The following is a 57,671-nucleotide window of genomic DNA, read 5'->3' as shown; positions in this document are numbered from 1 at the left end:
CATTGGCACCAGTAGGTATCCTAATGGCGGTATTGGGTTACGCTCTCGGTACATACGGCGCTTACATCTGTGGCCTAATCATGCAGGCTGCTGCATTGGGTTAACAACTCATTGCTGTAAAAAATGGGCAACTGAACCTTGATCATATCGCCCATTTTCTTGAGTTCCGAGATGTAAAAAAGGCGACAGTAAAAACTGTCGCCTTTCTAATATCTTGTTACTCAGCTAAAGCTTATTCCCAATCAAGGATTACTTTACCAGACATACCAGAGCGCATCATGTCGAAGCCTTTCTGGAAATCGTCCACTTTGTAGTGGTGAGTAATGATTGGTGTTAGATCTAGGCCAGATTGGATCAATGAAGCCATCTTGTACCAAGTTTCGAACATCTCACGACCGTAGATACCTTTGATAACCAAGCCTTTAAAGATTACTTGGTTCCAGTCTACCGCCATGTCTGATGGTGGAATACCTAGTAGAGAGATCTTACCGCCGTGGTTCATGTTAGTTAGCATGCTATTGAACGCAGATGGGTTACCAGACATTTCTAGGCCTACATCGAAGCCTTCTGTCATGCCAAGATCAGACATTACGTCTTCAAGCTTCTCTTCCATCACGTTTACTGCGCGAGTCACACCCATTTTCTTAGCAAGATCTAGGCGGTATTCGTTTACGTCAGTGATTACAACGTGACGAGCACCAACGTGCTTAGCAACAGCTGCAGCCATGATACCGATTGGACCAGCACCAGTAATTAGCACGTCTTCGCCAACTAGGTCGAAAGAAAGTGCTGTGTGTACTGCGTTACCAAACGGGTCAAAGATTGAAGCTAGATCGTCAGAGATTTCTGCAGGGATCTTAAATGCGTTGAACGCAGGAATCACAAGGAACTCAGAGAACGCACCAGTGCGGTTAACACCAACACCTGTTGTGTTACGACAAAGGTGAGTACGGCCGCCACGACAGTTACGACAGTGACCACATGTGATGTGACCTTCGCCAGATACACGGTCGCCGATTTCAAAACCACGAACTTCTTGGCCAATGCCAACAACTTCACCCACGTATTCGTGACCTACTACCATAGGTACTGGGATTGTGTTTTGTGACCACTCATCCCAGTTGTAGATATGTACGTCAGTACCACAAATTGCGGTTTTCTTAATACGAATAAGAAGATCATTATGACCCATTTCAGGTTTTTCAACCTCGGTCATCCAAATGCCTTCTTCAGGCTTTAGCTTAGAAAGTGCTTTAATTTTCATAATGTTACCTAGTTCATCTCGCCTAACTGTAAGGCGAGAATCAAAAATCTATATGTTCTACTGGGTGTTGTTCTATCTAATTAAAGGATGCTCGTGGCACCCCTTTAAAATTAGATGATACCCATGTCTTTACCAACTTGGATGAACGCATCGATTGCGCGGTCTAGTTGCTCACGAGAGTGTGCAGCAGACATTTGCGTACGGATACGAGCTTGACCTTTTGGTACTACAGGGAAAGAGAAACCTACAACGTAGATGCCTTTCTCTAGTGCGCGCTCTGCGAATTCAGCCGCTACTTTTGCATCACCCAGCATGATTGGGATGATTGCGTGGTCAGCACCGCCCATAGTGAAACCAGCTGCTTCCATGCGAGTACGGAAGTGAGCAGAGTTTTCCCATAGTTGAGTACGTAGGTCGCCAGATTCCGCTAGAAGATCTAGAACGCGAATAGAAGCAGATACGATTGCTGGTGCAACAGAGTTAGAGAATAGGTATGGACGAGAACGCTGACGTAGCCAGTCGATCACTTCTTTCTTACCAGAAGTGTAACCGCCTGAAGCGCCACCCATTGCTTTACCAAGCGTACCTGTGATGATGTCGATACGGTCAACAACGTTGTGGAACTCGTGAGTACCCGCGCCGTTTTCACCCATGAAGCCTACTGCGTGAGAGTCATCAACCATTACTAGTGCATCGTACTTGTCTGCAAGGTCACAGATAGCAGGAAGGTTAGCCACTACGCCGTCCATTGAGAACACACCGTCAGTTACGATTAGTGTGTGACGAGCGCCAGCTTCTTTAGCAGCGATAAGTTGCTGCTCTAGCTCTTCCATGTTGTTGTTCGAGTAACGGAAACGCATTGCTTTACACAGACGAACGCCATCGATGATAGATGCGTGGTTTAGTGCGTCAGAGATGATTGCGTCTTCTTTACCTAGAATTGTTTCGAACAAACCAGCGTTTGCATCAAAACAAGATGTGTAAAGGATAGTGTCTTCTTTACCTAGGAACGTAGAAAGCTTTTGCTCTAGTTCTTTGTGAGAATCTTGAGTACCACAGATGAAACGTACTGAAGCCATACCAAAACCGTGCTGATCCATACCATCTTTAGCTGCTTCGATAAGAGCTGGGTGGTTAGCAAGACCTAAGTAGTTGTTTGCACAGAAGTTTAGTACTTCTTCACCAGTCGAGATAGAAACCGCTGCTTTTTGTGCAGAAGTAATAATGCGCTCAGACTTGTAAAGACCTTCTTCTTTAACTTCTTCGATTTGAGTTTGAATCTGTTGGTAAAATGCAGAAGACATTGTCTCATTCCTTCCTAGTTATAATTTAGCAGCATCGCGCGCCGCTTTATGTAGGGATGTAAACGATCTCAACACGATCATTTACACTGTAAAACTTATGCCTATATTCTAGTTGAACATCCCCGTTCCGATTATCCCTTTAGTTGGAAAAACATTAATGAATCACAGGCACTAATAATAGTTCATCCCAGTGACATAGGGCACATTAACGCCCTTCACCTGCTTTTTTAAACGCCAAATTAGCTATAATTTCCGTCTAATTTCGCTTTCATATCAAATCTCAATTTTTCATCTCAGAATGCGCAGCAGCAACGCCGCTATACAGATGAGCTTCAAACACAACAACTTATCAGAGCAATCACGTCAATCAATTAATGAAATTGATTCACAAATCAAAGTAAATCGCTCACAATGACCATTAAGTTCATCGTTGAAACTAGCTTAACTGGATACTTATGATTAACCCAAAACTCATCGCCCTGCTTCCGGATCTCGCCTCGTTCATTTTGGTGGTTAACGAAGGTAGTTTTACGGCTGCAGCAAAACAGTTAGGCGTGACACCATCAGCCTTGAGTAAGCTCATCACCCGCTTGGAAAAAGCGCTATCGGTGAAACTGTTTGAGCGTACCACTCGTACCCTTATCATTACGCAAGCGGGTCAATTGGTTTATGATCAGAGTGTGGTGATGATCAACGCAGCTCAACAAGCCGTTGAACTGTCTACCTCCGACCATACCGAACCTGCAGGCTCGATAACGGTAGCGGCGCCTGAAGCCTTCTTGAATTCGGTATTGCAGCCTTTCGTTGTTCCATTCTTAAATCAGTATCCAGAAATCCAACTTAAATTGAGAGCGGCTGACGGCGACATCGATATTTTACGTCAAGGCATCGACATTGCTTTCCGCCTGACTGATAAGCCCGACGAAAGCTTAGTATTGAAAGAGTTAGGAAAAACAAACCTCGTGTTGTGTGCAAGCCCTGACTATTTAGATGCCAAGGGGATTCCTCACCACCCTACCGAGCTGTCTGAACACGACTGTTTGTATCTTGCAGAGACAGACAAAGATCACATTTGGGATTTTCTTAAAGATGATGAATTTCACACAGTACCCGTCAGTGGACGTTACGCAGTTAACCACTCGCAGATGCGACTGAAAGGTGTGAAAGAAGGTCTAGGCGTCGGTATTTTCCATGACTTCGTGATTCAAGATGCGTTGGCTGAAGGGTCTGTAGTACAAGTGTTGGAAGATTGGACCATCAAGAGTAATTACCATGGTGCGATTGCGATGCAGTTTGCTCAAACCAAGTACATGCCCGCTCGACTGCGTGTATTCATTGATTACGCCATGGAGCACTTAGGTGACAAGTTGGCAGGAGAAATAAACTGATGTTGAAAGGAATACACCACGCAGCCATAATCTGTTCAAACTACAACGCATCGAAGCACTTTTACACCGAGATTTTAAAACTTGAGATCATTGCCGAAAACTATCGAGAGGCTCGCCAGTCGTACAAACTTGATTTGGCGCTACCTAATGGTGCTCAGATAGAACTATTCAGCTTCCCTAACGCACCGGAAAGACCTAGCTTTCCTGAAGCTCAAGGGCTAAGACACTTAGCTTTTTGTGTTGATGACGTTCAACAAATCAAAAGCTATTTGGAAGAACAAAGAATCGAAGTCGAACAGATCCGAATTGATGAATTTACAGGTAAAGCATTTACTTTTTTTGCCGATCCTGACGGGCTTCCGTTAGAGCTTTATGAAATCTAGAGCTTTATCAAATATAGAGCTGTACAAGTCTAACGTCTTCTTAATAAACAGAGCATGTCATCTGAATAATGAAACTGACCTCCTCAAAAAGGAGGTCAGTTTGTATATCAATTAACTCAATGCCGTCTTGAATTTCTCAACGCGTGAAAATAGTAACCAATCCAGCAGCATTGCTGTCACGATCGTCGCTCCCGCCAGTGGAAACAGTACTGAAATAACTATCACGATCACTAAACCTGTCTTCCAAAGCCCTGCATCGCCAAACTTCGGTGGCGTGCCAAGCTTTCTTTGACCTGAAGGTCTACGTATCCACCACATCACACCGCCAGTCACGGACACAACAATGAACGCCAAACAAAACAAAGCATTTAGAAGCTTGTTAATGATGCTGATGTCACCTTGATGCAATGAAATACCTACCGCTAACGTTTTGGCAATGAAGTTATAATCTTGCCATGTCACCTCACCCAGAATACGACCTGAGTATTGGTCGAGGTGCGTAGTACGGTCCTGCGTTGGATCAATGATGTCACCGCCCATAGTGTTGGCTGTGACCGTGTAAACACCCGTTTCTGAACGCGGGAAATTCACCTTGTATCGTGTAAAGCCAAGTGAGTATGCTTTTTCAGTAACGTCATCAATGTCGAAGTTGCTTGCTGACAACACATGTTGAGAGTGATCTTCACCCATCTTAGAGTGATCATGAGGTTCCGTCGCCTCTTCCACATGATGAACGTGTTCTGCTGGCTTATCTTGAGACAAAGGCAATAGTGTTTGCTCCAAGTTCCAAGGTAGCTCTTCTTCTGAGCCATGGTTGAGGGAAGCGTGCGTCTTATCAGACAACGGAATATCGTCCCACATTTGAGCAGGGAAAGTGCTCCATGCTTGAACAAGCTTACCGCCCCAAAAACCTGTCCATGCCAATCCAGACAGAATAAACAACAACAGAACGAGCGATAACACACCTCCAATGTTCGCATGCAGATCACGCATTAAAATACGCGTTCCTGAACCAAATCGAAGCTTAAGAAAACCAGCGCGGCTCGCGTTATCTCTAGGTAACCATAAGTAAATACCACTGATGAGCAACAGAATAGACAAGCTTATTGCGACTTCAATTAGATAATCACCCCAATCACCAATCAACAAAGTGCCGTGAATGTCATTCGCGAGTTGGTACAGGCTGTCGCTACGCGGAATCTCTCCGACCACTTCGCCCGTATATTGATTTACCGTGGCGAAGACCGATGTGCCGTCTACAAGTGCTACCGAAAAGCGGTTAGCCAGATCAGGAGCTTTGCTCGGAACAAACTGGGTAACCGAACCTTGTGGGTATTGAAGTTGTACTGCAGCTAACTGTTGTGACACTTTAATCGGCTCGCCCGATGCAACAATCTCTAGGGCTTCGTGGTGGAAAGTCAATTCGATTTCATCATCAAACAGCATCACCAAACCTGTAATGCTCAGCATTAACATAAACGGGATAACAAATAGCCCAGCATAGAAGTGCCAGCGCCATGTGAGGAAATAGAGGGTTTTATTGCGGTCTTTGCTTTTTATATTGGTTTCCGAACCGGTTGTTGCACTGCTTTTAGACTGCGAAGTTGCTTGTGCTTTCGCAGGGGTTTGAGATTCATTTCTCAACATTATAATTTCCTTTGACACACGCAAACATACCTTCTGAAAAATCAGAAAGTAATCTGAGCATGTTTAACTTTACTTAATACTTTATTTTTTAATTATTTTAATGGGTTAGGTTTAAGCAATAACAAAGGGAGGGCCGCGCGGGGCTTGCCTCGTGTAGCGTTCGCTTAGAGCCAAAAAAGCGTAGCTGTCGGAGACAATAGAACTCAGTCGAGTTGTCAGTAGTGTAGTGGGAAGTTCATCTTGGTGAAACGTGGAAAAATGGCTAAACGGACACGGCTTTCCTTTATGAGTATTAGGTTCGCCTTCTTCGATTTGAACCAATTCAAAGCCATTGACCGTACATAACGACGCCCATACTCCCACACTATTACCATGAGCATTGATAACAGGCATTAATGTCACTAGCGCCCAGCTTAATGCTGTTGCAAGTAACATGAAGAAGTTGAACGAGGTTCGGCGCATTATTCCAAGTCTTTATAAATTTCCCTTATTATGAGGGACTTGGAATATAGGTAAACGTAAAGATTAACAGCAAGTTAAAAAATTGAAGCTAACGCACACTCTTTTTCGTTAAATACTGGTTACAACACTAAAACTAAGAAAGTAATACTCATCTCTTTGCAGCAGGCTTTCGACAAAAGAGACAATAAAAACGCCGCCTTACACCTTCCTCGAAAGAGGGTAATGTAAGGCGGCGTTTTAGAAATCGAATCTTGAGGTTTACTTTTGCTCTTTGTTACCTATCTAGCAAACGTTCATGATTAACGAATTAACCGAAGATCTTGCTCCAGATGCTTGGGTTACGCTTCTCATGGTACTCTTCACGAAGGCCATCAATAGTACGAAGTTCTTGCTGTGCCGACGCTAAGTCACCTTGGTCTAGCTTCTGCTCAATGCTATCCAGTGATGCACTGATCTTTTTGAAGCCTTCCATGAAGTTGTCTTCTTTCTCGACTGGGTAAACACCCGTTTTCAGCTCTGCCACTAGCGTATCTAAACGAACGATAGGCTTTTGCATCTCTTCAATGCTTTGAGCTTCTGCCGCTTGTTTGAACGCAAGCTTCATTTCTTGCATGTTTTTCTTAAGGTCTACATTAGCAAATGCGTTGCCAGACAATACTGAAGCAGCGATTAAGCCAGATAAAAGGATTGAGCGAGTTTTCATTGTTTCTCCAAGTGAAGCGGTGTCTTTGAAGTTAGAGCCGTCATTACTGTGGCACTTCGACTTTATTATTTTCGGCTAGTGTATACAAAAATCTTTCAGGCACAAAAATTGATTGTGTCGAAATGCAAACCCGCCGACATTCTCTTAAACAAGATCTGAATATTCTGGGATTTCATTACGACCGCGCAAGGCCAAAAAGGCTAGGAACTGCTTTGGCGAATGGGTAATCACTTTACTCGAATCTACGCCCACTTCATCTAACAATGCTGCGACTAAGTCTAAGCCACCGACATCTAAACAGAAATGCGCATCGCTGCCTGTTGTAATAAATGCACCCTTCGCTTTCGCTATTCTTGCAATCTCATAGCAGCGGTCAACACTGCCAACTCGGCTATTGCCTTTGAGTGTGGTGTTGTTGATCTCAATCGCCACGTTGTTCTCAACCGCACATTGAATAACGGCTTCGAAATCGAAATCAAAATTAGGATTGCCTAAGTGACCAAGCGCATCAATTCGACCGCCCTTAATCACATTCAACAATGCTTCTGTATGGGTAGCGACATCCGATGGGCGAAATACTGGCTCATGAAAACTCGCGATCACCCAATCCAAGTTCTTATCCACACTCGGATGAATGTCGATTTCACCCTGTGTGTTCATGATGTTTGACTCAACACCTCGAATAATTGCGACATCTTCAATAAAACGAGGGAGCACACGCTGATTGCTGAAGAACCAATAGTGTGGCGAGCCCGGCATTGATTCTGAATGATCAGTAGTACAAAACATGGCTAAACCATTTTGCTTTGCCGACTTGGCGTTTTCGATCAATGTGCTGTAAGCATGACCACTTGCGTATGTGTGGGTGTGAGTATCTACTTTGAGTTCCATGAATCAATGCCCTCTTCGCTCGGTCAAAATACGTTTTTCAGAAAGTAACTCTGAATCTCTTTCAGGAAAAGAATACTTCAGAAAATGAATGCCTAATGGCAACAATTCGGCCAGTTTATCAGCTGAAAGTGACAATTAGCACCCAAACATAAAGGTTTATTACTGGTTCATTTACACGACACGGGAATACGTGGCTAACCAGAGCCAGCCAGCGCTTGGCCTTATCTAAGTAGAACCGCACACACTCGGTAATTGCGCCAATTTTTTGCAACCTACCCAAGTTCGTCAATACTTAAACCAGTCTACAAACCGGAGTGTTAGATGAGAAGAAGACGATATCCGCTGAGTATCCACATCACTAGCCTTTTCCTAATTTTGACAACACTTGTCGGTGCGGTATTGATTTCGATTAGTTATCGGCACTCCCAAGAGCTGCTGCTAGGCACAGTGCGCGAGATCAGTAATGAGCACCGCGACAAACTGGAATCAGTATTTAAACAAGCCATTGCCCCTGTTATCACAACCTTAAATGTGATGGCGGTGAGCCCGTTTGTTGCTCATCAAGCTTCCGCTGTCGAAAAAGACTCTTGGCTTGCTTCGGTCGATATCATCTTCAAGCAAAACACCAATTTGGTCGCTCTATTTTATGGTTCTGAAGATGGTGACTTCAGAATCTTTCGTCCATTAAGCACCAATAAACAGAGAGCCGAAAACAGCGCGCCCGCTAAAGCGACCATGATGGTCAGCAGCACCAATCTAGACGGTGAAAACTTTATTACCTATCTTGATGGCGCACATCAAGTGATCAGTACTCGACAAGCAGAGAGTAAGTTCAACCCCACCACTCGTCCTTGGTTTCGTAACGCAAAGCCTGATGGCTCAATACAACTCTCTGAGCCCTATCTATTCTATTTCCTGCAAACCAATGGCATTACACTCTCTAGGCGTTCTGCCGATGGCAAGCATGTGGTTGGTGCCGACTTTACGTTGAGTTCCCTCTCTTCTCAGATCAGTGAATTAGCTTATTCTCCGCAAACCCGACTCGCCTTGTTCGATCAACATTTTAATCTACTCGGTCAGCATCAACTTGAGCTATCAGTACCCAAGCCTGACTCCCAATCTGATGACACAAGTAAAACTGAGCAAACGAACAACCAAACGACGGGGAATCTCTCTGGCAGTGAGCAAGACCAAAGCTTCTTTAATGTGCCCAAACGTGAACAGATGGAAGCATTGAAAGCGTCCGTTATTGCGCCGCTTATCTCTGATGAAGAGAAGTTTAACCTCAATCTAAAAAACGTTGAGTACAACTTAAACACTTGGGCACTAACGCTAACGCCGGTTCAACTGACTCAAAATGTCACCTTATACTTGGCAGAAGCGACGCCACACAATGAGCTGCTCGCTGATCTTATCTCGATGCGAGACGAGCAAGTTGCGGTCGCGATTGGGATGTTGTTCATCTGCTTCGCTATCGTATGGTTTGTTGCTAATCGACTGTCTCAGCCGCTCAATACGCTGATGCAACTCACCGACAACATCGCTCGGTTCGACTTCAGGCGTACTCATTATCCCAAAAGCATGATTCAAGAAGTGGCTAACCTCGCCCACTCGATTGAGCTAATGGAACACACGCTTCATGATCTGATTACCCTACTTCGAGACACCGCCGGGAATCAGGAGTTTTCGATCTTAGCCAAGAACATTGCTCATCAAAGCTATTTAATTACCAAAGCAGAAACCATTGTCCTTTTCACTCAATCCAAAGAGAAAGACGTGTTTGATACGGCAGCCAACCTTGCCATTCTTCCTTTTAAGGCCGACATCAATGACTTCATCAAACACACGCCTTGGTTGCTGTGTCAGCTTAAATCTGGTGAGACGATCCATTTGAACAGAGAAGACAATGTTCTCAACTATTACCAAGATTCGATCTTCAATTCAGACCTGTACCTATTTCCACTATTAAACCGAGAGAAACTGTTGGTAGGGATTGTGGCAATTGGCTATGAGAGACCAATTACCAAGATGCAGGCAGACAAGCACGCCTTTTTAAGAGAGTTGCTCAGCTTTGCGGAAATAGCGAAAGACAACATCGACCAAATGCAGCAACAAAAAGACATGCTTAATGCCTTTATTGAGCTGATTGCATCGGCGATTGATACCAAGTCACCTTATACGGGCGGGCATTGCCAACGAGTGCCTGAGCTCACCAAATGGCTAACTCAAGCAACCATAGATGATGACCGCTATTACCCGCAATTCTCATTGGACAGTAAACAGTGGGAAGAGTTGATGCTCGCCGCTTGGCTTCATGACTGCGGCAAGGTGACCACGCCTGAATATGTGGTAGATAAGGCAACAAAACTGGAAACCATTTACGACCGAATCCACGAAGTGCGAATGCGTTTTGAGTTGTTGAAACAGCAAGCGGAAACCGATTACTGGAAAGCGATGGCGAACGGTGCACTACAAGAAGAACAACTCAAAATACTCGAACAAAGCCTGTCTGAACTGGATGAGGAGTTTGCCTTCGTTGCTGAGTGTAATCTTGGCGGCGAATCTATGACGGAAGAGCAGCTAGAACGCTTAGATCAAATAGCCAAACGCCAATGGAAACGTACACTGGATGATCAATTGGGTTTGTCTTGGTCTGAAAAAGAGAGATTTAACACCCAAAAAGAGTCGGTTGAGAAAGAGAGAACTGAGCCAACAAGTCAGGAAAAGGGTTTGCCTGTCATGGAGCCTCTGCTTGCAGACAAACCGGAGCATAAAATACCTTGGGACAATGGCTTTAACCCTGCCGATGTATGGCAAGAAGCGTTTGTACTTAAGCCCGGAGAAGTTAAATACAACCAAGGTGAACTGCACAATTTGAAAGTACGCCGTGGTACGCTAAACGATGAAGAACGTTTCATGATCAACGATCATATTATCCAAACCTTCACCATGCTCAACAAGTTGCCTTACCCGCCTTACCTTCAAAACATTCCGGATATCGCCAGCGGACACCACGAACGTATCGACGGTAAGGGATACCCAAGAGGCTTAAACGAAGACCAGTTACCTCTGCCGTCCAGAGCAATGGCAATTGCTGATGTCTTTGAAGCGCTCACCTCTAGTGATCGCCCTTATAAGAAAGGTAAACTCTTAAGCGAATCACTCAACATCATGACCGACATGGCCACCAGCGGTCATATCGATCCCAAGTTGTATTTACTGTTTTTGGAAAACAAAATCTACGATAAATACGCTGAGCGATTCCTAGAAATGAACCAACGCTGCGAGATTGACCCGCACGAACACATCGACCGAGTAAAAGAATACATACGCTCATTGTTCTAAGTTTTAAATTAACCATTCAGAGGATAAGCCATAACTCAATGGTTAGCTTTTAGCTGCCGAGTCCAATACCGCAACGTCCACTACAGTCGCTACAGCTACTGTGGTGTGCGGTTTTTGTTTGGCTTTCGCCTTGCTGTGTCTTTTTGCCAGCAATGTATTGGTGATGCTCGCCACGACAATCAGGTTAATGCCAATCATCTGCTGTGTAGAAAACACATCATCAAAGAACAAGCCCTGCCAAAGCGCGCTAAACAGCATGTTAGTAAAAATCAGAGGTGCCAACTGGGAGCCACTGTCTGCAAGCTTATACGCCTTGGAACGGAAGATTTGGGTATTGATGGTAAACAGTGCAAGACCAAGTGATCCGAGAACAATCCAGCGTAAATCGTCAAAAGACAGCAACGCCGACAAGGTTCCTTTCTCTGCACTTTCAAGTACATCAGGCACCGCAGAAACAGAAGTAAACACCACCATTGGTATCACAATAATTGCCGCAACTAAAAAGGTCCACGCGTTAAGCTCTGCTGGTGTCAGGCTGGTTTTAGACGCTCGGTACAAACTCACTTGCGAGCCAGAATTAAATACCCCCGCGAGAAGCCCAAGCAGAAGCGCAGGTCTAAAGAACTCCGAACCCAACTCAAACTGCGACCAATCCCCCGCCATCATCACTACGCCAACAAAGGTGACAGCTAAACACACTATCGTCGTTGTATGAATCTTGGTTCTAAATATTAACTTTTCTAACAATGGAATAAACAGAGGCCCCGTACTGAACAACACAACCCCTTCAACAAGCGTTAAGGTTTGCAGTGAAGTAAGGAAACACCACTGACACGCCACCATAAAGATCGCCCGCATCACCAAAGGTTTCCACATTTCTCGTGTCGGCTTGCTGATTTTGTAAAAGGTCAGGAAAAGAAATAAAAACAGACTGGGTAACAAAAAACGCACAAAACTGAGTAACGAAGTGGGCATCACTTCAGATAGATACTTGGCCATCAAGCCACTTAAAGACAAACTGAACGTCGACAACAACATGAAAGTCGTCGCCTTGGTAATATCAGACATAATTATCACCTCCTATGACATCTATTTTAGAGGCGTGACGTAATGAAAAATAGCGAGTAATATTAACTATAACTGTAAGGAAAACTTACCAATGAAAAAACTCGTTCCGCTTAAATCCGTTTATGCTTTCATTGCTGTTGCTGAGACTGGCAGCATGACCGACGCCGCGCGGGTATTGTACGTCAGTCACTCTGCGGTAAGCCAAGCGATAAAGTCGTTAGAACAACTGGTCAACAAGCCTCTGTTTCAACGAGTCGGTCGTCGTGTTGTTCTTAATGCCGCAGGTAAGCGATATTACCGCAAAGTTGCTCCCGCACTTGAGCAAGTGATAGAGGCGACCGAAGAGCTTGCCAGAACGCCTAACGACCACCGCATTACCCTCAACATGGTCAATTCGCTAGCGATGCACTGGTGGATCCCACGAGTTCCCGACTTCCAAGCCTTCGCTCCCTCACTTGATATCCGCATTTCGACGCTAACTGGCCCTTTCGATATCGAGCAGGAAGGGGTCGATGTTGCGCTTGTACATGGCAAACCCAACGAGTGGGAACAATATTACAGCGAGAAACTGGGCGACGATGACCTAGTATTGGTGTGTAGCCCTACGATATTAAAAAACCAGACCGGATTGAGCGTCGAACAACTCGTCAAACAAAACCCGACCATTGGCGTTTTTAACCTCAGGCGACAACACGACTGGCAAGTGTGGTGCGACAATTACCAAATCCCAATGCCCACATTCCATAGCAACCTAACATTCGATGTCTCCATTCAAGCGGTGCAAGCTTCAATTCGTTCGTTAGGCGTACTAGTAACGCATCGCTTGTTTGTGAAAGATGATATCAGCCATGGGATGCTTGTCGAACTGGGTAAACCGGTTGCTAACCCGCACCAAGATTTTTACTTTGTTTGCCCAAAAAACAAATTAAAACAAGAAAGTGTGCTAAAACTGAGAACATGGTTAAGACATGAATTCACACGCTCAGAGACAGCACTGAACGATGACATTCAAGAGCAAGACCAAACTATCAATCAATAAGCGAGTGACAGCTCAGCAAGCTTACAAGAGGCCATTATGATTATTACCACCACACAATCAGTCGAAGGCAAGCGCATTGTCGATTACAAAGGGGTTATTGCCGGAGAAGCCATTCTAGGGGTGAACGTTTTCAAAGATATGTTTTCAGGAATTCGTGACTTTGTGGGTGGACGTTCTGGCACCTACGAGAAAGAACTGGAAAAAGCACGTAACTACGCGTTCAAAGAGTTAGAACAGAAAGCGATTGAAGCGGGTGCCAACGCGGTGGTAGGCGTAGATATTGATTACGAAGTCTTGGGAACAGGTAATGGCATGTTGATGGTCTCTGCTAGTGGCACGGCAGTGGTGGTTGCTTAACTGAATCACTCGCTAAATCATGCGATTACCTAGAAAAACGCCCCTTAGCTGAATCGCTAGCTAAGGGGCGTTATTGTATTCGCTGCCAAACTAGGCTTGAATATCTCTAACTCGCACGATCTTCTGGCTCAGAAATCATGGCATCAAAAGAGGCAATTCGAGCCAAAAACTCTTTTCTATCTTTAGGCATAATTGAGCTTGCCATTGGTAAGTTCGCCTTCATCGCATCGACGGCGCGACCACGAACCAATACCTCAAAGTGCAAGTGCGGGCCAGTAATACGACCAGTAGCACCCGATAGCGCAATTTTCTGACCTCGCTTAATTTGCTGACCTTTCTTAACTAAGAAGCGGCTCAAGTGAAGATAACGCGTCGTATATACGCTGTTGTGTTCAATCACCAAATATTTACCAGCATACGGGTGGTCACGAAGTGTCACCACTCGACCATCACCAGTTGAGTAGATAGGTGAACCAACAGGTGTCGCAAAGTCGGTACCATTGTGCGGTGAGATTCGCCCAGTTACTGGGTGTCTTCGTGTCGGATTGAACGAAGAAGTGATTCTTCGGAATTTTCTGTCGACTGGGTATCTATCAAAGGCTTGCTCTAGACTATTTCCCTCTCTGTCATAAAAAAGACCATCTGGTGCTAGAAAAGCTGCGACTTCTCGGTTTCTTAATTGAATTGAGATACCTTGAATTTCTGTTTTACCCGTTAGGTGATCATCCGTGTACTGCTCTTTGACCAATACATTGAAGCTATCACCAGCTCTCAGCTCTCGAGCGAAGTTGACTTTGTCTTTTAGTGTGCGGGTGATATTGGCTATCTGGTTAGTAGTTAACCCCGCTTTGTAGGCTGACGTTGAAAAGCTACCGTGAACACTACCCGCATAGAGTTTTTCTTTCCATTCGCCTGGGATCTCGTGGAATTTATAGGTGAAGCTACCATCATCGTTTCGAGTAAAGGCTGCTTGCTCAACCAAACTCTCGTGATAAATCAGCTCCACAAGCTGTTTTGAGTCACTATCCAAAAGCAACTCTAGATGGTCACCAGGTTTTATTGTGTCGAGTTTCAAAGACTCCAGATCCGCTTCCATCACCTTTTGAACGGTTCCATATGGCAGTTGCCATGACGAAAAGATGTTGCTTAGCGTATCGCCAACTTTCACAAAATAATGGACCTTAACCAAAGAGTTGGGAGTCGCTTGCGAGTCGATGACTTCCTTATCATTAGGTTGAGAACCTTGGTAAGGTGTTATTTTGATAGAGATTTCTGGTGCTGGTTTGGAGTGAAAAGAGAGCAAAGCAGCAAGGGAAAATGCGCTGATCGCAGTAACGATCAGACCAATACGGAGGAACTTCATAAAATACTTAGCGGTTATAACAAGGAACTTAGAAAGTGTTATAACATAACAATTAAATCAAAAAAATAAATGAAATGTAAGAAACCATAGCGCGATAGGTGTGAAAGTATGGTGAGCATGCAAAGCCCACCACCTTAGTTAACACGGATCTTTACCTCATATTACTCTTCACGAAGTACTTCGAAGCGTTCTAAGCCTCGCAGCATCTCAAAGTCCGGCTCTTCAGTTAGCAGCTCTCTCATGGACCCACTGGCTTCAATAGCGCGCTCTAAGTCATCGATCGCTTGACCTTCTGCCCCTAATCGAGCATAGGCGCAAGCACGTTGATACAAGGCATGAGCATTTTGGTCATCGACTTCTAATACACGGTTACAAAGACTCATTGCCCAGTGGTATTCCTGTATATCCATAGCAGCGTCAGCTTTGGCAGTAAGTGCTTCTAAATCTCCAGGACGAACCTTCAGTATTTCATCGTAGATTTCAATTTTTTGCTCTGCCGTTTGTGCGTTCTGTGCTCTCAACCATAGGTTATGAATCTCATTGATAATTTCAATTTCGCGGTTGTTGTCGGAAATGATTCTGGTCTTGCGCTTAAGATCCCGTTCAAGAACATTAAACTTCTTCTCATAGTCTTGAGCGATAGAATTAAGTCGCTTATCAGCCATGTCTTGAGTTGTGTGTTTAAGCTCTTTGATGGATTGCCAACCCACCAGCGCGATAAGAGAGGCCACACCAGCAATAATGTAGAAGAAGTAGGTTACGGTTACATTGGCGTAATTCAGAGACTTGTCTGCCACAGTCAGTTCCCGGTCAGTCATCTGAATGGTCAAGCGTCTTTCAAGATCCTGCTGTTCCATTCGAAGCTGCTTCAACTCATCCAAGATATAGCGTTCCATCAGCGGTCTATCCAAATACTCTTGTTCCGAGTACTTAACCTCTTCGCTTGCAAAACTCATCGTGCTGAACACCGAGATAACTGCAATCAATAAGATTCGAAGCATTATACATTCCTTATATATTTATCTTTAGACTAACTGTATCTCGTAATAGGCATACAAGCTAGGAAGTCGACAAGTTTGCTATGTCCATATTGGAATTAACACTCTAAAACATCATTGATAATTATAAAACACCTGAAGCAACATCATTAATTTCTAAATTATAAAAATACCGCGTAATACTGTTCTATATGATTAATTCGCGATGCGAATATACCGAAAAATGGTTTATTGCATCGAGATGAATCTTATATTAATAACGATCAGAACGAGGTTAATTTGAATAATCCACGATACGATTTAGTAAGCCGTGTACTGCACTGGGTAATGGCTTCTGTAATCATCTATGCAACAATCGCAGGGTATGTGATGCACTATGTCACCAGTCATCCAGAGCTGTTTTCTTTTCTGTCAGTGCTCAACATGTCATTGGCGACCGTTGCGACGCCACTGCTTGTGGTTCGTTATATCTGGAGCCACTTTCGCTCGTCGCCAAGCATGCCAACCTCTGTGCCTGAAGGGCAAAAATGCGTTGCCAAGCTTGCATACTCTTTGATGTATCTTGTGATGTTTATGGTTTTCAGCACCGGCTACTTAATGCTAAAAGAACCGTACTCTTTATTTTGGTTAGTGAGCGTAAATAATCTAATTACCGACTCTGCAATCAACGGCTTCTTTTTCTATTTACATCGTGCCAGTTGTATTGCCCTAGCCTGTTTAATTGTGCTGCATATCAGTGCCGCACTTAAACACCACTTTGTCTCTAGGAACTATGTATTGAAGATGATGCTCTAGATTCAGAGAATTCAACACGGTTTGCACAAACAAAAAAGCCATAGCATGTTCGCTATGGCTTTCTTATTTCAATTTGATTACTTGGTTTGAGTATCAATCATCACTTGCCAGTATTCACATTTAGCCAAGAACTCTTTTAAATAAAGCTCTGGGTTAGCAAGTTTCTCACCGCCTTTAACATCAGCACCAGTCACACGCCAAAAGCCACGAGTGACCAAGTTTCGATGATAAATAAAATCGTTGAGTTCATTAGCCTTCAAAGGAAGTTGTTCACCAAACGTATTTTCGTAGCGGCTCAGAGTCGAGGCTTGTTCACTTGGCTTCTCCCTTAAAAAGGTATCCAAATCCAAACCTAATGCCTGTTGCTGATCTTTTGATAGGGCTTTAGCTAATTTAGAGATCACACTGAACAGAGCCAACTCAACTTTTTGAGACGCTAATAACGATGCACCTAAAAGCGCATGTTCGTTGGAAATATGTTGTTCTGTTGATGAAACGGTTGCTGTTGTCACTGTGTTAACCTCAAATAATCATAACGGGTGTTACTGAACTGGATAGAGTCTTTTCACTAAGCTGAATCTTATTCTTGTTATTAAGAAGAATCTTGCAGCTAAGCAGAGCCTTTCGACTAAGCAGAATCTTTTAGCAGAACACGGTCAGCATCAATAATGGTGAAGCCTGATGCATCTTCATTCTTTTCGACTTGCACTAAACCTTTAAAACCAATTTGCGACAGCTTCTTCGCAAGTTGATCTGGTGCTATTTCAAAAACAACATTCATAAAAGGTAAAGACTCAGCATCAACAAAACCATGCTCGTTAAACAGTTCCATTGCTTGAGATAAATGGTCTGAGTCGGTTAATTCGATAATTTCTACAACTTCTTCCAACAACATTTTCGATTCCATATTCGCCAGAAAGTGACTGACACAAGCCGGTTCTTTTTGCTTGCATACATCCCGATGCCCTAAGACACCCCTTTAGTAGTAGGGATATCATAACATATTAATAATCGTAAAATATGTTTTATTTTCCCTAAGCTACTGGGAATACTAGAAAAGAATAGAAATTGGTGAAACATAAGCAACACCAATTCATAGTATCGATAACGGTAAACCTGATTTGAGGTGATCAGGCAACCGTTATTTGAGAATCGCCCGTTTCTACAATCGATTCTTTTAACAAGCCAGCATAAATACCATTGTGTGCCACCAGCTGTTGATGATTACCTTGCTCAACAATTTCACCCTTTTCCAACACCAAAATCGTATCTGAGTGACGAACGGTACTCAAACGGTGTGCAATCGCAATCACGGTTTTTTCCTTGAAAAGGCGCTGCATTGCTTTTTGAATCAGGTCTTCAGTGATTGAATCTACCGAACTGGTCGCCTCATCAAGCATCATCAATTGACCACCCTGTGCAACCGCTCGAGCGAACGAGATAAGCTGCGTTTGCCCTACAGACAAGTTAGAGCCGTTCTTTTCCAAGTGGAAGTCATAACCTTGTGGCAATTGTTCAATAAACTTATCGGCATAAACATAGCGCGCCGCCTGTTCAACCTCAGTTCTAGATAGATGCGTTTTGCCCAGCGCGATATTGAATTGGATGGTCTCTTCAAATAAGTGCACGTCTTGCATCATCATTGAGAACAAATGAGCAGAGTCTTCACTTGAGATCTGTGACAGCTCTATTCCATTCAACAAAATGCTGCCTTCATAGTCTTGGTAGGCTTTAGAGATCAGACGCAGAATCGTCGACTTGCCCGAGCCCGTCGAACCCACAAGCGCGATTTGATGCCCTTTCTCCAATACAAACGAGACATTCTTTAGAACGTAGGGAGAGTCGTCTTTGTAGCGGAAGCTTACGTTCTTAAACTCTAGGCTCACAAACTGTTCAAGCTGCTTCTCAACCTTGTTAGATGACAACAGGTTGCGCCCTTCTTCTTCAGTCGGCTCAACAAACAGCTCTTCAATATGGTCAAACGCTGCAAATGAACTCTGAATCGAAGCGATCTGCGAAGTAAAGTCACGAATCGGAACAAACACTTTCTCTAAGGTGTTGATGAACGCAATCAGCACACCCAAGGTGAGCGCCCCTTCTAACACTTGCTCAGAGCCATACCAGATCATAATCGCGATAGTGATGGAGGTGATGCCAGAGATAAACGAGAACAAAATCGCATCGTATTTATTGATCTTCTTCTGCGCTCTTAAAAACTCATCGGTATAGCCTTGGTAGCGTTGCTCGACTTGCTCTTCCGCTCGGTACATCTGAACGGTTTTCATGCCAAATAAGACTTCTTGTAAAAAGCCAATACCGCGAGCGAGAGAAGAACGAGTCACCTTATAGAGAGCACGAAGTCGGTTTCGTACATAAACCGTCAAATACATCACTGGTGGCATAATGATCAATACAATCATCGTTAACTGCCAATCAATAAAGAACATCATCACTAACAGAGCAATGGTATTGATGCTGTCTTTAACTAGCCCGACAACCGACTGAACAAACGTCTCGCCGATGGTTTCCAAGTCACTGGTTAATCGTGAAAGCGTTACCCCAATCGGTGTGTTATCAAAATAGCTGCGTGGCAGTTTGAGCACGCGAGCAAACAATACTGAGCGCATGTCAGTTATCGTGTATTGACCAGTTTTACGCAGATTGTACGAATAGGTGGTATCCACCACATAACTCGCCACCAGCACGGCAACGAGATAGAAGACGTATTCGAGCAGACCATCCATATCCCCGTGACTCAGGTGAACATCGATCACTTGAATGATCAGCCAAGGGAACAACAAGCTCGTGATGACAGAAAGAGGAAGCATAGCGATGCCCAGAATCGCAGAGCCTTTGTATTTCTTAGCAAACTTAAAAAAGTGCTTGAGGTACTTGAGATCAACACGTTTTAACATGCTGCTGCCTCCGTTTCATTCTGCTGTAGTTGCCATGTATCGTAATAGTAATCACAGGTTTTCAATAACGTGGCGTGGTCGCCCTTCGCGATCACTTTACCTTCGTTCAACACGATGACTTCATCCATATATTCAAGGGCATTAACGCGGTGTGAAACCACAAGAACCGATTGATTTTCCAAACGTTTAAACAAACCTTCCAAGATCTTACGTTCTGTTTCATAGTCGACAGCCGATAGAACGTTATCCATGATGATCAGGTCGGTGGGTTGCAATAAAGCACGCGCAATACTTAAGCGCTGCTTCTGACCACCTGACAACATGATCCCTTTCTCACCGACTAAGGTTTGATCGCCGTGTTCAAAACGTGTCACATCACTAGCCAACTGGCTGAGCTCTAGCACTTCATCAACCTGACTCTTTGCCAAATCGGTATCTAGGCTACCAAAGCGGATATTGTCTTCGACGGTTGCTGAAAACAGGTAAGGGTCTTGAGTCACGGTTTTCACGTAACGGCGTAAGTCACTGCGTGAGAAGCCAGTGACATCTCTTTCACCAAGGAAAACAGAACCTTGTGGTACATCCAAGTGGTGGTTTAAGCAGTTCACTAATGTCGTTTTACCCGCTCCGATCCCGCCTAACACACCCACTTTCTTACCTGTTGGAATATCAAAGCTGATGTCATCGAGAATCACGCGTTCTTCACCTGAATAGCTGAAGCTGAGATTGCGAACGGAAAACGTTTTTCCCTTCAGTGATTCAACATCTAGTTCAGTCAGCTTATCTTCATCAAGCTCCGGGACTTTGGCATTAAGAATGGTTTGTGCACTTTGAATACCTACCATGCCACGCTGATAAATGGTCGCGATTCTGCCAAGTTGCATCAATGGCATAGCGAGCAAAACCGAGTAAGTCAGAAAGGCGGTAATCTCACCAAGTGTGAGTTCCTGTCTCATTAACATGTAGCCACCAAGCCCAAGAATGATGATTTTCATCAGGTCATTGGCGTAGTCGAGTACCGGCATAAAGAAGACTTGAATGCGTGTAATTTTAAGGCGGCATTCAAGCAATAACTGGTTCAGCTTTTCAGTTTCGGCTTTCACCCAAGGTGACATCTGCTGGCTCTTAATCAAGTCAATCCCAGACAGGTAACTCATTAGTTGAGCAGACAGGTTTTGTAGACGCTTCATGTGCTCTAAATGCAGCGTTTTCATACGCTTGAAGCCCACACGGAAAATCACAAAAGCGATTGAGATAGGAATGATCGAATACAGTGTGAGTTCTGGCGATATGCGCCACATGTAAAGAGGCGTCAACGACAACGCAAGCAAGGCATTGAAGAACTGCAAGAAGCCGACACCAAACAGCAGTCGAATGCCACTAAGGTCATTGTTGATAATCGAGATCAGTCGACCCGAAGCAAAGCGTTCGTGAAAGCTGCTCGGTAAGCGATTCAACTTTTGTAGAAGTGTACTTTTAAGTGCGGCCTCTGTAATTCGCCCCGGATTAAGCGCATAGATACGAGACAGAATTCTCACCACCACCATGGCAACCGACATCCCGACCACAATCCAAACATAGGTTTGAAGCTGTTGGTGGCCAGTTGAAGAGGCATCATCAATCAAATCTATCGCCAATTGGATATAACGAGGGATCTCTACTTGTAACCAGTTGACGAGAAAGATGAACACAATCGCCAATAAGTACGAGGTGCGATTCATGCGCAGATAATGGGCAATAAACTGTCTTTTATTCATAGTATTCTTTGTTTAGGGCAGGCTCACAGCGAGATTTAACGATATAACCGGGCAGTTAAGCTAGATAGGTTCATCGCTGAGGTAAAGATACATCAAAAACACTTAGTTGACAATATCAACCATATTCAATAATTAGTTTCCGCTATTAAATTTTAGCATTGCTAGAAACAATTTTGCCGCCAAAAGTGGCGGCAAATAAATAGCTTAGCAGGCTAGTATTGATAACGGCTAAAGCATCTCTTTGGCAATCAAATGCAGCAAAAAGGTTTCACGTTCAATACTCATGCCCTTCTTAGGGCTCTCTGCCATGGTCTTTTCGTTATGAGCGATCGCTTCATGGATATTCATCCACACCGGTTTCATCCCGTTTTTCACTTCATAATCTTCGTAAGCCGTTTCACCAAGCTCACGATCGATCTTGCATGAGTAGCAGTAAGAAATCATGTGTATCATGTCTGCATCATCTTTGTACCAAGGACGAAACTCTTCAAAAATGCCGAACGGCTTGATGCTATGGATATTCTTCGCGCCAGTCTCTTCTTCGAGTTCACGAACCATACCTGCGATCACATCTTCCCCTTCATCCAAACCACCACCAGGAATGGTGTAGTCGTGATAACGCTCTGTATACAGCATCAGAATGTCTTCACCATCTAACACAATGGCACGGGCAGCGTTGCGCTTATAGACCGTTTTATTGTCTAGATGGTCGATATCAGGATGGATGGTTGTTTTTAGGTGTCTCATGATTCTGACTGCTCTACTGAATTTGGCGGCATCATATCATAATCATCAATAGATTCGAGGTTCACAACCGCTAACCAGAACGGATCGGACGGGGATATTCCTACGGTAACTTGAATCCACTTAGCTTGATCTAACACTCAAAAAGTCGTTAAACATGAAGAAATATCAACCTATTTCAATATCTTGACCAAATTAGGACAACCTTTTCTGAAATCTAAAATATACTAATTTCATAGAGCTTCTCATTTGGTTCTGTAGAACTTAACGCATTCGATTATAGAGTTATCACGTAGGAGATAGACATGAAGAAAATTGGTTTGATGGCTGTATGTGCCGTTGTATTAGGCGGTTGTGCAAACGACTATGCAGAATATAGCGAGGGCCAACGTGTTTCAGTCGCTAACCCAGCAGCGGTTTATTGTGTTCAACAAGACGGTGAATTAGACACGGTTACTGAAAACAATCAGCGTACAACTTACTGTGTATTCGATGACGGCGAGCGCATTGAACAGTGGGAGTACTACCGCAATAACCATGAGCAAGATTCAGAAAACCAAAGTTAATCACTGTAAAAAAACACATGAGCCTTCTGGCACAATGTTATGGGCGATGATTACGTTCGAGCGGTTAAAAACATCGCTGAAGAAGGCACTGAACTTCTAGCTTTTGGCATCACGAGAAAGAAATAATCACCTATCGCCACCAGCGATGTGTGTGATCCGATTCCGGATCTAAATAACGATTCAATAAAGTCAGGTTAGTATCTAGTAGAGCTAGGTATTCCCTGACTTTTTTTACATCGGTACCCACTGAAGTCTGCTGGATACAGCGCTCCAATGCTGGGAGTAAACTCTCCACAATGTCAAAGTCAGATGAACGTCCAACGAGCTCTTTGGCAGTGATCAATGCTTCCAAAGACAGTCTTTCTGGCTCTCGTCTAACCAACTCTAAATCTCGCTTAAATGCGCCCGCACAAACACCTTCAAGATAAACTCGGTAGGTCGTCAGTACGTCCATCAACAGAAACAATTGCCCCTGAGCACTTTGATGTGGGTATGGCACCGCAACATGAGCCTCCAACCTGCGATCTATTTGCTGCTCTACCCCAAGTGCGGAACACTTCTCGATGAGAACTTTAAGCAAACCTTGCTCGCCCATGAGCGATTGAATCTCGAATATACGTTGTAAATGGTAGTCATTCGAAACGAATGTCACTTGCACACTTTGCCCGCGAGTAAACAGCCCGCTTGCAATCATCTCTGAGGCCAAGTTCTGTATGTTCTCGACAGTGTTGGTCGAGTGCTGCTCGAGCAAAATCGCCCCTAAAGAAAACGGATGTTCACGCTGCTTTTCAAGCTTTCTAAAGTACTGGTGCATCGCGTCGGCTTCAGACAGTGTTTGCCCTTTTGTTAGCCCACCACAAAATGCTACCGCAGTTTGCTGATTCGACTCTTCTACCAAAGGCTCCGCCAGATACTCAACCAAAGCATCAACTCGACTGATTCCTTCATCAGTCAATTTATTCTCATTAAGTCGCTTACCCAGCACAATAAGGAGGTGATTAATGCTCATTTTATGTTCAAGTCTCGTTTTGGGGATTAGATGGAGTGAATTATGTATACAATACTTGTTAACAAAAGTATTTTGAAATTCTTATATGTTGCTCGCAATAATGCTCACTATTGATAGCGACATCTTAGGTAATACAAGAATAAACGTGTCGCTTTACAGCAAACATAGCACGCTCTTGTATTTCATCGCTCTATGCTTGTTAGCACTAGTCGATAAAAGAGCCCTTTCAATCAATGAATACGCTCTATCGCATAACTGTTTCACCCACAGAACAGGTTCACTCAAAGAAGTGCAACTAACCAAATACAAATTTTACACAGAGTTCGTCCATCGAACCGTCTTCACAGGAAGTTACTATGCTGTCTATTTTTGATATCTACAAAATTGGGGTTGGACCATCCAGCTCCCACACAAATGGACCAATGATCGCTGGGTTTAACTTTACCCAAAAAATTGATGCTCAGCTTAAGCAAGTGAAGCGTATTCAAATCGACTTATACGGCTCGTTATCATTGACGGGTATTGGTCACCACACAGACAGAGCGACCTTGTTAGGTTTGCTAGGTAACCGCCCCGACACCATTAAAATCACCAGTGCTAACCAAGCAATGCGTAAGGCGATTGAAGATAAATCTCTATTGGTTAGCGGTAACCATGAAATTTATTTCGATGTAGAAAGCGATCTGCTCTTCCACAAAACTAACCTTCCGTTGCATGAAAATGGCATGACTATCTCTGCCTTTGACGAAAGCGGCAGCCTTCTGGATATGGAAACCTACTACTCGATTGGTGGTGGCTTTATCGCAACCGCTGATGAGCTACAAAACGGCAAACAGGAAGCAGAAACTCAAGTTGAGTTCCCTTTCTCTTCTGCTGATCAGTTGCTTGAACTATCCGAACAACAAGGACTGAGCCTTGGTGGCTTAATTCTACGTAACGAAGTTTCATTCCAAGGTATGGATGTGATTGACCAGAAAGCCGACCAAATTTGGAAGGTGATGTCTCTGTGTATGCAGCGTGGCTTTGACACGGAAGGCATCCTTGATGGCGGCCTAGAAGTCACTCGTCGAGCACCTGCTCTGCTTAAAAAGCTTGAAGCGAATGCCTCGATTGAAAACGATCCAATGGAGATCATGGATTGGATTAACCTATTTGCCTTTGCCGTGAGTGAAGAGAATGCAGCGGGCGGTCAGGTCGTGACATCACCTACCAACGGTGCAGCTGGGGTTATTCCTGCGGTATTGATGTACTACCATCGTTTCATCAAGGAGCTAGACACCAAGCAGCTTAAAGACTTCTTGGCAGTCTCTGGCGCAATCGGCATCTTATACAAAACCAACGCTTCGATTTCTGGCGCAGAGGTAGGTTGTCAGGGTGAAGTCGGCGTTTCTTCATCAATGGCCGCAGCAGGCCTAACTGCCCTACGTGGTGGTAGCAACGAACAGATTTGTATTGCCGCTGAGATCGCGATGGAACACTCACTGGGCATGACATGCGATCCGATCGGTGGCCTTGTTCAGGTGCCATGTATCGAACGTAACGCAATGGGTGCAATGAAAGCCATCAATGCATCGCGCATGGCGTTGAAACGTACCAGCAAGTGTCTTATCTCGTTAGACAAGGTTATCGAGACCATGTATCAAACAGGTAAAGACATGAACAAGAAGTACCGTGAAACTTCTCTAGGCGGCCTGGCCGTGATTCACATGGCACCCCCGTGTGAGTAACAGACAGGAACACGAGTAGAGAAAGCCTCTATAGAGACGGCATTCTTGTAAACTTAGTTTTCAATATCTCAACAAAGCCAGCCACCAAGCTGGCTTTTTTATTGGCTAAAGCCCAGCAGACAATTGAAAGTGATACTCACTCAAAATAACTTATAGAATGACTACCTCTAACTTTCCCTTTATTAGTTCATTACTTAGCCACAAATGATGATGGCTAAATTTCATACCGCCATGCATCCACTTGCAAAATCTAACGTTGCAAACCTCATTCATGAGAAATATGAATGCACTCATAAGAAAAGATATATCGAGTAAAGTTCTGTTTGGGACAGATATTTCAGTTTATGTATTACTACTAATGATATTATAATCGGGTAATTACACTACATATCAATACAAACGTGAGAATAAAATAATGTGGAATAGATTAAACAAATCAATGATGTTCTGCCAAATGATGTTCGGACTTTCGTTCTATGGCGTCATGGTGATCTTGACTCGTTTCTTCCTTGAAGATCTGAACTACAATGAAGCCGACACCATGATGGTTGTTGGTGCTTTCTCTGCAATCGGACCGCTATTTGCTATCGCAGGTGGCTTTATCGCCGACAAGTTTTTAGGCGCCTACCGATCTTTAACCATTGCCTTCCTAGGGTTCGCAAGTGGTTACGTTCTACTGGTACTTGGTGCAGCAGCAACCAATGTTCCGATGGCATTATGTGGTATTGCGTTAGCAAGTTATGCACGTGGTTTGATGTCCCCTTCTTACCCAAGTCTTTACAAACGCACGTTCAAAACTCAAGAAGATTTTGAGAACTGCTACCCAATCAACTACTCAGTAAACAATATTGGTGCTCTGTTAGGCCAATACCTGTTCCCAATGCTAGTACTTGTTGTTGGTTTCCACGGTGGTTTCCTTCTTTCAGCGGTGCTAGCCGGTGCTGCGCTTCTGATGATGATCTTTGTTCGCAAAGGCCTTGTTGAAGCAAGTGCTGAAATCGACCAAAAACCAGTAAGCACTAAAAACTGGGCAGCGTTCCTTGGTCTTTCTGCAGCAATGATCGGCTTGGTATTCTTCATGTTCTCTAACATGGATATTGGCCAAAACATCGTGTACGCAATCGGTGGTGCAGCGATCATCTACTTTGTCTCTTTGATGATGAAATCGAAGAAATCAGACATGCTAAAAATGGGGACTATCTTAATCATCACATTCCTGACGACATGTTTCTTCGTGTACTACGGTCAGATGATGACTTCGATGACAATGGTAGCGATCAACACAATGCGTGGCGATCTATTTGGTTTCATCCCTGTCGCACCTGAAGCTTCAATGGCAATGAACCCACTATGGTGTATGGTTGCTGGCCCTATCATCGCGGGTATCTTCTCTAACCTAGAAAAGAAAAACATTAACTTCTCAACTGCAACCAAAGTCGGTTTCTCTTTCATCCTTACGGCTATCGCTTTCGGTATCTTAACGATGGCAGTAACAACCGTTGGTGAAGATATTCTGATTCGCCCTGAAGTGTTCTTAGCAATCCACTTCTTCCTAGCATTTGGTGAGGTTATTGTTGGTTCTATGGTTGTAGCCTTCATCCTGTCTGTTGCACCTAAGCACATTGAAAACTTCTCAGTAAGCTTGTTCTCTGTTGCTATCGCACTATCAGGCATTGTTGGCGCGGTATTCTCAACGTCTATTGCACTAGAGAAAGGTCAAGAGATCACACAAGAGATCGTGCAAACGGTTTACGGTGATTACTTCCAAATGCTGACTGTTCTTGCCGTCGTGATGGTAGGTATCGCAATGGCAGCATCGTTCATTATTCGTAAGATGCTAGAAGCTGCGAAAGCCGCTGAAGAAACGATTGAACTAGAGCAAGCAAACAGCTAATTCTGTTCGCTGAGTCAAACCAATCCTAAGAGCCCTTTAGTTTTCTAAAGGGCTCTTTTTTGTAGGATCCGTTTCTCAATAGGATCTGTCGTATAAGTTAGGTAGTACATGTGTAAATCAAAGTAAATGATAACTATTAGTATTGAGTGTTTTTTAGTTCAGGATTATGATGTGGAAATCCAAATCTAAGAGAGCCTTATATGAGCAAGCCTAGCCCTATCACATTAACCGTTACTCAAACCTCAACAATTACTCCAAACATGCAGCGCATAACGCTTAGCGGTGAAGGATTAAGTAAATACCCAACAGAATGTGCCGGCGGCTACATCAAGCTTTTATTCTCGCCACTTGGCACGACTGATTTAAGCCAGCTAAACGAAGGTGAGCGCCCAACCATGCGCACTTACACCATTCGTCAGTACAATCCTGTAGAGCAGTGGATTGAAGTTGATTTTGTTCGCCATATCACTACAGATTTGCAATGTGGTTTTGCGGCTCGATGGGCAATGAACGCAAAAGTGGGTGACACGGTTTCAGTGGCTGGCCCTGGTTTAATTCAGGGGCTTAACCTAGAGTCAGACTGGTTCTTCTTAGTTGCAGACATGACGTCCCTACCTGCGCTTTCTGCAAAAGTAAAAACGCTCCCAGAAACAGCAACGGGGCACGCTATCATTCAGATCAACTCAGCAGCAGATAAGCAGGTACTTGAGACTCCTCAAGGTATCAAAGTAACCTGGTTGATTGAAGATGAAACCTCAGAGTCACTTTCACAAACCGTGCGCAACACAGAATGGTTAGAAGGTCAGGTTTCAATATGGACAGCGTGTGAATTTGAAAGCATGCGTGAGCTAAGACAATACTTCCGCAACGAAAAAGAAGTCGCGAAAGAGAACATCTACATCAGCAGCTACTGGAAACGTGGTGTCACTGAAGATGGCCACAAAGTGTTGAAACAGCAAGATGCTCAAGCTTTAGCGGGTTAAGTCTTTTACTACCTACAGCTTCTTACTAGATAAAGAGAAAACGCCCTTGACGAAGTTTGTATCGCTAAGGGCGTTTTTGATTTAGCTTAATATAGATGCCTCTGCACAAATATCCAATCGTTCCGGCGAGCTTTTAAGTCAATGAGATAACTAAGCCAGCAATAATTAGAGAGACGCCTACACCGCGAGTCGCGTGCCACTTTTCCTTTAAAAAGTAGAACCCCATCACTACGCCGAAGATGATACTTACTTGCCTAAGAGCAACAACCAAGCTGACGTTCTCAGTCATGGTCATCGCAAACAACACCAAACCATAAGTCGAAGCCATCATGATGCCGGCCACTGTGGCTCTCTTTCGCAGTATCCAAGCATTAGTAAACTCGATTCTTTGGTTGGTTACGAATAACCAAACACTGAGTGGAATCACAATCGCCCAAAACTGAATGCCTAGATAGAAAATCGCGGTGTGCTTGTTAGTTATAACTGGTGTGCTCAAAGGCTCGAGTAACAAAAGCGCTTCTTTATCAATGATGGAATAGCCAGTGGTACCAATGGCCGCGATCAACGCCCACAGTACGCCAAGGTTGAGATACGCTTTTAACCTAAGATCTGAAAACTGCTTAAGTGGTACAAACAAGCAGCCTAATGTTATTAAAGTGAACCCAATCCATTGATTAGGTGACAGCTCATAGCCTATCAACACCGTGCCTAAACCCACCATCAACACAGGCAGTGCCCGTGCCATTGGGTAAATCACACCGATATCAGCTTGTTTATAGGCCGCGCCTAACCCAATCAAATAGATGATTTGACAGATCCCACTCAAGAAAACCAGTTGCCAGAATGGAAGTAAGATATTTGACAGCCCTACACTGTGAACATACCAGATCAAGTAAGGCGTCAATATCGCGGCAGCGGCAAAGCCAGAGGCTAAAAAGAAAGACGAGCCCGAGCCTTGATTAGATTTACCTAGAACGTTCCAACCCGCGTGAAGCAAAGCCGAAATGATCACGATTACAATCGCAGAGAATTCCATTTCATTCCTAAATTATTGATGAATTAGCACAACGGCTGACAACAGGTGATAAAAAAGGCCTCCGAATAAGAGACCTTTGAGCGTTTCAATTGGGCAATCCTGCATAATTGCAGATATGCCAACGTTATAACGTATGACTAGCGCTCTAGCTGCGCGATTGACTCAATACTGATCGCGTCATGACGCCAATACTCAATATCACAGTCAATCAGGTCGCCGTTTTGGTTGTAGTTCACACGCTCTACGACCATTGCAGGAGAACCAGAAGTCGCACGCAGGGCTTGCGCGGTTTCGCCAAGCAAAGACGTTGTGCTCACTCGGTAACGGATCTTCTGATACACCACGCCAAAGTGCTCACGGTAGATGTCCGTCAACGATTTAGACAAGTCATAATCAAGCAAATTAGGGAACAGCTCAGGTCGAATGTAGTTGGTCACATACACAACCGGCCTATCTTCAAGATAACGAACTCTGTCGACTCGATAAACGTCCGAAAAAGGTTGTAACTCAAGAAGCCGAGTCGCCTCCTTGGTTGCTAACATGCCTTTCGCCGCCACCAATTCTGTTTTTGGCTTACGATTCTGCGACAAAGCCATATTCGTGAAGTTCAGTGTTTGTGTTGGATCGTAGCGCAGTGGCGCTGGAGAGATAAACCAACCACGTCGGTCTTCTCGATAAATTCGTCCTTCCGCTTCAAGTGAAGACAAGGCTTCACGTAACGTAACTCGTGTTGTATCAAACGATTCAGCCAGTTTGCGCTCCGCAGGCAGCTTCTGTCGTGGTGTTAACATCCCCGACTCTATCTGCTCTACGATGACGTCTTTGATTTTTACGTACTGCACTTCATTTCCTTTTATTCTTGTTCTTGTCGTCAGCCATTCCTTGGCCAACTGCAATATAAAATGGTTCGCTAGCGTTTGCGCCAAGCTTGGGTGCGCTTCTCGAATAACTTGTTGATTAACATATGAATCAACTTCGCGCTCGCTGCCGATATCATGATCATCACCGCCATGGCAGCTGCTGCACCCGTTTGTCCCGCATCATCCATATTCAGTACTGAAACTGACGCAGGTATCGTATCGGTAGAATACAAGAATACTACCGCAGATGTCGTGGTAAGTGCATTAATAAACAGGTATGTCGCAATATCTAAAATCGCAGGCAGACAAACGGGTACCGTCACCTTAAAGAACAGCTTGTATTGCGGTAGGTTAACCGAAGCCGCCGTCGCTTCTATTTCCTCAGGCAGCTGTTTTAATGCGGTTAACGCTGTCATGTGGCCGACTGTGTAGTAGTGAACCACCGTATTAATCACCAAGAACGCCATCGTGCCATACAAGAAGTTGAGTGGGTTACTCAAATCATTAAAGTAGAAGATATACCCCAAACCCAACACCATACCCGGAACGGCCATCGGTACCACACTGAGCATTTGCATTGCTTGACGAACAGGACCAAATGCTCTGCCCTTCTCAATGCAGTACGCGCCTAAGAAAATCAATACGGTACCGATGATCGCAGTCCAAGCGCCGAGGGTTAAAGAGTTGAAAAATGGCGTCCAACCATAAGTACTCATCTCTGCGAAGTTATAGTTATTTAGCGTTAGCGTTTTATTCCAAGGCCAGAAAGTGACCATAGATCCGTATATCGCCATGCCTAGCACGATAACAACAGCCACTGAAATTACGGTGCAATAGAGTAAACACACGCCATCACGTAGAGTGTTTGGCTCTGGTTGGTAAGCGACGGAGCGAGTATCAAACAAGCTCTTTTGTTTCTTTTGAACCCAGCGGTCAACGGTAAATGCAAGCAACGCAGGCAATAGCAATAGGATGCTAGTCACCGCGCCCATAGAGAAATTCTGTTGCCCTACTACCTGTTTAAAGATATCGGTAGACAGAACGTTGTAGCTACCACCAATCACCTTTGGCACACCAAAATCACAAACCACCAGCGTAAACACAACGATCAAGGTACTTATCAAGCCGTATTTTGCCGCAGGTAACGTCACCATGAAGAAGGTTTTTAGCGATGAAGTATTGAGTGCACGTGCCGCCTCATAAAGACGAGCGTCAGAGGTTCTCAATGAAGTAGTCAGAATCATTAAGGCGTGTGGAAACGTCCAGAATATCAGGCCCAGTGAGATACCAATCAAGCCGTACACCGAGTTACCACCTAAGACTTCTTTAGCGATACCTTGATTACCAAATAAGAAGATCAAACTGATCGCTGGTAGCAATGAAGGAGCCAGAATAGGCGCTGAACCTAGCACTTGAAAAAGCCCCTTAAAAGGCATGCATGAACGAGTCAAAGCATAGGCATAGCCAAACGCTAATACTCCCACGACAACGGTCACTAACAACCCAAGCGTGAACGTATTGCCTACCGACTGCCACAGGCTTTGAGAAGCAAAATACGTTGCGAAATTCTGTAATCCTACAAATTCTCCGTCTGCATTCTGAACGCTTTTTTTCAACATTGCCCATAGTGGCATCAGGATAAACAGCGTCATGAACACAGACAAAAAGGCCAACAGCCCAAATAGGATTACGTTGTCTTTACTTAATCGAGCAAGAAAAGGCTGTACTCGTCGTTGAATTAGCAGCTTAGATTGCATCATTTGAGTCGATTCCATGATTATTTACGCCGCCTCGTCTTTCATCACTTGCAGGCTTTTCGATGGGTAAGCTCTCAGGCCTTCTTGGTCAAACGCCACATAACGAATATCACTGCGACGCAGCTTCAATCGATTGAACTCTTTGACTGATACATCAACGATGATCTCTTTCGCCGTGGAGTCATGTTGCAATTGACACTCAACACGATAAAACGCCCCTAAGAATTCGCTTGATACGATTCTCACGGGTAATGACTCACTAAAACGATCCACAAACTGGATTTGCTCTGGACGAACGGCAATATCGAAAACATCACCAAGTTTTGGCGTGAGGTTATCTAAACCCGGCAACGGTAGCATCGACTCAGCAATACGTATCTTGCCTTGCGCTGCGACAGAAGCTTGAATGAAGTTCATGCTACCAACAAACTCAGCCACAAAACGACTGACAGGTTTTTGGTAGATCTCTTGTGGAGCACCGACCTGCTCGATAACACCATGATTCATCACGACAATACGGTCGGCCATCGTTAAGGCTTCATCTTGGTCGTGCGTCACCATGATAGTGGTGATACCCAACTTGCGTTGCAGTTGGCAGATCTCGTCACGCAGATGTGTTCTTACCTTCGCATCCAACGCAGAAAGAGGCTCATCGAGTAGCAACAAGCCTGGAGACAACGCTAACGCGCGAGCCAGAGCAACACGCTGCTGTTGTCCGCCAGACAACTGATTCGGATACTTTTGGCCAGACGTTGGTAAGCCGATGGTCTCTAACCAAGACTCAACCGTCTCAAGGGCTTCTTTGGTCGACATGCCTTGGTTTTTCAGACCAATCGCAATGTTTTCTTCCACAGTGAGATTTGGAAACAAAGCGTAAGATTGGAACACGATACCAAAGTCGCGCTTTTCTGGTGGCAAGAAGGTCGTATCATTACCGTTCTGCTCAATAGAACCTGAAGTTGGCAAGTCTAGACCTGCAATCGCACGTAATAAGGTGGTTTTTCCACAGCCGGACGGGCCAAGAAAGCAGACGAACTCGCCTTTATCTATCGATAGGGAGATGTCTTTTAACGCTGTAAATTGGCCAAATTGCTTTACAACGTTTTCAATATTCAAATAAGTTTGGTTGCTCATACTACAGCACTCTCTATATGGTATATACCAAATTTAAACTGAGAATATTGCAGTTGAGTGACAAATTTATAGTAGCTAAATGACAGTTATATTGCAGATATAATAAGCATTAAGGATTGCTATTTGTTCAGCATTCACAGTTCGTTCAACGTTGAAAGCCCTCAGTGACTTGCCCATAAATCACTGAGAGCCTTAATGTAAACTTCTAATTTAAACGCAAGATTAATCTATGATTCAACCTTGTCGGCTTTGCCCGCCGCACCTGCGAGTTTGGATAACTGTTTATCTAGCCACAATGGCGTGTTACCCGAATCTTCCGCGTTCTCTTTTCTTCGTACCGCATCACGCACCATCATCGCACCTACCCAACGAAATGGCTCTGGCGGGAAGTGTCCTAACGGGCCTTTAGTTAAACCGCTTCGTGTCCAAGCATTGTCGATATCGAGCACCTTTGCTGACAAAATCTTCCCGCCCATACGGGTTTGAGCAACGCCATTGCCTGAATAACCAAGCCCATAATAGATGTTGCTTTGGCCTTTTAGGTTACCGAAAAATGGCAATCCGGTAACCGAACGATCTGAGCCGCCAGACCAGTTGTAATCGAATTCACTTTGTTCCAATTTAGGGAACAGTTTTTGGAACGATTGATTGAGAATCGGCAGGTAGTTAGTCGTTTGGTTAAACATGCTTTCAACTTGATTGGCAAACGAGAATTTATTGCCGCCTTTGCCCAACATGAGTCGTCCGTCCTGGGTATCTCGGTAGTAGTGGACAAAGATACGCGAATCCACCACCGCCGCCCCTTTCTCTGGGCCAAACTTCTTGAGCTTTTCAGGAATGGGCTTGGTCACCACCATATCTGAAGAGACAACCACAATGCTGCGTTTGAACTCTTTGAAGTGATCGAGCATCCACGCATTGAGTGCCAAAATCACTTTATCCGCAAATACTGACCCGCCTTTGGTTTGAATTCGAGCGGGAGAGCCATAGTCGAGTGATGTCATCTCTGTGTTTTCGTGAATTTCGACACCCAGTTCAAGCGCGACTCGGCGCAAACCTCTAGCCAATAACGCTGGCTGCACACTACCCGCAGCTTCTGAGTAGTAACCCTCAATATGGCGTTCAGATCCCGCTTTATCAGCCAAAGAATTATCGCACTTCTTCCAGCTATTGATACCCTGCTTAACCAGCTCATTAACAACAGGCTCCATTCCACCCTTTTGAGCTTCATTGGTCGCCGTGTAGTAAGTTCCGCTGCGATATAGATGCGCGTCAATCTTGTGTTCGTTACAGAAGGATTCGATCTCGTATATAACCTTTTCCGATTCCTTAACCAACCATTTCGCTTGTTCTTTTCCATAGAGCTTTTTCAGCGTCGGATACTTGGTTGACCACGTCAGCATGCAACCGCCGTTCGCACCAGAAGCACCGCGACCACATAGGCCTTTTTCAATCACGACAACATGCTTTTCGGGTTGCTGTTGTTTGATTAAAATCGCCGTCCATAAACCCGTATAGCCACCGCCAACAATGGCGATATCACAGTTGACATCTTTTTGGAGCGGCTTAGCCGAATCTAGCCCCGCATTGATGTTGCCGAACTCTTGTTCCAACGCTTGCTTGAACCAATATGAGTAGTGCTTTGTCATTTGTTGTACCTTACTTAAAACCTGAAGGCGTAAAACTAAAAAAGGAAGACCGAAGCCTTCCTTTACTGATTTCTAACTTCTAATGAACTAAATAGTTAAGTAACTGACTAGGTCGTCAGATTAAGATTTTGGCTCTGATTTAGCGTCAAACTTGTCAGACCATGTTTTAAGAACGTCGGCACGTTCGCTGCCCATGCGAGCGAAGTCCATTTTTGCCATGTTCTTTTCTACATTAGGGAAGTTCTCTGCTTTGCCTGTCACATCTTTGTGACCAACAACTGGGTACATTTCGATGTAAAGCTCATTTGCCGCTTTAGAAATAGACCAATCGATAACACGTTGTGCTGCATCAGAAGGCTTAACAAGACCTACCGCTTCAGATTCCCAGCCGATGCCTTCAGGCGTAATCACTGAAAGTGGAGCGCCTTGAGTTTTCAGCTTAGCGCCACGGCTCGCCATAGAAATACCGATAGCGACTTCACCCATGCCCGCTTGAACACATGGCTTAGAACCAGAGTGCGTGTAGTGAGCGATGTTTTGGTCTAGCTTCTGCATGTAGTTCCAACCTTGGTCTTCACCCATGTTTTGTAGCCAAGCAGACACTTGCATATAACCCGTACCAGAAGACGCTGGGTTTGGCATCGCAATATGACCTTTGTAGATAGGCTTGGTTAGGTCATCCCAAGATTTAGGTGCTGGTAGGTTAAGTTGTTTCGCTACCGCTTCGTTGAAACAAACCGCATTGAAGAATGCATCGTTGCCATACCAAGCTTGAGTAGATTGCGGATCGTTGAGGTTTGAGCGCAGCGCTTCTACACCTTGAGGCGTATAAGGTTTCAGGACGCCCTCTTCTTTAAGCAATGCCATTGAAGAACCCGCAAGGCCCCACACCACTTCTGCACGAGGGTTGTTTTTCTCAGCTAATAATTTTGCCGTCATGATCCCGGTTGAATCACGAACCCATTTGATGTTGATGTCTGGGTTTTCGCTTTCAAAAGCATTTTTGTACTTCGCTAAGATGTCAGTTTCAAAAGCGGTATAAACCGTCACTTCCTGTGCCGCATAAGCGTTACCAGCTAATAGTGTGACTAATGCTGCAAGTGATCCTTTCATAAAACGGTTTTTCATCATTTTCTCCAGTCAGGCCCTACTCTAAAGTGAGAAGCTGCCAAAATTAAAAATTGCCAAAGTTAAAGTTGTTAAAGCTAGAAGCCCTATCGAGAGGCACCTATATTCAAAAATTCATTCCAGTTGTTGGCACACACCCCACATATTGGTATGTACCAGATTTCAATTATTAAGCTAACTGGCTTTTGTGACGATTAAATGAACGAAAAATGGCAATTTAAAGATCGAAAACTTTCTCAAGACAAGTGACCATTTTTAATATGAAGCTTTTGTGAAAATGATGTTTGGGCTATTTACGACCGTTTAAATTGGTTGTTAAAGTAGCTCTAAATATTGGTATAGTCCAAAATTAAAATCACGAGAGTTGAACATGAGAAACGAATACTTACTGCTGACACCGGGCCCTTTATCTACTTCTGAAACCGTTCGCCAAGCGATGTTAAAAGATTGGTGTACTTGGGATGATGAATACAACAAAGACGTTGTTGAAGTGATTCGTAGCAAGCTAGTGACTTTAGCGACTAAGCAAGCGGGATATACAAGCGTATTAATGCAAGGTAGCGGCACCGCTTCGGTAGAAGCAACAATCGGTAGCGTTATCTCTAAAAATGGAAAACTTCTTGTTGTTGATAACGGTGCGTACGGCGCTCGTATTGCTCAAATCGCAGAATACTTAAACATTCCATGCCATGTCGTTTCCCCAGGTGAAACATCACAGCCTGACTTGAACGAAATGGAAACGGCATTGGCCATGGATTCAGACATTACTCACGTTGCGATTGTGCATTGTGAAACCACGACAGGCATGCTGAATCCAATTGAAGACATTGCCAAATTGGCAAAACAGCACAACAAAACCGTCATTCTCGATGCAATGTCGAGCTTTGGTGGCATCCCTATGGATATCGCTGACTTAGGTATCGATTACATGATCAGCTCTGCAAACAAGTGCGTCCAAGGTGTACCGGGCTTCGGCTTTGTTATTGCTAAGCAATCGGAACTGGCAAAGTGCAAAGGCCAAGCTCGTTCATTAAGCCTTGATCTGTTTGACCAATGGCACTGCATGGAAAGCAACCACGGTAAATGGCGTTTTACCTCTCCGACGCATACAGTGCGTGCTTTCTATCAAGCTCTACTTGAATTGGAACAGGAAGGTGGTATCGAAGCTCGTCATAATCGCTACCAAACAAACCAAACCACACTGGTTGCAGGTATGCGCTCTCTTGGTTTTGAACCTCTGTTAAATGATGAACTTCATTCACCGATTATCACCTCTTTCTATTCTCCAACTCATAGCGATTACCAATTCAAGGAATTCTATGACCGTTTGAAAGAACAAGGTTTTGTGATTTACCCGGGCAAGGTTTCAAACGCCGACTGCTTCCGAATCGGTAACATCGGTGAAGTTTACCCTTCTGACATTGAAGCCCTCATTGGCTCAGTTAAAAACGCAATGTACTGGGACATCAAATAATGACGATGGCCAATCAAGATTCTGTTCTAAAGGCGACACACTTTCGAAGCGAAGGCGATGTGAACACCACGCCAGCGCGTGAGAAATGGAACGAGTCGCTAAACGATGAGGCGACTCAAGCGATGTTAAAACGCGACTCAGACGTGTTTCTTCATCAAGCGATGTCAACACCTTGCCTAGACACACTTGAAGCAGCCGAAGGCATTTACATTCAAGATGCGACTGGCAAAAAGTACATGGACTTTCATGGCAATAATGTCCATCAACTAGGTTATGGTCACCCTCACATCATTCATAAAGTGACTCAGCAAATGGCGTCATTGCCGTTTTCACCACGTCGCTTTACCAATGAAACAGCCGTTCAATGCGCTGAAAAGCTGACACAGATCTGCGGTGGTGAGTTGAACCGCGTGTTGTTTACACCGGGTGGTACTTCGGTTATCGGCATGGCACTCAAACTGGCTCGACATGTCACCAACAACTTCAAGGTCGTTTCACTGTGGGACTCATTCCATGGCGCGTCACTGGACGCAATTTCAGTGGGTGGTGAAGCTTGTTTCCGCGAAGGCATGGGCCCGTTAATGGCTGGCGTAGAACGTATTCCACCAGCCGTCTCTTATCGTGGCGCTTTCCCGTTTAACGAGAATAGCGCAGTCAATGCAAACGAAACTGCATGCGACGTTCACTATGCCGACTATTTAGAGTATGTGATTGAAAAAGAAGGTGGCATTGGAGCCTTCATTGCCGAAGCAGTGCGTAACACAGACGTTCAGGTTCCAAGCAAAGCTTACTGGAAGCGCATCCGTGAGATCTGCGATAAGCATAACGTCATGTTGATCATCGACGACATTCCAAACGGTATGGTTCGTAGTGGCGAATGGTTCACTCACCAGGCCTTTGATATCGAACCTGACATTCTTTGTATCGGTAAAGGTTTTGGCGGGGGCTTGGTTCCAATTGCAGCCATGGTCACTAAAGACAAATACAACACGGCAGCGCAAGTATCACTTGGTCACTACACCCACGAGAAAAGTCCTATTGGCTGCGCGGCGGCACTGGCTACGATGGAAGTGATTGAGCAAGAAAATCTACTTGAAAAAGTACAAGCGGACAGCGCATTCGTGCGTGAACAACTGCTTCAAATGAAAGAGAAATACCCAGTCATTGGTGACGTTCGCGGCATCGGCCTGCTCTGGGGAGTGGAATTGGTCACTGACCATATCACCAAAAACCGAGCGTTCGATGAAGCAGAAGCAGTACTTTACCAATGTCTGAACGATGGCCTGAGCTTTAAGGTGTCACAAGGTAACGTGATTCAATTGAGCCCGCCATTGATCATCAGTCGCAGCGAGCTAGAAGTCGCTCTGTCTGTATTCGAAAAAGCGATAGCCAAAGTCTGCAAAGATTTTGAATACCTTTAATTCTCGAAATCAACATTTAAACCAATAACCTTAAACAACCATTTGTTTCCCAGAACTTTGAACTGGGAGTGACACAAAAATAGGACACTATTATGAACACGACATCACCTATCCAAGCGGTTATCTTTGACTGGGCCGGCACTATCGTTGATTTTGGGTCGTTTGCTCCAACTAGCATCTTCGTTGAAGCATTCAAACAAGGTTTCGACTTTGACATCGACTTAGCTGAAGCGCGTGAACCTATGGGGATCGGCAAATGGGACCACATCCAAGCAGTGGGTCGAATTCCAGCTGTTGACGCTCGTTGGAAGGCTCAGTTCGGACGCTCCATGACAAGTGAAGACGTTGACGCGATCTACGCGGCATTCATGCCTCTTCAAAAAGCGAAAGTAGCCGATCACGCAGCACCTATTTTGAATGCGATAGAAGTGGTCAATAACCTAAAAGAGAAGAACGTGAAGATCGGGTCTTGTTCAGGTTACCCACGTGAAGTGATGGATGTTTTAATTCCTGCTGCTGCAGATTACGGTTACCGACCAGATAACGTGGTAGCGACCGATGACTTACCTCAAGGTGGTCGCCCTGCTCCATTTATGGCACTGAAAAACGTAATCGATCTAGGTGTAACTAGCGTTGCTGCGTGTGTAAAAGTAGACGACGCAGCACCGGGGATCGATGAGGGTCACAACGCAGGCATGTGGACAGTTGGACTTGTATTATCGGGGAACGAAGCAGGCTTAACGTATCAAGAATATTTAGATGCAGACGAGACAACACTTGCAGCTGCACGTGAAAAAGCAAGCGTTAAGCTAAACAAATCAAACCCACACTACCTAATCGATACCATTGCAGACTTACCTAGCGTAATTGCAGATATCGAGAAGCGTTTATTGGCGGGTGAGCGTCCATAACGGTAATCACCTAGATTACCCAACCAAACATTCCGTACACATGAAAATGAAACCTCATATCGCCTAAAAATGATACGAGGTTTCTTCGTTTCCAACATTTGAGACAGCAATTAATTGACAAAAACCTCTGTAAATAGCACCTTAAATATATAATTTTTAACAATTTCATTGACCATAATAAGCAACTGTACTAACAATGTAATAACAGTTCCAAGATAGGTTCGACCTGAATCTACGCCTTGAACGATCTACTGTTGCAGTGTCCCAATCAGTAAGTCGTCGCTTTAAAGGCTCATTCAGATAACAATAAGAGTTAATCCAAGGATAAGATTATGAAAAAATTGTCAAAAATCATGTGTGCTGTGATAGCTGCTTCAGGTTTCGCTGCTGCTCCATCAATTGCCGCAACGACATACGTAGGCGCAAAAGTTGGCATGGGTTGGCTAGATAGCGCTTGTGTCGACAACATTGATTGTGAAGATGATTCAGTGGCGGGCGGTATTTACGGTGGTTACAACTTTACCGATAACATTGCTCTAGAATTGAATGCAGATTACTTAGGTGATTATGACACCAGCTTTAACAACAACGGAGCGACTCAAAGATACAGCGATTCTATCGTAGCCATTTCTTTAAGCCCAATGTATCGACTAGCGATTAAACAAGAGTTTGATATCTTCTTTAAAGCAGGTCCTGCTTACATCATGCACGATGACGAAGACGACGTTGTTTTAGCCTTAGGTATCGGTGCCGAGAAACAGCTTTCAGACGATTGGGCGCTGAGAGTGGAATACCAATACTTCGATGATTTTGACGATAAGATCATCCAAGACCTAAACTCCAACCTTGTCACAGTAGGTCTTAGCTACAATTTCGGCACGGGTAATACAACCGCATCAGCGGCTGCAGCTTCTGCGGCGGCTGTAACTCAAGCACCTTCTGAACCAATCACAGAGCCAGAAGCTGTGGTCGTTGAAGAGGAAGCGGAGGTAGTGGTTACCAAAGCGCAAACTGAGAGTTTCTCTCAAGGTACATTTGCGACTAACAGCACAGAACTTTCAGACGAAGGTAAAGCCGCTATACAGCCAATTGTGGAAGTCTTACAAACATACCCTCAGTCTACCGTTAACATTGTTGGTCACACAGATTCAACAGGTGCAGCTGAGTACAACATGATGATCTCTAAGAAACGTGCGGCAGCAGTAGCAGCATACATCGAAGAGCAAGGTATTGAAGCTGATCGCATTACCGCTTCTGGTGAAGGGGAAGAAAACCCAATCGCATCAAACGATACGGCTGAAGGTCGTGCTCAAAACCGTCGTGTGGAAGCAACAATCCCAAGCTTCGAGTACCAAGAAGATGTTCAAGTTGAAGAAGTTATCATTGAAACAGTGGAATAATCGTATTCTAACGTAATAACGACTTCCTTAATAACAAGGGAGGAGCACTGCTAAGTGCTCCTCCCTTTCTTTATCTATGTTTGCTCATAAGCCGAAAAGTAACGACTCAAAGCCAAGCTATACAGCCAGAAGACTAGACGATTTCCCAGCTGTGCGTCATTTCTACGCCTGCACCTAGCATTAGGCACACTGAACAGTACTTTTCCAATGAATCAGCGCATACTTTTGCAACCAACTTAGGATCAAGGTTGTCACCTGAAACTTCAAAGTGAATGTTAATCGCAGTAAAGATTTTTGGCGCGGTTTCACGACGTGTCGTTTCAAGTTTCGCGTTACAGCCTGTAATGCTTTGACCAGCAGATTTCAATCCATCGACGACATCAACAGAGCTACAACCACCAGCGGCCATAAGAACCATTTCCATCGGGCTTGGCGCCGTTGCACCACCGCTGCCATCCATGACAATAGAGTGGCCTGATTGAGATTGACCCAAGAATTTAAAACCTTCGACCCATTTAACTTCTGCTTGCATGCTGTTCCTTAGATGTACGAAAACGTCATCATTATCTATTATTTTACATCAATGCCTACACCCTACTACTGGCGGCATTTATGAGCAAGATTTTCTCGATAACATATTTTTTTCATGAATGATGCAATTTTTTCCATCTAAAACCTGTCTCTATTCGTACATTCAAAATCGAATGAGAAGAACGTCAAGATGAGGTATCTATGAATAAATTATCTAAAATATTGGTATCACTCGTGGTTGCGCTACCACTGATTTCGCTGTTTGTAAGCCAGACTGGCACTGCCAATACAATGGATAAAACAGCTAATTCAGGTAATAGTGAAATCGCGACACTCGCGGGTGGTTGTTTTTGGTGTACAGAATCCGACCTAGAAAAGCTGACAGGCGTCACCGACGTTATCTCTGGGTATTCTGGCGGTGAACTAGAAAACCCAACCTACAAACAGGTCTCTTCGGGTAAGTCAGGTCACATCGAAGTGATCAACGTGACCTATAACCCTGATGTGGTTAGCTACGAACAGGTTCTTGACCAATTCTTCCGACACATCGACCCAACCGATGACAAAGGTTCTTTTGTAGACCGAGGCCGTCATTATCGACCGGCTATTTTCTATCATAACCAAGCACAAAAAGATGTTGCTCAGAACTTCATGATGGAGATCGACAAAGCTAATATCTTTGGTGCACCACTAAAAACAGAACTGATAAAATTTGAGAAGTTCTGGCCAGCAGAAGATTACCACCAAGATTATTACAAGAAGAGTAAGGTTCGTTATAACTACTATCGTTACGCTTCAGGTCGTGATCAGTATTTAGATAAAATCTTCGGTGATGATAGAAAGGACAACCCTAAAACACTACGTCAGATCATCGACAGTAAGAATGCGACAGCGAATGCTAAAACATACGTAAAACCGTCTGATGCAGAGATCAAAGCGAAGCTTACAGCACTTCAATACGATGTAACGCAAGAAGACGCTACTGAGCGCCCATTTGACAACAAATACTGGGATAACAAAGAGGAAGGTATTTACGTTGATATCGTGACTGGTGAGCCATTGTTCTCTTCAAAAGACAAATACAAATCAGGTACAGGTTGGCCGAGCTTTACACAGCCAATCAGCGAGGCTTATGTCGTAACGACTACTGACTACAAGCTGCTTTACCCGAGAACAGAGGTTCGCAGTAAATTTGGTGACTCTCACCTAGGACATGTATTTAAAGATGGTCCAAAGCCAACAGGTTTACGCTACTGCATGAACTCAGCCGCAATGCGCTTTATTCCAGCGGATAAACTGGTAGACGAAGGCTACGAAGAATATGTGGGATTATTCGAGGGCTAAGAATTCAAAAACTGACTATAAACCTCTAAAAAACAAAGCCAGCATATTCGCTGGCTTTGTTTTTCTAACGCACTAACAAGAAGGGTTAACCTTAGCCTGTTAATCTTATTAACCCGTTAACACCGTATCTTCTGGGTATTTCAACAACGAAGGCTCAGGGCGAGCTAACATGTAAGCCAAAGTCAAAGGTCCGATTCGTCCAATCACCATAACTACAATCATGATGTATTTACCGGGCTCAGTCAGGTTTGCGGTTAAGCCAGCTGTTAAACCAACCGTTGCAAAGGCAGAAATCACCTCAAACATGACTCGATCAAACGCTGCCTTTTCAGTAAGCATTAACAAAAACATCGCGGTGGTTAATAACGCCCCACTTACCACAATAATGGCCAATGACTTTGTTACCGCTTGCCAAGTTACGGTTCGCTTAAACATCACTACATGTTTTTTCTGACGCAGGAAGGTCCAAGTTGCGACAAACGCGACGGCAAAGGTCGAAACCTTAATACCACCACCCGTTGAGGTAGAACCAGCACCAATCAACATCAGTACAATCATTACCAACAATGCAGGCTGAGTGTATTGAGACAAATCAACACTATTAAAGCCAGCAGTACGAGCACTTGCCGACTGAAAAAATGCGGCTAGCCACTGTCCTTGAGTCGATAACCCTTCCATGGTTGCTGAGTTATTTCTTTCTAGCAGCCAGAACAATACCGTACCTACCAACAATAGAGTCGGAGTGGCGGTTAGCATAATCTTGGTGTGTAAATGAAGATGTCGAAAACCTTTACGCCAGTTACTCGATAGGTCGCCGACGACTGTGAAGCCTAGCCCACCGAAAATAAACAAGCCAGCTAAGGTGAAGATCACCAGCGGATCATCAACAAAACTCATCATACTGTCTGAAAACAGTGCAAAACCTGCGTTATTGAATGCAGATATCGCATGAAATAGAGCATAAAAACTGCCCGTTGACCATCCCATCTCAGGTACCCAGCGGAAGCAGAGCAATACAAAACCGATAAATTCAGCCACTAATGCAAAGATGATGATCTTCTTAACCAATTTACGAAGGTTAATCTTACGATCTTGGCCAAGCGCTTCTTTCGCGAGTGCTTGTTGTTTAAGGCTTAACCTAACACCGAACATGTAAAGCAGTACCGCAGATAGAGTCATCTGCCCTAACCCGCCGACTTGCATCAAGAACATCAGTAAGATTTTACCCGCCAAGGTGAAATGCTCACCGGTATCGACAACACCTAATCCTGTCACACTGATCGCCGAGGTTGCTGTAAACAGTGCATCCGTAAAACTTAGGCCTGTCACAGAGAATACAGGCATCGTCAACAATATTGCAGAGGGGATAAGTACGCCTAAGAAGCTCGTAAGGATAATCTTAGGTTCAGAGCCTTTACGTGGCTTTTTATCACTCTTAAGCGTGTAGAAAGTACCTTTTCGTTTTAACGAATTCATACTGTTACCTTATTGCCAATTACCAATTGCGTAGCTTTCTAGATAAGGTCTCTTTCGGCCCAGCGATGATCACCACATCCCCAATTTCTAAACTCACATCCAGTTCTGGAGCTTTAGTTAGGTTCGGTCCTCGCTTGAAGCCAAGTACTTCAACACCATTTTCTTTACACAGCTTAAGGTCGCCAAGTTTCTTACCCAACAAATTAGAACCAATAACAATCTCCGTCATCGCTAAACCGCTGCCAAGATCGATAAACTCAAGAACGCGTCTATCCAACATTTTACGCGCAACGCGAATACCCATGTCTCGTTCGGGCATGATGATATGATCGGCACCAATCTTAGAAAGAATCTTGCCGTGAAACTTATCGTTCGCCTTCACCCAAACGGCTTTTGCGCCTGATTCTTTTACCACTAGCGTCGTTAGAATACTGGAGTTAACATCAGAGCCAATCGACACCATCACCATATCGTAATCGTCCAGCCTTAGTTCTTTAACTGTCTCTTCGCTCGTACAGTTCGCAACAATCGCTTGTGAAACAAAATTAGCCGCTTCTTTCACTCGCTCTTCATCAATATCGACAGCGAGCACCTGCGCCCCTGAACTTTGTAGCTCTTTGCATACAGATAACCCAAAACGCCCTAAGCCGATAACTGCATATTGTTTGTCACTCATTTATTACTCCACTTACAAAGCTACGTAGCATCGAAAACAAATAACAAAATTGTCTTCATACAAAAAAACGACTATATATCCATATAGAGATACAATTGTCAGCTAATCGATTGATTTATAAAGGTAGAGAACAAAAGTGATTTCTGCTAATTTCTAACCCATAATTTCTGCGGCAGTACACACAATGAATGAATTCATAACCCAAGTACAAACCTACATCAACCAGAGCCATAGCGATTGGGCAAATAGCGTCCTATTCATCACTATTGCGAGTTTTTTCGCTTGGGTCGCTTGGCGAATTGTCCATAATCGCCTGGAAATCTTGGTCAAAAAAACCCAATTTCATTGGGATGACCTACTGCTAGAGGCCTTAAAAACACCTGTCAGTACGTTGCTTTGGTGCTGGCCTGCTACCGTGTCTGTTGGCTTGATTCTTCAAGACCAGTTTGGTAATGAAATCAACTGGCTAAGAACACTTAAACACATACTGATCATATCTACGTTTGTTTGGTTTACGCTGCGAATGATCAGTAACTCTGAAGAGTATGTCTTAGAGCAAAAAACCAGAGACGAAACCACAGTACAGGCTATCGCAAAGGTGGCTCGACTGTTCTTTATGGTGATGGGTGGCTTAACCATCATGCAGGCGTTTGGGCTGAGCCTATCGGGTTTGCTTACCTTTGGTGGTGTCGGTGGTTTAATCGTCGGTTTAGCCGCTAAAGATCTACTGTCGAACTTCTTCGGTGGCATGATGATTTACTTCGACCGCCCTTTTAAAGTCGGTGATTGGATACGCTCTCCCGATCGTCAAATCGAAGGTACTGTCGAACGCATTGGCTGGCGCATGACGATTATCCGCACTTTTGATAAGCGTCCTTTGTACGTTCCAAATTCGGTGTTCAGTAGTATTGTGGTAGAGAACCCATCGAGAATGTTGAATCGTAGAATCAATGAAACCTTTGGTCTTCGTTATCAAGATGCAGACAAATTGGCGCTCATTGTTGATGATGTAAGAACCATGCTCGAGGCCCACCCAGATATTGATGCCAAACAGACGTTGATCGTTAACTTTGACAAATTTGGGCCATCAACGCTGAACTTCTTTATCTATACCTTCACAAAAACGGTCAACTGGATCAGGTACCACAAAGTGAAGCAAGACGTTCTGTTACAGGTTCTGGCGATTATTCATAAACACAATGCAGACATCGCGTTCCCAACACAGACACTCAAGATTGACCCTCAAGATTTTTCTAATGTTCAAGGTCATAACAGCGTTCAAAGCCTAGGCGATAATCAGAATGTTAGCGATCCCAAAGATATGTTGAACTCCCCTACAGAAGGTCATCGATAGTCAACATCCTTCTTGGTTATCGATAAGTAATAAGCGTGAAGCGTGGTAATATGATGGCAGTATTCTAATGCACACAATTACCACTCTATGATTTTACCTGTCATCCTAGCTGGCGGCTCTGGAAGCCGCCTCTGGCCACTGTCTCGAGAGCTCTATCCTAAGCAATTCCTGAATATTGCTGGCGAACAATCGATGCTTCAGCAAACACTTCAACGCCTGCAAGGTATCGACGCACACCTAGCGGATAGCAGCTGCGATGCGCCATTCATTATCTGTAATGAAGAGCATCGTTTTATCGCCGCTGAACAAATTCGCTCAGCTAACGTCCTGCACAGTGGCATTTTGTTAGAACCTGTCGGTAGAAATACTGCGCCAGCCATCGCACTTGCAGCCTTGCAAGCTTTGACCAAGTCTCATGGCACTAAAGGAGAAACGGCTGACCCAATCTTATTAGTGCTTGCTGCCGACCATCACATCGCTAAAACCTCTGAATTCCAACAATCGATTAACCGTGGTGTTGATTACGCAAAACAAGGCAAGCTGGTGACATTCGGTATAACACCTAGCTCCCCAGAGACTGGCTATGGCTATATCAAGCAGGGAGAGCCTCTTTCCTCCAGTGCTCAAACTGATACTAATGGAACAGAGCAGCCAATCAATCACGCCTTCGCCATAGAATGCTTTGTAGAAAAGCCAGACACAGCAACAGCAGAAGAGTACATCCGCTCAGAACAATACTTATGGAACAGTGGCATGTTCATGTTTAAGGCATCACGCTATGTTGAAGAACTCGCCGAACACCACCCTGAGATAGTAGCGGCTTGTAAACTCGCTCTTGCAACGCAAAATACCGACCTCGACTTTATCCGTATAGACGCTGAAGCATTCAAAAGCAGTCCAAGTGATTCAATCGATTACGCCGTGATGGAAAAGACCTCGCACGCCGCGGTGATCCCGATGGATGTCGGCTGGAACGATATTGGCTCATGGTCCGCGATCTGGGATGTAAGCGAAAAAGATCAGCACAATAACGTCATTGAAGGTGATGTGTTAACCGTCGACTCTCAACACAACTACATCCATGCTGAAAATAAGCTAGTTGCGACGGTAGGTGTCGACAACCTGATTATTGTCGAAACCAAAGACGCTATATTGGTTGCAAATAAAGACAAGGTTCAGGGTGTTAAATCGATTGTCAGTCAACTAAATCAAGCGGGTCGCACAGAACATGTGCATCATCGTGAGGTGTTTAGACCTTGGGGTAAATACGATGTTATCGACCTAGGCAAGCGCGACAAAGTTAAACGTATCACCGTTAAACCCGGTCACAAGTTGTCGTTACAAATGCACCACCATAGAGCGGAACATTGGGTAGTCGTGGCGGGTACTGCGAAAGTGACCAACAATGAGAAAACCTATCTGGTTGAAGAAGATCAATCCACTTACATCCCTTTAGGTCATATTCACAGCCTAGAGAACCCAGGGGATCTCCCACTCGAGATGATTGAAGTACAAACAGGCAGTCATTTAAGTGAAGGCGACATCATTCGATATCAAGACAGTTATGGGCGAGACGTGCGCAAGCAACAAGTCCACTCATCAAAGCACAACCAAACGAAATAAAGCAGCGACAAATCGATGAAACCAACATTAGACCTAAACTGCTTTAAGAACAACGATATCCGCGGCGTCATTGGTAAACAAATCAATGAGCCACTCGCCTACCTGCTCGGTAAGGCATTTGGCGAATACGTCCTATCCGCTAAGCCTGAAACCTCACTCGATGGTTTGGCGCAGGTAGTGATTGGTCGTGATAACCGCAAAACCTCCCTGTCATTACAAGAAGCCATGACCAAAGGCTTAATCGAGTCAGGGATTACCGTCATTGATCTAGGTATGACTGGCACTGAAGAGGTCTACTTTGCGACTCGTTACCTAAAAGCGATTGGCGGAATACAAATCACAGCCAGCCACAACCCAATCAATTACAACGGCATGAAAATGGTCGGTGTAGACGCTAGCCCTATCAGTAAAAACAGTGGTTTAGATGAAATCAAACGACGCATTGAAGAACTTAATCAAGAGCTGAACTGCAATTTACCGTTCGTTCATGCACAACCAAGTAACTCTAGTAGATCGAACAGTATTCTTGCTCCGTACGTCGAGCACCTACTCTCGTACATAACCCCATCAAAGCTGTCACCGATGAAGATTGTGGTTAATGCTGGGAACGGTGTTGCAGGACATATCATTGATGCTTTAGATAATAAATTTAACGAACTCGGTGTCCCTATCACCTTCATCAAAGTTCATCATAACCCTGATGGAAACTTCCCAAATGGTATTCCAAACCCTTTGATTAGAGAGAACCAAGCAGCCACTCGAGATGCCGTTTTAGAGCATTCTGCCAACCTTGGAATTGCTTGGGATGGAGACTTCGACCGATGCTTTTTCTTTGATGAGCAAGGCGATTACATCGAGGGTTATTTCATTGTAGGGTTGCTTGCTGAAGCATTCTTGGTCAAACAGCCTAACACGACTGTATTGCACGATATGCGCATGACCTGGAACACAATTGAAATCGCAAAAACGCATGGTGGAAAAGCGATTGGAATTAAAGCAGGACACGCACTGATCAAAGAGAAGATGCGTGAAACGAATGCCGTCTATGGGGGCGAAATGAGCGCACACCATTATTTTCGTGATTTTGGATATTGCGATTCAGGCATGATTCCTTGGCTATTGGTTATCGAGCTGATGTCGAAAACTCAACAATCTCTTCACCAATTAACGAGTACTAGTATAGATAGATTCCCCTCTTCCGGGGAGATCAATCGAAGAGTCTCAGACCCAGAGCAGGTCATGGCTTGCGTGTTATCGCACTACCAAGATCATGCCGTTGAGATCGATCACACAGACGGAATCAGCATGAATATGGGCTCATGGCGCTTCAACTTAAGAAAGTCCAATACCGAGCCATTAATACGCCTTAACGTTGAAACCAAACAAGATAAAGCTTTACTGTCACTTAAAGTCGACGAGTTACTGTCTTTTCTCATTTAAGAATACAGACACTTCCAGTTTTCAACTAAGATCCACAAAAAAGCCCTTATTAGCTGTTGCTAACTAAGGGCTTTGAATTTTCAGTAGCTTAATCGCTGACTGTAATTAGTCTATTTGTTACGACGAGCTTCAACAGCGTCTGCCAGCTGGCGAAGTACTGTTTCAGTGTCTTCCCAACCAATACACGCATCAGTAACAGATTGGCCGTACGTTGCAGCTTTGCCCTCAACCAGGTCTTGGCGACCTTCAACAAGATGAGATTCAATCATCACACCAAAGATAGCTTTGTCGCCACCAGAAATTTGTGCGCTTACGTCATCAGATACGTTCATTTGACGCTTAAACTGCTTAGAGCTGTTTGCGTGGCTGAAATCGATCATCACTTTTTGTGGAAGACCAGAAGCTGCTAGCTCTTCTTTAATCTTACCAACGTGTTCTGCGCTGTAATTTGGCTCTTTGCCACCACGTAGGATGATATGACAATCAGGGTTACCTGCTGTTTCAACGATAGCTGAGTGACCGTACTTAGTTACTGATAAGAAGTGGTGAGAAGCGCTAGCAGAGCGAATAGCATCTGTTGCAATCTTGATGTTGCCATCAGTACCATTCTTAAATCCAACTGGGCAAGATAGGCCAGAAGCCAGTTCGCGGTGAACTTGAGATTCTGTAGTACGTGCGCCGATTGCACCCCAGCTGATTAGGTCAGCAACGTATTGAGGCGTGATCATGTCTAGGAATTCGCTTGCCGTTGGCATGCCCATGTCAGTTAGGTCCAGCAGTAGCTTACGTCCTAGACGAAGGCCATCATTTAGCTTGAACGTATCGTTCATGTACGGGTCATTTATTAGACCTTTCCAACCAACAGTTGTACGTGGTTTTTCAAAGTAAACACGCATTACGATTTCAAGGTTATCACCAAGTTCGTCGCGCAACACTTTCAAACGTTTACCGTACTCAAGAGCAGCTTCTGTGTCATGAATAGAACATGGGCCGACAATAACAAGCAAGCGATCATCGCTCTCTTCTAAAATATTGTGGATCGCTTTGCGGCTTTCAAAGGTTGTAGAAGAAGCAACTTCTGTCGCTGGAAACTTTTCTAAAACAGCAACAGGGGGTAATAACTCTTTTACTTTGTTAATTCTTACATCATCAGTCTGGAACATTGCTTACTTCTTCCTTTTTTCTATCCTTGAGCTGAATGTACGTTGTCTCACGTCACTTTCTATCAGCACTAATCTTCTTGTTCCCTGTAACTTAACTAGTAAAAACTCTAGTTTCAATCACTAATTAAAAATAAACGCAATTTTTTTTGTGTTTTATATTTAAAACACCCTGTATACCATTATTTACACGCTATCGATTGCGTATTTTATAGCAAGGTAAGAAGAGCCATTATTCAAGCTACATCATGCATGTAAAATTGTGTCGAACTCAAAAACAAAAAAGCTCACGTGATCAGCGTGAGCTTTTATTTAATTACATTCTTTTCAATGGCTTGACGACACTATCAAGCCCTTCAATTTTCAGAGCAAGGCACAGTTTCAATAAATCGCCGAGTTCACCAGACGGGAATCCCTTTTTATCAAACCACAGCAAATATTCTTCAGGTAAGTCAATCAGTGTACGACCCGCGTACTTTCCAAATGGCATCTGCATTCGAGCCAACTTAATCAGGTTCTCTTTCTCTAGCATTATTCGGTCTTTACTATGCGTCATCTATGTTGTGTAGAGTATCACCTAAACGTTCAACCCAATAGTTGATCGCGTCTTTGGCATCATCCAGCGAATCAATCATGGTTGAAAAATCTTTGTTACCCGCTTCACGGTCGATGGCTGCAAACAGTGGTGTGCCCTCTTGAGCATCACTGACCAATAACTCTACACTCGCACTCCCAACATTGGTGTGCTCACCAGTCGTGACCTTAGATATGGTTGACATCGCAAGGCCAAACGGCAGAACGCTGCTCGTTACAGCTAAGATCGGATTGGGCGTTTCAACGTTACTCAGAGCGATACTCAAGCGGAGCGTTTTTCCTGTCGGTTCATCGACAATCGTTTTATGAGGCGATATTTTATCTTCCAAGCGCGCAACCATGTGCTCAGTGAGTTCCTGAATCTCTTCCTGATCCAACGAACCTTCTTCTGTTAAAACAAAAATTTGGTCGATCACTACAGAATCGTAGTCATCTAACTTGGATTTCAAACGCTGCGCGTCACGTAGCCCAACCCTTGCCCAAACCAAGTCGACGCCTCCGTCAGGCCCAGCCTGAAAATCTTCGTAGCTGGTAAATTTAGTAGCGGTTCTAATTGGGCCGCCTGCACAACCAAGCAAGAAAATGCTGGTTGCAACAAGCAAAAGGACTTTTAAAGGGTTCATAACGCACTTAGTCAAAATTAAGGAATCTAATTAAGTATGACATACCCTATGTGAAAAGGTTGTAGAAAAAGGGGGTTAAAAATCAGAGCTAACTCTAAAATTAATCATGTTGAACAGTGTGTGCGTACTCTACAATTACCTGATTTCCTTCAATATAAGCATTTTGGATCTCACCATCAACACTCATTCTACTTTTCAGGTAGACCACTTTAGGCCCCGATTCATTGCCCTCTTTTAGCGAGGGGAATACATTCCTTGGTTCCAAATGAAGTAAACGACAAAAATGACTAATGAAAGACATGGTTAATGGCGTCTCCCCTCTTAGCACTCTTGAGAAATCAAGCTGGTTCATGCCTAGCTTTTTTGAAAACTCCATCTGCGTAATTCGCATTCTCGATTTTTGTGACATCCACGTTTGATACAACGCGTCTCTGTCTAGTTCTGTGAATTCCATACCGGCTCCTTTATATAATTCATACCAATCAATTGTCCGGTTTTTCATACATGGCGTGTCAGGGTTCGGTTAGTGGAAACCAAAGGTTTGGTTTTGATATGGGGATAACCTTGTTTAATCTGTACAGAGCTATCAGAGCAAATAATGATCCGCCAACAAAGCAACAAACAAGATCATGAGATGATAGATGGAGAACTTAAAGGTCTTCATCGCCATATTGGGCTCATCACGATATTTAAGTATCCAAGCGTGATAAACAAACCCGCCGTTGAGCACCAATGAAGCGCTCAGATATATCCAACTGCTCATGCCAACCAACACAGGCAATATACATACGATGCTAAGCAACAAGGTATAGAGCAAAATAGATGTTTTGGTGTAAGCAATACCATGGGTCACAGGCAGCATGGGGATATTCACTTTGGCATACTCATCACGACGATGAATTGCCAACGCCCAGAAGTGCGGAGGCGTCCAAATAAAGATGATCATCACCAACAACCAAGCATTTGAGTGCAGTTCATTGGTAACCGCCGTCCAGCCCAATAGCGGAGGCATTGCGCCAGCTATCCCTGCAATTACGATGTTCTGTGGCGTCGCTCGCTTCAAGTACATGGTATAGATGACCGCATAGCCCAATAAACTTGCAAAGGTTAGCCAAGCCGTGAGTTGATTGACCCACACCACTAACGTAGCGAACCCAAATAAGCCGATAACTGCTGCAAAGCTAAGCACACGCACACTACTCAGCTCACCGGATGGTAAAGGGCGTCGATTTGTTCGAGTCATCTGGCCGTCGATCTTTTTATCGATCAAATGGTTAAACGCAGCCGCTGAACCTGCCATTAACCCTATCCCAATCATTCCGAACAGAGTTTGTTGCAAAGGCAATCCATTCGGCACGGCCAAACACATCCCAACCAATGCTGTCAGCAACATCAAAGCCACCACTTTAGGCTTAGTCAGCGTTAAATAAACTTTCCAAGTGGCTTTGTTTTTTTCAGCCTTTTCGTTACTTAAAGTTATGTCATTATTGGCTGTTATCTTATGAGTTAAGGCTGCGTCTTGAGCCACCACTTCATACTGTGTTGACGTTCTACTGACCATGATTACCTCCTTGTAATACACTGTTCTTCACCAAGCTCTCACTCGGTTTGCGTTGCCACACCACAAAATTGGTTACAACCATGCAGATGAGCAACATCGCTGCGACTAGGTTATGCAAAACCGCGACTGAGATTGGCAGGTGAAACCATACATTACTGATCCCAAGGCTGATTTGAGTAAACAACACTATTGCGACAATCACGCTCAGCTTTTGGTGAGGCGCTTGGCCAAATTTCCATAGCTGGTACACGATCATCAGCACCGTTAACGTCGCCACAATAGCCCCGAACCTGTGCATAACATGAATGGTAAGCCTTGCTGGATATTCCAACACGCCAAACTCATAGTTATCATGACCGTGTTGAGCAAAATCGAACGCATTTTTGAAATCTAAATAGCTTGTCCAGTTCCCTTCGCAGATAGGTAATTGGGTACACACCAGAGCGGCATAATTAGACGATGTCCAGCCACCAAGCAGTATCTGCCCGACTACAATGAGTAATCCGAATAGTACCGAGACTTTAAGTGGTGAAGAATAGGCAGCCTCACCAAAACGGTTTTGGAATTGAGACAAACGGCAGTAGAGCAGACACAACAGTGACAGCAACGTGAAGCCCCCCATCAAATGCGCCATAACCACAACGGGCATCAACTTGAGAGTCACCGTCCACATTCCAAGCAAAGCCTGAAATATCACGGTTGCAGAGATAAGTAACGGAAGACCAGCAGCTGTTATATTCTTTTTAATACACCAAGCAACAACGACAAAGATAAGCAGCCCTAATGTTCCTGCAAAGTAGCGGTGGATCATCTCTATCCAAGCTTTGTCTGCTTCGAGAGCTCGTTCTGGAAATTGTAGATTGGCTTGATTAACGGCTTGGGTATTCGAGGGAACGGTAATCTTTCCATAGCACCCAGGCCAGTCAGGACAGCCAAGGCCAGCATCAGACAAACGGGTATAAGCGCCGAGCACAATCACGGTAAGGGTTAACAAGATAGTTAATCTCATCATGTGCATGAGTAAATCAGGGGCTTTATTCTGCATCGTTTATCTCCCTATACTTATTCCCTTTTCGCTAACAACACTCAGCATTAACGCAATCTGCTAAAGCTTATCAACTTAAGCTGATTAACTACCCAACTCGTGACAGCTTGAGTAGCTTTCTTAAATCATGAATCATGCCTTTAGATTGGCTGACTAGCTGCGAAGGATCAGAAACACTTTTGTATTCCATAACCAATTGCCCGAGTGGGTCAATTATGACAATGGAAGCCGGCGAAAACTCGGTGCTTAACTGATCACCACCAGCTAACAAAGATAAATCAGGCTTGTTGAGCGAACCCGACAACGAGTTACCTTCTGAGACGAAAACAACGGCGGTCACTCGCTCTTTGTTTTTCCCTAACGCTAAGTAGCTTTGATTCAAATAATGAAGCTGTTGTTCACACAAGCTTTCGCACTCCATCGGTGCGATATACCCCACAACCCAACCCTCTCCTGCCATGGGTACCGTTACGCCAAAATCCGCTAGTGTAATTCTTGGTTCTACCAATTCGCCTGAGTTAGTGACACCTGACGTATACCAATTCTGATCCAACACAGTTTTGGCGATAATGGCTGGCAAAGCGAAAATTAAAACGAGTCCGATTAATACCAAGCGTCCTTTAGTACGACGGCTTCTGAGCTCAGCCATGTTTGCCTCGGTAATTTCCCTGTTCACTTGTGCTTGAGATTTATCCATCCTTATTCCTCGTGATAGGTGTTGCTTTTAGGTACTGATAGCCAATCAACAACATCAAAAACAAAAGTACCGCAGCCATAACAAACCATTGAAATGAGTAACCAAAATGCTTCTCAGACCTCATCGCCGTTGGACGCCATAACATTTCATAGGGCCATGAATCTAAACTCTGAGGTTGGAAGACAAAGGGCAGCACTTCTTTTCCTGTATACTGTGATAACGCTGCTATGTTTAGGTTTTGGATTCTATTCGGTGTCGTATTTTCTAAACCCAACTCATGACTTAAAGGATTAATTGAGCGTGTATACAAGCGCCCTGACATTTTGGTTGGTACAGTGATACTTCCTAATTGCGGTAGTTCTCTTCTGTCATTACTTGCCGGAACAAACCCAAGATCGATCAACAACTGTTTTTCAGCCACTAAGGACTGGTTTCCATCTTCAAAGCGAACCTCACCCAACATGTAAATCACATACCCTACCGTTCCTTGGCTTATCTGGTTGTCTAACAAGAGCATCAAGCCGCTCGTATTGACTAATTCAACATCAGCCTTTAACCCGTTTAGGGTTTGAGGATTTAATGACTCTTGACCAGATAAATCCAGCTCTCGCAACTCAGAAATAACGACACCTAAAGGTTGTGACGAGAGATGTGCTCTCTCAGCTAATTGCTGTTCATAACGTAATTTCTCGTTACCACGATCGAGTTGCCACAAACCTAACTTGATTAAAGCGCCGACTGAAACCACAGTTAAAACAACCGCTATCCAAAAACCTTTACTGCGGAACTTGTGTTCATCATCAATCAATCGGTTTGGAGTTATCACTATGGCGTCATCTACCTTTGTTCTGTTATTTAAAGTCGTCTTGGTCGCTTTGCTGTTTTTTATCGCTTTCAATTTGATGAAAGGCCTAATCCAAATCGCCTCGGGCAAACACAATGGAAAAAGACTCAGTTACTTCTTGGGGCGTCGTGTCATGTGGTCAGCCGTTGTCGTGCTACTTTTATTACTTGCTCTGGGATCAGGAGTGATAACTCCCAACCCTCGCCCCTATTAATCCCCGATAGGCTCAATCGTTAAAGTACATAAACAAACACAAACAGGCCCAACCAAACCACATCAACAAAGTGCCAATACCAACTGCCCGCTTGGAACGCAAAGTGGTCTTTCGGAGTGAAGTGGTCTTTCGCAACCCTTGCCAGCAACACAATCAAAAAGATCGTCCCTAAACAGACATGTAAGCCATGAAACCCAGTCAGCAAAAAGAAGGTATTACCGTAGATGCCAGACTGAAGTGTCAGCCCCATCTCTTGATAAGCGTGAAGATACTCTTCAACTTGGAAGAACAGGAAGAAGCCAGCCAGAACAATGGTTATCTCCAACCACACGATCAAAGCCATACGCTTATTTTGTTCAAGACTGATATGTGCCATGTGCAGCGTCACAGAGGAAAGCAGCAGAATAATGGTGTTCTTAAGCGGGATACCTTGCCAAGGCATGGCTTGTGTCGTTACGCCATCAGGGGTCGTCGTTAGTGGCCAAATTGATTGGAACATCGGCCACAATACTTCATGGGTCATTTCATTATTGCCCGCACCACCAATCCAAGGCACAGAAATCATTCGAGCATAGAAAAGCGCGCCAAAGAAAGCGCCAAAGAACATGATTTCGGAAAAGATGAACCAACTCATTCCTTGTCTAAAAGAACGAGAAATCTGCTCAGAATAGAGACCACTCAATGATTCTGTGATCACATTGCTAAACCAACCTGCGAGCATGTAAAGCAGCACAGCAAACCCGACTAACAACACCGCTTTGCCAAACACACCACCTGCGGCGTCGGTACCCATGTTTTGCACCGTCAAGCCAGCGCCAACCGCGACCAAAAACAGTGCTACAGCACCCACCAATGGCCAGTGGCTTTGATGTGGAACGAAATAAACTTCCTTTTTAGAACTCATCGCTCAACTCCTTATGTTGATACTGGTTCTGTAAATTCCTAGTTACTTGCGAGTACGTTAGGCTCAGATTTATTGGCCGCAGCACCCACCTCATTCGTGATATTGAATAATGTGTAAGAGAGCGTCAGCGTATGTATCGATTCTGGAATATCTGGCTCAATGTAAAATATCAAACCCATTTCTGCGCTCTTGTGCCCGTCCAATGGCTGCTGA

Annotated in this window: 54 protein-coding genes (2 of these 54 cut by a window edge); 20 read left to right on the top strand and 34 right to left on the bottom strand. The window is 44.3% G+C overall.

Going from position 1 to position 57,671, the window contains the following annotated elements:
- On the top strand, window positions 1–104 hold the 3' end of the coding sequence (locus AB4482_RS21605) for a DUF819 domain-containing protein (protein ID WP_372181640.1). Its footprint begins 1,123 nt before the window's first position; only the last 104 of its 1,227 coding nucleotides appear in the window; its start codon lies off the left edge, out of view; it ends in the stop codon at window positions 102–104.
- 128 nt (window positions 105–232) lie between these two features.
- Here AB4482_RS21605 and tdh read toward each other — a convergent pair whose 3' ends face one another.
- The gene (gene tdh, locus AB4482_RS21600) at window positions 233–1,264 is read right to left on the bottom strand and encodes an L-threonine 3-dehydrogenase (RefSeq protein WP_017059546.1); all 1,032 of its coding nucleotides are present in this window, start codon (window positions 1,262–1,264) and stop codon (window positions 233–235) included.
- A 110-nt stretch (window positions 1,265–1,374) separates the two neighbouring features.
- Window positions 1,375–2,568 carry a glycine C-acetyltransferase gene (locus AB4482_RS21595; protein WP_136974879.1) on the bottom strand — a complete coding sequence of 398 codons (1,194 nt, stop codon included), beginning with the start codon at window positions 2,566–2,568 and terminating at the stop codon, window positions 1,375–1,377.
- 455 nt (window positions 2,569–3,023) lie between these two features.
- Here AB4482_RS21595 and AB4482_RS21590 point away from each other — a divergent pair, with 455 nt between their 5' ends.
- Complete coding sequence (locus AB4482_RS21590; RefSeq protein WP_017059538.1) at window positions 3,024–3,956, top strand: LysR family transcriptional regulator; 933 nt, start codon at window positions 3,024–3,026, stop codon at window positions 3,954–3,956.
- Complete coding sequence (locus AB4482_RS21585; RefSeq protein WP_102393573.1) at window positions 3,956–4,339, top strand: VOC family protein; 384 nt, start codon at window positions 3,956–3,958, stop codon at window positions 4,337–4,339. Before AB4482_RS21590 ends, AB4482_RS21585 begins: the two co-directional genes overlap by 1 nt.
- Before the next feature lie 111 nt (window positions 4,340–4,450).
- On the opposite strand, the gene AB4482_RS21580 is transcribed toward AB4482_RS21585, so the two are convergent.
- The 4 genes from AB4482_RS21580 to AB4482_RS21565 form a co-directional block, all read right to left on the bottom strand.
- Window positions 4,451–5,986: a PepSY-associated TM helix domain-containing protein gene (locus AB4482_RS21580; protein ID WP_371724808.1), complete on the bottom strand. Its 1,536-nt coding sequence runs from the start codon at window positions 5,984–5,986 to the stop codon at window positions 4,451–4,453.
- 111 nt (window positions 5,987–6,097) lie between these two features.
- Complete coding sequence (locus AB4482_RS21575) at window positions 6,098–6,448, bottom strand: hypothetical protein (RefSeq protein WP_372072577.1); 351 nt, start codon at window positions 6,446–6,448, stop codon at window positions 6,098–6,100.
- A 307-nt stretch (window positions 6,449–6,755) separates the two neighbouring features.
- Entirely contained in the window at window positions 6,756–7,151 is a 396-nt protein-coding gene (locus AB4482_RS21570) for a cytochrome b562 (RefSeq protein WP_017059534.1), read from the bottom strand.
- Between the two features lie 144 nt (window positions 7,152–7,295).
- Window positions 7,296–8,042, bottom strand: a complete 747-nt coding sequence (locus AB4482_RS21565; RefSeq protein WP_372072578.1) for a phosphatase — start codon at window positions 8,040–8,042, stop codon at window positions 7,296–7,298.
- Between the two features lie 321 nt (window positions 8,043–8,363).
- Here AB4482_RS21565 and AB4482_RS21560 point away from each other — a divergent pair, with 321 nt between their 5' ends.
- The gene (locus AB4482_RS21560; protein WP_372181637.1) at window positions 8,364–11,387 is read left to right on the top strand and encodes an HD domain-containing phosphohydrolase; all 3,024 of its coding nucleotides are present in this window, start codon (window positions 8,364–8,366) and stop codon (window positions 11,385–11,387) included.
- Between the two features lie 42 nt (window positions 11,388–11,429).
- On the opposite strand, the gene AB4482_RS21555 is transcribed toward AB4482_RS21560, so the two are convergent.
- The gene (locus tag AB4482_RS21555) at window positions 11,430–12,455 is read right to left on the bottom strand and encodes a DMT family transporter (protein WP_017059531.1); all 1,026 of its coding nucleotides are present in this window, start codon (window positions 12,453–12,455) and stop codon (window positions 11,430–11,432) included.
- 91 nt (window positions 12,456–12,546) lie between these two features.
- Between AB4482_RS21555 and AB4482_RS21550 the strand changes: the two genes are divergently transcribed.
- Together AB4482_RS21550 and AB4482_RS21545 are read left to right on the top strand one after the other, a co-directional pair.
- Window positions 12,547–13,494, top strand: coding sequence for a LysR substrate-binding domain-containing protein (locus tag AB4482_RS21550; protein WP_017064800.1), 948 nt, complete (start codon window positions 12,547–12,549; stop codon window positions 13,492–13,494).
- Between the two features lie 36 nt (window positions 13,495–13,530).
- Window positions 13,531–13,851, top strand: a complete 321-nt coding sequence (locus AB4482_RS21545) for a heavy metal-binding domain-containing protein (RefSeq protein ID WP_004730185.1) — start codon at window positions 13,531–13,533, stop codon at window positions 13,849–13,851.
- Between the two features lie 106 nt (window positions 13,852–13,957).
- Here the strand turns inward: AB4482_RS21545 and AB4482_RS21540 are convergent, their stop codons facing one another.
- Both AB4482_RS21540 and AB4482_RS21535 read right to left on the bottom strand, forming a co-directional pair.
- A complete protein-coding gene (locus AB4482_RS21540; protein WP_372181635.1) occupies window positions 13,958–15,214 on the bottom strand; it encodes a peptidoglycan DD-metalloendopeptidase family protein in 1,257 nt (418 codons plus the stop codon).
- Between the two features lie 161 nt (window positions 15,215–15,375).
- On the bottom strand, window positions 15,376–16,215 hold the full coding sequence (locus tag AB4482_RS21535; RefSeq protein ID WP_017069419.1) for a tetratricopeptide repeat protein: 840 nt from the start codon (window positions 16,213–16,215) through the stop codon (window positions 15,376–15,378).
- 276 nt (window positions 16,216–16,491) lie between these two features.
- On the opposite strand from AB4482_RS21535, the gene AB4482_RS21530 reads away from it, so the two are divergent.
- Window positions 16,492–17,007, top strand: a complete 516-nt coding sequence (locus AB4482_RS21530; protein ID WP_372181633.1) for a cytochrome b — start codon at window positions 16,492–16,494, stop codon at window positions 17,005–17,007.
- A 77-nt stretch (window positions 17,008–17,084) separates the two neighbouring features.
- On the opposite strand, the gene AB4482_RS21525 is transcribed toward AB4482_RS21530, so the two are convergent.
- The 5 genes from AB4482_RS21525 to AB4482_RS21505 form a co-directional block, all read right to left on the bottom strand.
- Entirely contained in the window at window positions 17,085–17,519 is a 435-nt protein-coding gene (locus AB4482_RS21525) for a hypothetical protein (RefSeq protein WP_372181631.1), read from the bottom strand.
- A 116-nt stretch (window positions 17,520–17,635) separates the two neighbouring features.
- Window positions 17,636–17,902, bottom strand: a complete 267-nt coding sequence (locus tag AB4482_RS21520; RefSeq protein ID WP_372130387.1) for a hypothetical protein — start codon at window positions 17,900–17,902, stop codon at window positions 17,636–17,638.
- Window positions 17,903–18,137: 235 nt separating this feature from the next.
- The gene (locus AB4482_RS21515; protein WP_372181629.1) at window positions 18,138–19,922 is read right to left on the bottom strand and encodes an ABC transporter ATP-binding protein; all 1,785 of its coding nucleotides are present in this window, start codon (window positions 19,920–19,922) and stop codon (window positions 18,138–18,140) included.
- Complete coding sequence (locus AB4482_RS21510; protein ID WP_372181627.1) at window positions 19,916–21,679, bottom strand: ABC transporter ATP-binding protein; 1,764 nt, start codon at window positions 21,677–21,679, stop codon at window positions 19,916–19,918. Before AB4482_RS21510 ends, AB4482_RS21515 begins: the two co-directional genes overlap by 7 nt.
- Window positions 21,680–21,907: 228 nt before the next feature.
- The gene (locus AB4482_RS21505; RefSeq protein WP_372181625.1) at window positions 21,908–22,426 is read right to left on the bottom strand and encodes an NUDIX hydrolase; all 519 of its coding nucleotides are present in this window, start codon (window positions 22,424–22,426) and stop codon (window positions 21,908–21,910) included.
- 302 nt (window positions 22,427–22,728) lie between these two features.
- Here AB4482_RS21505 and AB4482_RS21500 point away from each other — a divergent pair, with 302 nt between their 5' ends.
- Window positions 22,729–22,989, top strand: a complete 261-nt coding sequence (locus tag AB4482_RS21500; protein WP_017059521.1) for a DUF333 domain-containing protein — start codon at window positions 22,729–22,731, stop codon at window positions 22,987–22,989.
- A 130-nt stretch (window positions 22,990–23,119) separates the two neighbouring features.
- Here the strand turns inward: AB4482_RS21500 and AB4482_RS21495 are convergent, their stop codons facing one another.
- Entirely contained in the window at window positions 23,120–23,998 is an 879-nt protein-coding gene (locus AB4482_RS21495) for a YdcF family protein (RefSeq protein ID WP_017064809.1), read from the bottom strand.
- Between the two features lie 356 nt (window positions 23,999–24,354).
- On the opposite strand from AB4482_RS21495, the gene AB4482_RS21490 reads away from it, so the two are divergent.
- The 3 genes from AB4482_RS21490 to AB4482_RS21480 all read left to right on the top strand — a co-directional run bounded on the left by AB4482_RS21490 (window position 24,355) and on the right by AB4482_RS21480 (window position 28,602).
- Window positions 24,355–25,725: an L-serine ammonia-lyase gene (locus tag AB4482_RS21490; protein WP_017068616.1), complete on the top strand. Its 1,371-nt coding sequence runs from the start codon at window positions 24,355–24,357 to the stop codon at window positions 25,723–25,725.
- Window positions 25,726–26,140: 415 nt separating this feature from the next.
- Entirely contained in the window at window positions 26,141–27,619 is a 1,479-nt protein-coding gene (locus AB4482_RS21485) for a peptide MFS transporter (protein ID WP_372111590.1), read from the top strand.
- Between the two features lie 200 nt (window positions 27,620–27,819).
- Window positions 27,820–28,602 (top strand): siderophore-interacting protein, encoded by a 783-nt coding sequence (locus tag AB4482_RS21480; protein ID WP_372111588.1) that lies wholly within the window; start codon window positions 27,820–27,822, stop codon window positions 28,600–28,602.
- Between the two features lie 133 nt (window positions 28,603–28,735).
- On the opposite strand, the gene AB4482_RS21475 is transcribed toward AB4482_RS21480, so the two are convergent.
- From AB4482_RS21475 to AB4482_RS21450, 6 genes are all read right to left on the bottom strand, one after another.
- Window positions 28,736–29,638, bottom strand: coding sequence for a multidrug transporter (locus AB4482_RS21475; RefSeq protein WP_372111585.1), 903 nt, complete (start codon window positions 29,636–29,638; stop codon window positions 28,736–28,738).
- 137 nt (window positions 29,639–29,775) lie between these two features.
- Entirely contained in the window at window positions 29,776–30,480 is a 705-nt protein-coding gene (gene phnR, locus AB4482_RS21470) for a phosphonate utilization transcriptional regulator PhnR (protein ID WP_004730140.1), read from the bottom strand.
- 68 nt (window positions 30,481–30,548) lie between these two features.
- Entirely contained in the window at window positions 30,549–32,258 is a 1,710-nt protein-coding gene (locus tag AB4482_RS21465; RefSeq protein ID WP_371704956.1) for a putative 2-aminoethylphosphonate ABC transporter permease subunit, read from the bottom strand.
- 21 nt (window positions 32,259–32,279) lie between these two features.
- Window positions 32,280–33,389 carry a putative 2-aminoethylphosphonate ABC transporter ATP-binding protein gene (locus AB4482_RS21460; RefSeq protein WP_004730144.1) on the bottom strand — a complete coding sequence of 370 codons (1,110 nt, stop codon included), beginning with the start codon at window positions 33,387–33,389 and terminating at the stop codon, window positions 32,280–32,282.
- Window positions 33,390–33,616: 227 nt separating this feature from the next.
- Window positions 33,617–35,038, bottom strand: coding sequence for an FAD-dependent oxidoreductase (locus AB4482_RS21455; protein WP_372111582.1), 1,422 nt, complete (start codon window positions 35,036–35,038; stop codon window positions 33,617–33,619).
- Window positions 35,039–35,158: 120 nt separating this feature from the next.
- Window positions 35,159–36,169: a putative 2-aminoethylphosphonate ABC transporter substrate-binding protein gene (locus tag AB4482_RS21450; protein ID WP_372111580.1), complete on the bottom strand. Its 1,011-nt coding sequence runs from the start codon at window positions 36,167–36,169 to the stop codon at window positions 35,159–35,161.
- A 367-nt stretch (window positions 36,170–36,536) separates the two neighbouring features.
- On the opposite strand from AB4482_RS21450, the gene phnW reads away from it, so the two are divergent.
- The 4 genes from phnW to AB4482_RS21430 all read left to right on the top strand — a co-directional run bounded on the left by phnW (window position 36,537) and on the right by AB4482_RS21430 (window position 41,372).
- A complete protein-coding gene (phnW, locus tag AB4482_RS21445; RefSeq protein WP_372111577.1) occupies window positions 36,537–37,640 on the top strand; it encodes a 2-aminoethylphosphonate--pyruvate transaminase in 1,104 nt (367 codons plus the stop codon).
- On the top strand, window positions 37,640–39,061 hold the full coding sequence (locus tag AB4482_RS21440) for an aspartate aminotransferase family protein (protein ID WP_372181622.1): 1,422 nt from the start codon (window positions 37,640–37,642) through the stop codon (window positions 39,059–39,061). The genes phnW and AB4482_RS21440 overlap by 1 nt, the downstream gene beginning before the upstream one ends.
- A 92-nt stretch (window positions 39,062–39,153) precedes the next feature.
- Entirely contained in the window at window positions 39,154–39,972 is an 819-nt protein-coding gene (gene phnX, locus AB4482_RS21435; protein WP_372111571.1) for a phosphonoacetaldehyde hydrolase, read from the top strand.
- A 332-nt stretch (window positions 39,973–40,304) separates the two neighbouring features.
- The gene (locus AB4482_RS21430; RefSeq protein WP_102428795.1) at window positions 40,305–41,372 is read left to right on the top strand and encodes an OmpA family protein; all 1,068 of its coding nucleotides are present in this window, start codon (window positions 40,305–40,307) and stop codon (window positions 41,370–41,372) included.
- A gap of 133 nt (window positions 41,373–41,505) precedes the next feature.
- Here the strand turns inward: AB4482_RS21430 and AB4482_RS21425 are convergent, their stop codons facing one another.
- Window positions 41,506–41,904 (bottom strand): OsmC family protein, encoded by a 399-nt coding sequence (locus tag AB4482_RS21425; protein ID WP_371720962.1) that lies wholly within the window; start codon window positions 41,902–41,904, stop codon window positions 41,506–41,508.
- A 200-nt stretch (window positions 41,905–42,104) separates the two neighbouring features.
- Between AB4482_RS21425 and msrB the strand changes: the two genes are divergently transcribed.
- On the top strand, window positions 42,105–43,247 hold the full coding sequence (gene msrB, locus AB4482_RS21420; RefSeq protein WP_372132114.1) for a peptide-methionine (R)-S-oxide reductase MsrB: 1,143 nt from the start codon (window positions 42,105–42,107) through the stop codon (window positions 43,245–43,247).
- 108 nt (window positions 43,248–43,355) lie between these two features.
- Here the strand turns inward: msrB and AB4482_RS21415 are convergent, their stop codons facing one another.
- Complete coding sequence (locus tag AB4482_RS21415) at window positions 43,356–44,723, bottom strand: TrkH family potassium uptake protein (RefSeq protein ID WP_017065604.1); 1,368 nt, start codon at window positions 44,721–44,723, stop codon at window positions 43,356–43,358.
- 19 nt (window positions 44,724–44,742) lie between these two features.
- Window positions 44,743–45,399: a TrkA family potassium uptake protein gene (locus AB4482_RS21410; protein WP_372132112.1), complete on the bottom strand. Its 657-nt coding sequence runs from the start codon at window positions 45,397–45,399 to the stop codon at window positions 44,743–44,745.
- Window positions 45,400–45,583: 184 nt separating this feature from the next.
- On the opposite strand from AB4482_RS21410, the gene AB4482_RS21405 reads away from it, so the two are divergent.
- The 3 genes from AB4482_RS21405 (at window position 45,584) to AB4482_RS21395 (ending at window position 49,816) form a co-directional block, all read left to right on the top strand.
- On the top strand, window positions 45,584–46,753 hold the full coding sequence (locus tag AB4482_RS21405; protein WP_017094663.1) for a mechanosensitive ion channel family protein: 1,170 nt from the start codon (window positions 45,584–45,586) through the stop codon (window positions 46,751–46,753).
- Window positions 46,754–46,840: 87 nt separating this feature from the next.
- Window positions 46,841–48,376 (top strand): mannose-1-phosphate guanylyltransferase/mannose-6-phosphate isomerase, encoded by a 1,536-nt coding sequence (locus AB4482_RS21400; RefSeq protein ID WP_372181620.1) that lies wholly within the window; start codon window positions 46,841–46,843, stop codon window positions 48,374–48,376.
- A gap of 15 nt (window positions 48,377–48,391) precedes the next feature.
- Window positions 48,392–49,816 carry a phosphomannomutase CpsG gene (locus tag AB4482_RS21395; protein WP_372181619.1) on the top strand — a complete coding sequence of 475 codons (1,425 nt, stop codon included), beginning with the start codon at window positions 48,392–48,394 and terminating at the stop codon, window positions 49,814–49,816.
- 110 nt (window positions 49,817–49,926) lie between these two features.
- On the opposite strand, the gene aroG is transcribed toward AB4482_RS21395, so the two are convergent.
- The 8 genes from aroG to AB4482_RS21355 all read right to left on the bottom strand — a co-directional run bounded on the left by aroG (window position 49,927) and on the right by AB4482_RS21355 (window position 56,436).
- A complete protein-coding gene (gene aroG / locus AB4482_RS21390; protein WP_017061746.1) occupies window positions 49,927–50,979 on the bottom strand; it encodes a 3-deoxy-7-phosphoheptulonate synthase AroG in 1,053 nt (350 codons plus the stop codon).
- A gap of 313 nt (window positions 50,980–51,292) precedes the next feature.
- Complete coding sequence (locus AB4482_RS21385; protein WP_004730103.1) at window positions 51,293–51,508, bottom strand: DUF3820 family protein; 216 nt, start codon at window positions 51,506–51,508, stop codon at window positions 51,293–51,295.
- 13 nt (window positions 51,509–51,521) lie between these two features.
- Window positions 51,522–52,193: a DUF3313 domain-containing protein gene (locus AB4482_RS21380; RefSeq protein ID WP_372098249.1), complete on the bottom strand. Its 672-nt coding sequence runs from the start codon at window positions 52,191–52,193 to the stop codon at window positions 51,522–51,524.
- Between the two features lie 100 nt (window positions 52,194–52,293).
- Window positions 52,294–52,647, bottom strand: coding sequence for a hypothetical protein (locus AB4482_RS21375; protein WP_017061749.1), 354 nt, complete (start codon window positions 52,645–52,647; stop codon window positions 52,294–52,296).
- Window positions 52,648–52,779: 132 nt separating this feature from the next.
- On the bottom strand, window positions 52,780–53,754 hold the full coding sequence (gene cyoE / locus AB4482_RS21370) for a heme o synthase (RefSeq protein WP_372181618.1): 975 nt from the start codon (window positions 53,752–53,754) through the stop codon (window positions 52,780–52,782).
- Window positions 53,744–54,799 (bottom strand): heme A synthase, encoded by a 1,056-nt coding sequence (locus AB4482_RS21365; protein WP_372181616.1) that lies wholly within the window; start codon window positions 54,797–54,799, stop codon window positions 53,744–53,746. Before AB4482_RS21365 ends, cyoE begins: the two co-directional genes overlap by 11 nt.
- A gap of 88 nt (window positions 54,800–54,887) precedes the next feature.
- Window positions 54,888–55,496 (bottom strand): hypothetical protein, encoded by a 609-nt coding sequence (locus AB4482_RS21360; protein ID WP_372051145.1) that lies wholly within the window; start codon window positions 55,494–55,496, stop codon window positions 54,888–54,890.
- On the bottom strand, window positions 55,489–56,436 hold the full coding sequence (locus tag AB4482_RS21355; RefSeq protein ID WP_136982409.1) for an SURF1 family protein: 948 nt from the start codon (window positions 56,434–56,436) through the stop codon (window positions 55,489–55,491). The genes AB4482_RS21360 and AB4482_RS21355 overlap by 8 nt, the downstream gene beginning before the upstream one ends.
- On the opposite strand from AB4482_RS21355, the gene AB4482_RS21350 reads away from it, so the two are divergent.
- Window positions 56,324–56,554: a DUF2909 family protein gene (locus AB4482_RS21350; RefSeq protein ID WP_017066085.1), complete on the top strand. Its 231-nt coding sequence runs from the start codon at window positions 56,324–56,326 to the stop codon at window positions 56,552–56,554. The genes AB4482_RS21355 and AB4482_RS21350 overlap by 113 nt on opposite strands.
- Before the next feature lie 19 nt (window positions 56,555–56,573).
- Here AB4482_RS21350 and AB4482_RS21345 read toward each other — a convergent pair whose 3' ends face one another.
- Together AB4482_RS21345 and AB4482_RS21340 are read right to left on the bottom strand one after the other, a co-directional pair.
- Window positions 56,574–57,458, bottom strand: a complete 885-nt coding sequence (locus tag AB4482_RS21345) for a cytochrome c oxidase subunit 3 (protein ID WP_009845661.1) — start codon at window positions 57,456–57,458, stop codon at window positions 56,574–56,576.
- A gap of 38 nt (window positions 57,459–57,496) precedes the next feature.
- Window positions 57,497–57,671, bottom strand: the end of a protein-coding gene (locus AB4482_RS21340; protein ID WP_372181615.1) for a cytochrome c oxidase assembly protein. 455 nt of this gene lie beyond the right edge of the window; the window shows 175 of its 630 coding nt (coding positions 456–630); the start codon falls outside the window, past its right edge; its stop codon occupies window positions 57,497–57,499.

The sequence above is a fragment of the Vibrio sp. 10N.222.55.C7 genome (assembly GCF_041473335.1).
Classification (GTDB): domain Bacteria; phylum Pseudomonadota; class Gammaproteobacteria; order Enterobacterales; family Vibrionaceae; genus Vibrio; species Vibrio crassostreae_C.
Note: the sequence above shows the minus strand (reverse complement) of the source record. Positions and strands in the feature narration are given on the sequence as shown.

Bases quoted from the DNA above. Each gene is read 5' to 3' on its own strand.
- AB4482_RS21570 (WP_017059534.1), bottom strand. From the start codon at position 7,151: ATGAAAACTCGCTCAATCCTTTTATCTGGCTTAATCGCTGCTTCAGTA.
- AB4482_RS21595 (WP_136974879.1), bottom strand. From the start codon at position 2,568: ATGTCTTCTGCATTTTACCAACAGATTCAAACTCAAATCGAAGAAGTT.
- AB4482_RS21510 (WP_372181627.1), bottom strand. From the start codon at position 21,679: ATGAATAAAAGACAGTTTATTGCCCATTATCTGCGCATGAATCGCACC.
- AB4482_RS21360 (WP_372051145.1), bottom strand. From the start codon at position 55,496: ATGGATAAATCTCAAGCACAAGTGAACAGGGAAATTACCGAGGCAAAC.
- AB4482_RS21500 (WP_017059521.1), top strand. From the start codon at position 22,729: ATGAAGAAAATTGGTTTGATGGCTGTATGTGCCGTTGTATTAGGCGGT.
- AB4482_RS21465 (WP_371704956.1), bottom strand. From the start codon at position 32,258: ATGATGCAATCTAAGCTGCTAATTCAACGACGAGTACAGCCTTTTCTT.
- AB4482_RS21480 (WP_372111588.1), top strand. From the start codon at position 27,820: ATGAGCAAGCCTAGCCCTATCACATTAACCGTTACTCAAACCTCAACA.
- AB4482_RS21555 (WP_017059531.1), bottom strand. From the start codon at position 12,455: ATGTCTGATATTACCAAGGCGACGACTTTCATGTTGTTGTCGACGTTC.
- AB4482_RS21375 (WP_017061749.1), bottom strand. From the start codon at position 52,647: ATGGAATTCACAGAACTAGACAGAGACGCGTTGTATCAAACGTGGATG.
- AB4482_RS21460 (WP_004730144.1), bottom strand. From the start codon at position 33,389: ATGAGCAACCAAACTTATTTGAATATTGAAAACGTTGTAAAGCAATTT.
- AB4482_RS21410 (WP_372132112.1), bottom strand. From the start codon at position 45,399: ATGAGTGACAAACAATATGCAGTTATCGGCTTAGGGCGTTTTGGGTTA.
- AB4482_RS21415 (WP_017065604.1), bottom strand. From the start codon at position 44,723: ATGAATTCGTTAAAACGAAAAGGTACTTTCTACACGCTTAAGAGTGAT.
- AB4482_RS21520 (WP_372130387.1), bottom strand. From the start codon at position 17,902: ATGTTGTTGGAAGAAGTTGTAGAAATTATCGAATTAACCGACTCAGAC.
- AB4482_RS21505 (WP_372181625.1), bottom strand. From the start codon at position 22,426: ATGAGACACCTAAAAACAACCATCCATCCTGATATCGACCATCTAGAC.
- AB4482_RS21585 (WP_102393573.1), top strand. From the start codon at position 3,956: ATGTTGAAAGGAATACACCACGCAGCCATAATCTGTTCAAACTACAAC.
- AB4482_RS21475 (WP_372111585.1), bottom strand. From the start codon at position 29,638: ATGGAATTCTCTGCGATTGTAATCGTGATCATTTCGGCTTTGCTTCAC.
- AB4482_RS21515 (WP_372181629.1), bottom strand. From the start codon at position 19,922: ATGTTAAAACGTGTTGATCTCAAGTACCTCAAGCACTTTTTTAAGTTT.
- AB4482_RS21495 (WP_017064809.1), bottom strand. From the start codon at position 23,998: ATGAGCATTAATCACCTCCTTATTGTGCTGGGTAAGCGACTTAATGAG.
- AB4482_RS21385 (WP_004730103.1), bottom strand. From the start codon at position 51,508: ATGCTAGAGAAAGAGAACCTGATTAAGTTGGCTCGAATGCAGATGCCA.
- AB4482_RS21485 (WP_372111590.1), top strand. From the start codon at position 26,141: ATGTGGAATAGATTAAACAAATCAATGATGTTCTGCCAAATGATGTTC.
- AB4482_RS21430 (WP_102428795.1), top strand. From the start codon at position 40,305: ATGAAAAAATTGTCAAAAATCATGTGTGCTGTGATAGCTGCTTCAGGT.
- AB4482_RS21440 (WP_372181622.1), top strand. From the start codon at position 37,640: ATGACGATGGCCAATCAAGATTCTGTTCTAAAGGCGACACACTTTCGA.
- AB4482_RS21450 (WP_372111580.1), bottom strand. From the start codon at position 36,169: ATGATGAAAAACCGTTTTATGAAAGGATCACTTGCAGCATTAGTCACA.
- AB4482_RS21365 (WP_372181616.1), bottom strand. From the start codon at position 54,799: ATGCAGAATAAAGCCCCTGATTTACTCATGCACATGATGAGATTAACT.
- AB4482_RS21350 (WP_017066085.1), top strand. From the start codon at position 56,324: ATGGCGTCATCTACCTTTGTTCTGTTATTTAAAGTCGTCTTGGTCGCT.
- AB4482_RS21535 (WP_017069419.1), bottom strand. From the start codon at position 16,215: ATGCTTCGAATCTTATTGATTGCAGTTATCTCGGTGTTCAGCACGATG.
- AB4482_RS21580 (WP_371724808.1), bottom strand. From the start codon at position 5,986: ATGTTGAGAAATGAATCTCAAACCCCTGCGAAAGCACAAGCAACTTCG.
- phnX (WP_372111571.1), top strand. From the start codon at position 39,154: ATGAACACGACATCACCTATCCAAGCGGTTATCTTTGACTGGGCCGGC.
- AB4482_RS21490 (WP_017068616.1), top strand. From the start codon at position 24,355: ATGCTGTCTATTTTTGATATCTACAAAATTGGGGTTGGACCATCCAGC.
- AB4482_RS21395 (WP_372181619.1), top strand. From the start codon at position 48,392: ATGAAACCAACATTAGACCTAAACTGCTTTAAGAACAACGATATCCGC.
- AB4482_RS21550 (WP_017064800.1), top strand. From the start codon at position 12,547: ATGAAAAAACTCGTTCCGCTTAAATCCGTTTATGCTTTCATTGCTGTT.
- AB4482_RS21425 (WP_371720962.1), bottom strand. From the start codon at position 41,904: ATGCAAGCAGAAGTTAAATGGGTCGAAGGTTTTAAATTCTTGGGTCAA.
- AB4482_RS21540 (WP_372181635.1), bottom strand. From the start codon at position 15,214: ATGAAGTTCCTCCGTATTGGTCTGATCGTTACTGCGATCAGCGCATTT.
- AB4482_RS21545 (WP_004730185.1), top strand. From the start codon at position 13,531: ATGATTATTACCACCACACAATCAGTCGAAGGCAAGCGCATTGTCGAT.
- AB4482_RS21590 (WP_017059538.1), top strand. From the start codon at position 3,024: ATGATTAACCCAAAACTCATCGCCCTGCTTCCGGATCTCGCCTCGTTC.
- AB4482_RS21560 (WP_372181637.1), top strand. From the start codon at position 8,364: ATGAGAAGAAGACGATATCCGCTGAGTATCCACATCACTAGCCTTTTC.
- phnW (WP_372111577.1), top strand. From the start codon at position 36,537: ATGAGAAACGAATACTTACTGCTGACACCGGGCCCTTTATCTACTTCT.
- AB4482_RS21380 (WP_372098249.1), bottom strand. From the start codon at position 52,193: ATGAACCCTTTAAAAGTCCTTTTGCTTGTTGCAACCAGCATTTTCTTG.
- AB4482_RS21400 (WP_372181620.1), top strand. From the start codon at position 46,841: ATGATTTTACCTGTCATCCTAGCTGGCGGCTCTGGAAGCCGCCTCTGG.
- msrB (WP_372132114.1), top strand. From the start codon at position 42,105: ATGAATAAATTATCTAAAATATTGGTATCACTCGTGGTTGCGCTACCA.
- AB4482_RS21405 (WP_017094663.1), top strand. From the start codon at position 45,584: ATGAATGAATTCATAACCCAAGTACAAACCTACATCAACCAGAGCCAT.
- cyoE (WP_372181618.1), bottom strand. From the start codon at position 53,754: ATGGTCAGTAGAACGTCAACACAGTATGAAGTGGTGGCTCAAGACGCA.
- AB4482_RS21455 (WP_372111582.1), bottom strand. From the start codon at position 35,038: ATGACAAAGCACTACTCATATTGGTTCAAGCAAGCGTTGGAACAAGAG.
- AB4482_RS21345 (WP_009845661.1), bottom strand. From the start codon at position 57,458: ATGAGTTCTAAAAAGGAAGTTTATTTCGTTCCACATCAAAGCCACTGG.
- AB4482_RS21575 (WP_372072577.1), bottom strand. From the start codon at position 6,448: ATGCGCCGAACCTCGTTCAACTTCTTCATGTTACTTGCAACAGCATTA.
- AB4482_RS21565 (WP_372072578.1), bottom strand. From the start codon at position 8,042: ATGGAACTCAAAGTAGATACTCACACCCACACATACGCAAGTGGTCAT.
- aroG (WP_017061746.1), bottom strand. From the start codon at position 50,979: ATGTTCCAGACTGATGATGTAAGAATTAACAAAGTAAAAGAGTTATTA.
- tdh (WP_017059546.1), bottom strand. From the start codon at position 1,264: ATGAAAATTAAAGCACTTTCTAAGCTAAAGCCTGAAGAAGGCATTTGG.